This window comes from Gelidibacter sediminis, from assembly GCF_004364975.1.
Classification (GTDB): Bacteria; Bacteroidota; Bacteroidia; order Flavobacteriales; family Flavobacteriaceae; genus Gelidibacter; species Gelidibacter sediminis.
In genome coordinates this window covers 519,043-576,713 of record NZ_SOBW01000007.1, presented here as the reverse complement: position 1 = coordinate 576,713, position 57,671 = coordinate 519,043, and the positions used below count along the sequence as shown (strand labels likewise).

Sequence of the window (57,671 nt, the reverse complement as noted above, 5' to 3'; positions counted from 1 at the left end):
GCAATCTGCTTTCCAAACACCTTAAGGCGGATTGATGAATAATTGATGGCGTTTGCCATCCCAATTGGTGCTGTAGCATTTGATGAGAATGCCAATAATATGTGTTGGTAATTTGCGGCGCTGACGCCTTTGTTTAATACCGCCTGATCCGCTAAAAACTCGTGGTTCATTTTTATGGAATGCTTGGTGAAATAAATAATAGGGTTAAACCAGAAGATGACTTGTAAAAATTCTACAAACAATACATCAACACTGTGCTTTTGGATGGCATGGGCTTCTTCGTGCCAAAATACTTCCTGTGGTATTTCTTCGTTTTCAAATTTCTGTTTGTTTAAAAAGATGTATTTAAAAAAGGTGTGTGGCGTGATCATGTCCGATAATAGCACATGAACAATATGATTTGATTTTTTCTTGGGATTCAGGTAGATTTTAAAAATTATCTGATACAAATTCCGCAGGAATTTTGTTCCGAACAACATAACCCCCAAACCATAAATACTCCATAAAATTAAAGCAAGATAGTCTGTTTGTTCTATTTGTGGAGTGTTTTCAACATAGCGCACGGTTGCCTCATTGATTCTGGGGCTTGTGATGACCTCAATGGTTTGCGTAAAGGTTACCAATGGAATGGTGAAGGCAAGCACTAAAGCGCCTAATAAATAGTAGCGTTTAAAAATATGCATATTTTCTTTCTCTAAGACATACTTATAGAAGACCATAAAAATGGCCAAACATGCGGCGGATTTTAGGAGATAGAGTTGCATAGTACCTTTGTTTATTTTTGAAAACTCTTTAGTTCTTTTTTGCGGGTTTGGGCGGTGGTGGAGCGTTTAACTTTAATAACTTTTGGTCTTCTTCGGTTAATTCGCTTTTCAATTTATAATAAGTGTCACCATTTGCTTTGGTTAATGTCAAATATGGAGTAATTGGAGTTTTAGGCCGTATTACTTTGTTTTTATCAGCATGGGACATTCTAAAATACATGCCGCCTAAATCTGAAAATAAGTGGTCGATCTGTTTTTTGTCTACATCTGATTTTTTAACGTAGTGTTCACCTTCATTTGTCAGTGATTCAAATTGGTTGTATTTAGAGGTGTATTCTTTAACGATATCCAAAGTAACTTCCTTACCATATTTATCATAGTATTTTCGTAGATCACCTTTCTTGTAAGGATAGTAATACTTTTGATTAGCGATGGTAATATACCAATGATGTAAAAGAATGATATCTTTATTAGTATTGGTTTCTAAAACCTTAGAGCCTTTTTGTTGTTCTTGAATGGGATTGGCTGTCGATTCATTTACTGATTTTAATTCTCCATCAGTAATCAAAGTCTGATTATCTTCATTAGAAAATTTTAAAGAGGTCATCTCTTTGTGTACTAATTCAGTTTTTCCAAAACTAAAAATTAGTATGGCCAGCACAGGCAAGATCAAAAGGGTCAAAATTGTAGTTTTTCGTTTTGTGGTGTGTGTTTTCATAACTGTAAATCGTTTTTTGACCTGTCCGAATGCATTAAAAAGCGCAATCTGCTTTCCAAACACCTTAAGGCGGATTGATGAATAATTGATGGCGTTTGCCAATCCAATTGGTGCTGTGGCATTTGATGAGAATGCCAATAATATGTGTTGATAATTGTCGGCGTTGACGCCTCTATTTAATACCGCCTGATCCGCTAAAAACTCGTGGTTCATTTTTATGGAATGCTTGGTGAAATAAATAATAGGGTTAAACCAGAAGAATACTTGTAACAATTCTATAAACAATACATCAACACTGTGCTTTTGGATGGCATGGGCTTCTTCGTGCCAAAATACTTCCTGTGGTATTTCTTCGTTTTCAAATTTCTGTTTGTTTAAAAAGATGTATTTAAAAAAGGTGTGTGGCGTGATCATGTCCGATAATAGCACATGAACAATATGATTTGATTTTTTCTTGGGATTCCGGTAGATTTTAAAAATTATCTGATACAAATTCCGCAAGAATTTTGTTCCGAACAACAGAACCCCCAAACCATAAATACTCCATAAAATTAAAGCAAGATAGTCTGTTTGTTCTATTTGTAGAGTGTTTTCAACATAGTGCACGGTTGCCTCATTGATTCCGGGGCTTGTGATGACCTCAATGGTTTGCGTAAAGGTTACCAATGGAATGGTGAAGGCAAGCACTAAAGTGCCTAATAAATAGTAGCGTTTAAAAATATGCATATTTTCTTTCTCTAAGACATACTTATAGAAGACCATAAAAATGGCCAAACATGCGGCGGATTTTAGGAGATAGAAGAACATGTTACTTTTTTTTGATTTCGCTATCTATGAGTGTTTTTAAATCTTCCAATTCTTCTTTGGTAAGATTGGTTTCCTTCGTAAAAAACGATGCAAACTGCGAGGCGCTGTCGTTGAAAAAACTCTTAATTAAACCGTTTACGTGTTTGCTGAAATAGTCTTTCTTTTTCACCAACGGAAAGTATTCTCTCGATTTTCCGTATAGGGTATACCCCACAAACTGTTTGTCATGCATGCGTTTTAATAATGTTGCCACGGTAGTAGGCGCCGGTTTTGGTTCTGGATACGCTTCAAGGAGGTCTTTCATAAAAGCTTTTTCCAATTTCCAAAGATGATTCATCAAGTCTTCTTCCGTTTTTGTGAGTTGCATTGTTCTACAAGTTTAGATTGTGTTCTACAAATGTAGAGTAAAATTTCAATTCACCAAATAAATTACTAGTTTTTTTTTTGTAAAAACATAGTGTTGAGCTTCTTGTAATGTTACTGTAAAATAAAGAAGCCACAAATACACGTCTAGCCAAAGGTTATAGTCGCGTATTGTGGCTTAAAGTTAGTGCCTGCGCTCTATTTTGACATAGAGCAGGAGGTATGCTTTATTTAGAAAGCTCTGTAAAATATTTATAGAACAACGGAATGGTTGAAATACCTTTTAGGTAATTCCAAACTCCAAAATGCTCGTTAGGGGAATGGATGGCATCACTGTCTAAGCCAAAGCCCATTAAAATGGTTTTACTCTTCAATTCTTGCTCAAAAAGCGCTACAATTGGAATACTGCCCCCACTACGTTGTGGAATGGGCGTTTTTCCAAAAGTATCCTCATAAGCTTTTGAAGCAGCTTGATAACCAATACTGTCAATTGGGGTGACGTAGCCTTGTCCACCATGATGAGGTTTTACCAACACTTTTACACCTTCAGGAGCAATACTTTCAAAATGGTGCTTGAATAATGAGGTGATTTCTTCCCAATCTTGATTTGGCACCAATCGCATCGAAATTTTTGCAAAAGCTTTGCTGGCAATGACGGTTTTGGCACCTTCGCCTGTATAACCACCCCAAATGCCATTCACATCTAAGGTTGGTCGGATGGAGTTGCGTTCATTTGTGGTGTATCCTTTTTCGCCATAAACAGCATCTATATCCAGAGATTTTTTATAATCTTCTAATGAAAAGGGTGCTTTTGCCATTTGCGCGCGTTCGTCATCAGATAGTTCTTCAACCTTATCATAAAAGCCGGGAATGGTAATATGGTTATTTTCATCATGCAAAGAAGCAATCATTTTAGTAAGTACATTGATCGGGTTGGCCACAGCACCACCGTATAAACCGGAATGCAAATCTCGTTTTGGTCCTGTAACTTCTACTTCTACGTAGCTAAGGCCTCTTAAACCTGTTGTAATTGACGGTGTGTCTTTGGAAATCATTCCAGTATCTGAAATAAGAATGACATCATTTTTCAGTTTCTCTTGATTTTGCTTCACAAAGGTAGACAGGTTCACACTGCCCACTTCTTCTTCGCCTTCAATCATAAATTTGACGTTACATGGCAACTGATTTGTAGAAGTCATAAATTCCAACGCTTTCACGTGCATGTACATTTGCCCTTTATCATCACAAGCGCCACGTGCAAAAATGGCACCTTCCGGATGTATGTCTGTTTTTTTAATGACCGGTTCAAATGGTGGGGAAGTCCATAAATTAATAGGATCAGCAGGCTGAACGTCATAATGTCCGTAAACAAGGACTGTTGGTAAGTTTTTGTCAATTATCTTTTCGCCATACACAATTGGGTAGCCTTCTGTTTCACAAATTTCGACATGGTCGCAGCCTGCTTTTTCTAAGCTCTTCTTGATTTCACTGGCTGTTTTAAGCACATCTTTTTTGAATGCAGAATCAGCACTAACAGATGGAATTTTGAGAAGCTCAATGAGTTCATTAATAAATCGGTCTTTATTTTTTTCTACGTAACTATCTATGTTTTGCATGTTTTGAGTTTTGGTTAATAGCAAAGGATTGCCTGTTGTTTTTCAAGATATTCAAAAGTACAAAATTTGAAGAGAATTTTCTTTGTCAAGTTATTTGTATATTCAAAGGAATGTTTATATTTGCATCCCGATTCCGAGAATTTTTTCGGAACATAAGTTGCAGGCGTGGTGGAATTGGTAGACACGCTAGACTTAGGATCTAGTGCCGCGAGGTGTGGGAGTTCGAGTCTCCCCGCCTGTACAGAAATAAAAGCTTCTCTTTTTAGAGAGGCTTTTTTTGTGGCATCATTTCAGGTAGGTTAGTAGAAAAAATAAAAAGATGTTAGCAGCCATAGATTTGCTACTAACATCTTTTTGTTTTAACAGAATCCAAGGGTATAATATCATAAATTGAAACCCATTAGATTCGTAATTTTTGCTGCCTTATCCGTTAGTCGGTTTTGGTGCCCATCTGTTATATGGCGTCATGTCAAAATTATTTACTTCGTCCATCGATAAGCCTAGGGCTCTTGCAACACCTTCTCCGTATTCTGGATCGGCTTTGTAGCAATTTCTGACATGACGAATCTGAATAAATTTCTCTGCGCCACCCACCTGAGCAGCTGTATTGTTAAATAAGGCCTCTTCTTTACCATCTGCTTTGATGATACGGTACAAGTCGCCCGGTTGTGTGAAGTAGTCTTCATCATCATCCCTAAAATTATGGGCATAAGCATCACCATGTAGCTCTAACGGTGGTTCTTGTGCTTCGGGTTGCTCTTGCCATTCGCCATAGCTGTTCGGCTCATAATGTCTTGTCGCACCAAAATTGCCATCTACGCGCATAGCGCCATCTCTATGAAAGGAATGGTAAGGACAGGTAGGTTTATTTACCGGAATTTGATAGTGGTTGACCCCAAGTCTGTAGCGTTGGGCATCACCATACGAAAATAGGCGTCCTTGCAACATTTTATCAGGAGAGAAGCCAATTCCTGGCACAATATTAGTCGGATTGAATGCTGCTTGTTCTACGTCTTGGAAATAGTTTTCAGGGTTTCTATTCAATTCAAATTCGCCCACAGGAATTAATGGGTAATCTTTTTTAGACCATACCTTTGTTAAGTCGAACGGATGGAAACGGTAAGTTTTGGCCTGCGCCTCCGTCATTACCTGTATGTACATCTTCCATTTTGGATAATCTTTAAGCTCAATAGCATCAAAAAGGTCTCTTTGAGACGATTCTCGATCCATTCCAACAACTTTTGAAGCCTCTTCATCCGTTAAGTTTTCAATGCCTTGCTGGGTCACAAAATGAAACTTGACCCAATGCCGCTCATTATTTTGATTGATTAGGCTGTACGTGTGACTTCCAAATCCGTGCATGTGTCTGTACCCTTTAGGGATGCCTCTGTCACTCATTATGATAGTTACCTGGTGCAAAGCTTCAGGGAGTAGTGTCCAAAAATCCCAATTGTTATTGGCGCTCCGTAAGTTTGTTTTTGGGTCGCGTTTAACGGCGTGATTCAAATCAGGAAATTTCATCGGGTCCCGGAAGAAAAATACGGGGGTATTATTCCCTACCAAGTCCCAAATGCCTTCATCGGTATAAAATTTCAGTGCAAATCCGCGGATATCACGTTCCGCATCGGCAGCACCGCGTTCTCCGGCAACTGTAGAAAAACGGCTAAACATCTCTGTTTTTTTTCCTATTTCACTAAAAATCTTCGCTTTGGAGTATTGGGTAATGTCATGCGTAACTGTAAAGGTGCCAAATGCACCAGACCCTTTGGCGTGCATACGACGTTCAGGAATCACCTCACGGTCAAAGTTGGCCATCTTTTCTAAAAACCACGCATCTTGCATTAACATTGGTCCACGTGGGCCCGCGGTTTGTACATTCTGATTATCAGGAACCGGTGCTCCTGTCTGTCTTGTGAGTTTCGATTTTTTATCTTCCATGATCTTATAATTTTACTGGATTAGTTAAGTGATTGAAGTTACGATATTTCCGATACTTAATAAAGAACTTCAATTAGTTTTGGAAAAAAATTAAACCTAGAAATGATTTTTTTCAAGGTCGCAATGATGTTTATGTATGCAATTTAATTCTGTTAAAATATTCAACATATCTTTTCCTAAAAAAATATAGTTTGTTAAAAACAACTGATAATGCGATAGATAGCTGTTGCAAATTAGACTTGTTCCGTTAAAATTTTCTTAAATAAATCCTTTGAGAAGTTAATATAAATTCATAACATTGCATTATGTATAACATAATACTTTTATACAAAACGGACTAACTTAACATCATTCATTAAAAAAAACTAGTATGAAAAAAAGAGATTCCAATATCATTTATTTGATATTTACTTTGCTTTTTGCCTTACCTGCCTTAAGTTTTGGACAGGAAAAGACAATCACAGGAACGGTACTGTCGGCGACAGATAACATTCCTTTAACGGGAGCTACTGTAATTGTTAAAGGCACAAGTACTGGAGCAATTACAGATTTTGACGGTAATTACAGCATTACTGCTAATACGGGAGATGTTCTCGTGTTCAGTTTTGTAGGTTTTCAGCCAAAGGAAGCAACAGTGGGTGAGCAATCAGTTATTAATGTTACCTTAACAGAAGATACGGCAATGTTAGATGAAATTGTCATTACAGGTTACGGTAAACAGAGTAGGGCTCAGTTGACAACTTCGGTTTCCAAATTGGACACCAAAATTTTAGAAACCTCAACGCGTTCAAACGTTGCCACAGCCTTACAAGGAACAATTGCAGGTTTAAGAGTGACCAATACCACTGGACAACCAGGATCAACGCCACAGATTGTGTTGCGTGGCGGTACTAATTTTAACGGGACAGGGTCGCCTCTTATTTTAATTGACGGTATACCAGGGTCATTTTACGCCTTGAATGCGGATGACATCGAATCTATTGAGGTTCTAAAAGATGCAGCAGCAACGGCCATCTATGGTGCAAGATCTGCTGATGGTGTTATTTTAGTAACTACTAAAACTGGTAAGGCAGGAAAGTCGTCTATCAACTATAAATATAAATATAGTATGAACCACGAAAGAAACGACCAACGATACCTTAATGCTGCACAGCATATTAACTACAACAGGCAGTCCATAGCTTGGTATAGGGAAGTTGCTGGTAATGCAGGGGCATTTGGGGCTTTCCTAGATGGAAACCACGGTGCTGGGACAGGTAATAATGCTACTAATGATCCATTTACAACGCAGTATTTATCAGCGTCTAATAGTTATTTGTTAAACCAACCAGGTTGGAGCACTATTCCAGATATTTTAGATCCATCAAAAGAGATTTTGTTCTATAACAATACGGGTGTTGCTGATCGCATCTATCAAACTAGTGCATCAAAAGATCATTATTTATCTTTTGATGGAGGTAATGAAAAAGGCACGTACTACTTAGGTTTGGGAGCTTTAGACAATGACGGTCTGATTTTGGGCTCAGGATTTAAAAGATACTCAGGGAAGTTTAGCGGATCTTATAAAATCAGCGATAGATTTAAAGTAAATTCTAATGTATTGTATTCACATTCAAATTTGTCTCTAAGCCCATTAGGGGGTGATGACACGGTTTTTAGAAGGTTTCAAGGGCAAGCACCAACCTCTAGAACATACGATAGCAATGCAGATGGCACTTGGACCAATCAATACGCTCCAGGTCAAAATCAAGGTTTTGGTAACCCGCTATACTACCAAGATAAATTTGTCAGAAAGAATTTAGAACAACGTTTATCTGCATCTGTAGGAATCGATTGGGAATTTATAGATGATTTAACTTTAGCAATAAACGGTAGTCATTTTACTGTAAATAATCACAATGAAGGTTTTAATAGAGCGTATAGAGTGGGAAGTAATACAGGTCCACTACGTACAGGGCGTGAAGCATCTGTTAGTTTAGGAAGAACCTTAAGAAATCAATTGACAGGTACTTTAAATTATTTGAAAAAATTTGGAAATCATAATTTCAATGCTTTGGTTGGTGCTGAATATTACAAAGACAACTTTTTTAATACATCAGCAGGAACACGGAACTCTCCAACAGATTTAATAGAAACTTTAAATGCTGGAGCTGAAGCTGATGGAATTCCATATAGTTTTGAAACTGAATATGTAATCGTATCTACTTTTGGTAGACTGTTGTATGATTATGATGATCGCTATTTAATGAGCTTTACATACAGATATGATGGCTCTTCACGTTTAGGAAATAATAAGTATGATTTCTTCCCAGGTATTTCAGTGGGTTGGAATGTACATAATGAACAAGGATTTAAAGATTCGTCGTTAAGCAATGTGATTTCTAGGTTGAAACCAAGATTGAGTTATGGTGTTAATGGAAATCAAGATGTTTTAAGTAACTATGGTGTATACGGATCTTATGGAGAACAAGGTGTTTATAACGGTCAGACTGGTTATGCAAATTCATCTTTGCCAACTTTAGATTTGGTCTGGGAAAAATCCACAACGTTTAATGCCGGCTTAGATATTTCGTTTTTTGACAATAGACTTTCAATCATCACGGATGTATATTCAAGAGATATTAAAGACAAATTGGCAAATTTAACTTTGCCTTATTACACTGGATTCAGTAGTATATTGACTAATAACGGAACCATCAGAAACAAAGGATTTGAATTACAGGTTAATGGAGATATTATTAGAAATGCAGATTTAACTTGGAATGTAGGTGCAACATTTACATCTAATAAAAATTATGTAATTAATTTACCTGAAAATGACAATGAAAGAAATAGACAAGGTGGTACACTTATTTGGAACGCTTCTACTGGTCAAGAAGAATGGGTTGGTGGTTTTCAGGAAGGCCAACGTTCTGGGCATGACTTAGTAGTTGCTTTTGAGCAAGCAGGCATTTATGCTACACAAGCTGAGGCTGATGCTGATAATTCGATAACTGATGCATATGTGCCAGGAGCGAGTCGTAATAAGCGTTGGGCTGGAGATGTAAAGTGGGTAGATCAGAATGGCGATGGTGTAATTGATAACCTTGACAGAAAAGTTATTGGCCGCACAACGCCTGATTTCATTGGAGGTTTAAGCTCAAGTTTAAGCTATAAAAACTTTAACCTTTTTGTAAAAACCGATTTTGCAACCGGTCATTTAGTGTGGAACCACATTAAAAATAAAGGGTACGGTCAAACCCAAGGTAACTTAGCGCAACCAATAGAGGTAGCAGATTCTTGGACTCCAACTAATACAGATACTGATTGGCCACGTTTTGTTTTTGTAAACGGCGCTAAAAATGTTTGGAGAGCCGGTGAAGGTGCTGATGATTTGCAAAATTTTGGTAATGAAAAATTCTGGGAAAAAGGAGATTATTTAGCATTACGTGAAGTAACCTTGAGCTATAACATGCCAAGCAAATATTTTAATGATGCCATCCAAAGATTAAGCATCTATGTAACGGGATCAAACTTACATTATTTTAAAAGCATGAGTGGTGACACGCCAGAACAAGGTGGGGTCCAATATGGATCATTCCCTGTGCCAAAAACAATTACATTAGGTCTAAACGTAACATTTTAAATTTTAGAAGATGAAAAAGTACATTTATATAGTTATAGCTCTTGTCACTTTAAGTGCATGTGAAAGTGAGCTAGAATTGGACAGTCCGAGTCAATTAACGGCTCAAGGATTTTGGGACACTGAAGAAGGTGCTAAAACAGCACATACCGGATTGTATGCCAACCTAAGATCATCTACAGGAACGCTGTGGTTATTAGGCGAAATGAGAAGTGACATTTGGGGAGGTCGAACTTATGAGTCGCCGTCAAGTGAAAATTTAATTGAAAATAATATTACTATTGCAACGGCGCCATTTGGAGGTTGGGCTGGTTTATACACCAGAATTCATAGAATTAATGATTTCTTATTAAATGCGCCAAACGTCTCGTTTGTTGATGAATCTGAGAAAGCTCATTTACTTGGGCAAGCTTATGGATTAAGAGCACTGTACTACTACACTTTGCTTAAAACTTGGGGTGGTGTGCCAATTATTTTAGAGCCTTTTACTGATGTGAATCCTGAAGGATTAAGTAGAGCAAGATCATCTGAGGCAGAGGTTATGGCACTAATAAAATCTGATATAGCAGCGTCCTTGAGTTCTTTTGGAAGTAATGATAGCTATTGGCTTGGAAGTAAGAATTTTTGGTCTAAAGCAGCTACCTTAACCCTAAAAGGTGATGTGTACATCTGGTCTGGAAATTTAATGGGAGGTGGCAATGCTGATTTTACAGAAGCTAAAACAGCATTACAACAAGTGTCTTCTTTAGGCGTGAGCTTAGAACCTAATTTCAACAACCTTTGGGGTGTGGACAATGAAGGGAACAGTGAGTTTATTTTTGCCATACAGTACAAGCAAGACGAAGCGGAGAATTTTTACAATAGTTTAACTGGAAGAAGTACAGAAATCAATCCTCAGTTTAACGATGAAGGTGCTTCTATGAGCGATTTTGTAATTGCAGGAGCAAATAGATATGGGCCTTCAGAAGAAACACTGTTGTTGTTAGATGACAATATGGACAGTAGAAAAGACGCTACTTTTATTAGATTATATAAAGATAATAATGGTGGTTTGGGGTATCCAACTTATACGGAACCAAAATATTTTGGATCTATTTTTAATAAATTTTTAGGTAAAGTTGTAGGGTCTGAACGTATTTTTGAAAACGATGTTCCTCTTTACAGATATGCAGATGTGGTTTTAATGTTGGCAGAAGTTAAAAACTTGTTGGGTGAAGATCCATCAGCTGAGATTAATCAAATTCGTGAAAGAGCTTATGGATCTGATTACAATCAAGTTATCCATGGGTATGTTAATGGTTCACAGACAGAAAATGCTAATGCTATTTTAAATGAGCGTTACAAAGAGTTTATAGGTGAAGGTAAAAGATGGTGGGATTTAAGACGTGCTGGAGACAGTTTTGTTATAGACAACATCAGCTTTTTGAATCCAGGTGATGAGTATAAATTACTGTTACCTATTACTAATGACATGATTGGAAGAAACCCATTATTGGAACAAACGCCTGGGTATACAAATTAATTAGAGTACGTTTGAGTTAGCAAGAAAAGAGAGTTATGTTTAAAATCTTAACTCTCTTTTTGTTAAAATTCACACTATCGTTAAAAAGCATATATGAAAATAAACAATTTAATAGCAGCTACTTATGCGCCAATGCACCAAGACGGTTCACTAAACACTGGTGTTATTAAGGCCTATGGAGAATTTTTGGTTAAAAATAAAGTAGCCGGAATTTTCATGAATGGTTCCACAGGAGACTTTGTGTCCTTATCTACGCAAGAGCGCAAGCAAATTACCCAAGCATGGTCTGATAACAAATCTTCAGATTTATATCTCATTGACCACGTAGGAGATCCAAGTTTGGAGGTATCTAAAGATCTTGCCACATTTGCTGCTGATAAAGTTGATGCCATAGCTGTATTGGCACCTTACTACTTTAAGCTAAATAGTATTGAAAAGTTGGTGCGCTATTGTAAAGAAGTGGCAGCTTGTGCACCAAACCTTCCATTTTATTATTACCACATTCCGGTGTTGAGCGGTGCCAATTTAAATATGTTAGAGTTTTTAAAAGCAGCATCTAAGGAAATTCCCAATTTAGAAGGAATTAAATTTACCAATAACAATCTGATTGACTACTTGCATTGCAAAAATTTTGAAGGTGGCAAATACAACATCCTTTTTGGTTTTGATGAAATATTCTTGTCGAGTCTGCCTTTAGGAGCAGATGGATGGGTAGGAAGCACCTATAACCATTTGGCACCATTATATTACAAAATAAAAGCACTATTTGAAGAAGGCAAAATGGCAGAGGCTGCAGCCCTGCAGACTAAAGCTATTAGATTTGTTGAAATATTAGACGGCTACGGCGGTTTTAACGGTGTTGCTAAAGGTTTTATGAAGACTTTGGGCATCAATTGTGGGCCAAGTAGATTTCCGCATACCACACTATCTGATGACGCTTATACAGAAATTGTAGCAGATTTAGATAGTATCGGGTTATTAGAACAACTGAGTAATTAATAGCAATTTTTTCATTTTGAAAGAAACCAGGTTTGAATTGATACTTTAAAACTTGGTTTCTTTTTTTTTAAATCAGATGTGCCGCTAAAGAAGATAATTGCATCCAGATAATTCAAAGACATAAATTTAAAGGTGATGATTTTGCCTATCGAAATTTCATCTTACAAAACTGAGTAATGAATTTTTATAAACCCAATAAACGTAGTTTATGCACAAACAATGGATTGATAAATGTGTTTTAGCTTTATGCTTGGTCTTTTTTTTAGGAGTTAATGCTTCAGGAAGCACTTTAGACTCTATTCGCAAAACAACTGTGTTCAATGCGGGAGATGATGGAATTGACTCCTATCGTATTCCTACGCTTACCACCAGTAAGAAAGGAACCTTACTTCTTTTCGCAGAAGCTCGTAAAATAAGTTCTACCGATAAAACACCTACAGATATAGTTTTAAAAAGAAGTGAAGACGATGGAGAAAGTTGGTCCACAATTCAATTCTTAACCAACAGTGGATCGGATGCCTTTATGGATCCTGTGGCGCTGGTAGACAAGGTTACAGGAAGGATATTTCTTTTTACCACCTTATGGCCTTCAGATGACCACAGCAAGTTAAAGAATACGGCCTGGGTAATTATATCCGATGACGATGGTCTAAGTTGGAGCGCACCTCGCGACATCACTAAAGAAATTGTTGCGCCTAACCATTATATTGGTGGTTTTGGACCTGGAGCAGGCATTCAAATGCAGGGCAACCTTTTTAAGAACAGGCTAATTATGCCAACGCGTCAAACCGATGGGATCGTTTCTAAAAATAGAGCTGTATATAGCGATGATCATGGTGAGACTTGGGAAATTGGAACCAACGCTCCTGATGGCGGAGAGTACCAAATTGCAGAATCTCCAAATAATGTTTTAAGATATAATCTCAGAGCAGGTAAAGGCAAGCGTACGGTATCCACAAGTCAAGATGGTGGGGTGTCATGGACTAATAGTCATATTGACTTTCGTTTACAATCTTCAGTTGATTATGGCGGCTGCCAAGGAAGCATGTTAGGTCTTGATAATATCCTGTTTTATGTGGGACCTGCGGGCGGATTAGGTGGTGCAAATAATGAAGATAGACAGAACCTATTTATCTATCGTAGTTTAAATGGTGGGGTGACTTGGGAAAATGATTATTTATTGCATGAAAAATCAGCTGGCTATAGTTGTATCACTCAATTAGCTGATGGACGTCTTGCCATTGTTTTTGAAGCATCAGACACAAATGGGTTCCCAAAAATGACTCCAGGCAATCGGCCACCTGGATGGATGCGTTTAGATGTTATTATTCTTCCTAAGGAAATAATATACAAAGACATTTGGTTCAACTCTTTGTAAACATGCCATGTTATTAGTTTTAAACCTTTATTCTGAATTTGTTATAATCTTGAGTTTTTATTCCTTGTTTGGCTGGTATTAGGGTTATAATATCTTATCCCTACGCTTGAACATTTATTGTACAAGGGTTAAATTAACTGTTGGCCCCGAATTCTAATTTAAATTGCGTTGTTATGATCATAGACAAAATTGAAAATTTCCACCTCTATCAAGGGGTTCACCCAGGCATTGCGAGAGCTTTAGACTATATCAAAAACACTGATTTTAATGTGTTGTCTGTGGGCAAACATGAGATTGAAGGTGATAATGTCTTCGCTATTTTTAAGGATTATGAGACGAAACAGATTGATGAGCAACTGATGGAGTCACATCTAAAATATATTGATGTGCAATATGTAGTGGAAGGTGTTGAGCACATGGGTGTCACAATACATACAGGACAAACACCTAAAAAAGCCTATGACCACGATGATGATTATATGCTATTTGAAGAGTCCTATGATCTCATAACAGTCAAAGCAGGTACCTTTGCCATCTTTTTTCCTGATGACATTCATATGCCTGAAGTGACTACTACAACACCTGAAAAGGTTAAAAAAGTGGTGGTTAAAGTTAAAATTCAGTATTCTTAAGGACTCTTTCAAAATGCGGCTCTAAATGTTGCGCCAATCCTTTACGGAACTTTTTAATATCATCATCCTTTAAATAATTTAAAAGGTCGCGGTGCGTGACAAATTTCTTGGAATATTTGTAAGTCTTAGCATCCGATAATTTATGATCGTGTACGTATTGAAATACTGGCAACAAAATATTTTGGACACGTTGTAAAGTTCTGTTTCCTGACATTTCATATAATTTACCGTGAAATGCCACCTCATTCTTTAAACTAAAAATACTAGAGTTCGGTGATTTTTTCTCCATCCTATCTACAATTTTGGTCAACTCAATAATATCTTCCTCAGTCTTTCTGGCAAAAAGTAAGTCAACCATTCCCATTTCTAGAATTAAACGCAGCTCGAAAATATCTTTCAGGGCTTCATCGCCCATCAAATTCAAACTCATTATTTTTTCAAAGTTCAAGATAAAGTCGGGCTGGCTCAGCACCATGCCTTTATGTTTTTTGGAGTCAATAATCCCAATGGTCCGCAACCTGGTCAATGCTTCACGAATTACTGTTCTGCTGACGCCAAGAGTCTCTGCAAATTCCATCTCCTTAGGAATGGGATCGCCAACTTGAAGCTTATTATTTTTTATATATTCTGTGATATTTATTTCTACCTTGTCTACTAATGTTAAATTAGTTAATGGCTTTAAAGCGATGCGGTCTTTCATTGCATTTTTAATTTGTGCAAATGTAATTTATAATTCTAAATTTGCTAAGTTTGTATTATGTAATACATATTAAACGAATATAATAATTATTTTCGATTTATTTACAGGACTTCAAAATTATAAATCAATTGGCAATGAACTACACCGCACTTTATAAAACCACACTTTTAGACGATATTATTCCGTTTTGGGAACGCTATTCTATTGACAAAGAGCACGGTGGGTATTTTACATGTTTGGACACGAGTGGAAAGGTTTATGACACGGATAAATTTATGTGGCTTCAAGGCCGACAAGCTTGGACCTTTTCTATGCTTTACAATACTGTTGAAAAAAATGAAAATTGGTTGAAGTTGGCCAAGCATGGCATCGACTTTATCATTAAACACGGCATGGATAAAGATGGTAATTTTTATTTTTCGACAACACGTGAAGGAAATCCGTTAGTACAGCCGTATAATATTTTTTCAGATTGTTTTGCGGCTATGGCATTTAGTCAATACGCTATGGCGTCTGGCGATGAAGAAATCAAACAACTCGCCAAACAAACGTATCTGAACATTCTTAAAAAGAAAGACAATCCCAAAGGAACTTATGAGAAAACAACAGGGGAACGCCCACTAAAAAGTTTTTCACTGCCCATGATTTTGTCCAATTTGGTCTTGGAATTGGAAGGCGTTTTGGATGAAGAGGAAGTGAACAAAACCATCGATTTCAGTATCAATGAAGTTATGAATGTGTTTTTAGATAAAGAATCCGGACTTGTGTACGAATTTGTCCGTCCTGATGGCACGCATGAAGACAGTTATAACGGCCGACTTATTAATCCGGGTCACGGTATTGAAGCCATGTGGTTTATGATTGACATTGGCGTAAGAAGAAATGATAAGGAATTGATCAATAAAGCTGCGGATACCATCCTGAAAATTTTGGGCTACGGTTGGGATAAAAAGTATGGCGGAATTCTATACTTTATGGACGTCATGAACAAACCGCCACAACAGTTGGAGTGGGATCAAAAACTATGGTGGGTACACTTGGAAGCTTTGGTTGCATTAACTAAGGCATATGAACACACAGGGAGAAAAGAATTGATGAATTGGTATGAAAAAGTTCACGAATATGCATGGTCTCATTTCTCAGATCCTGAAAATGGCGAATGGTATGGTTATTTAAACCGTCAAGGCGAGGTGTTATTAGATTTAAAAGGAGGCAAATGGAAAGGTTGTTTCCATGTGCCAAGAGCGATGTACCAATGCTGGAAATCATTCGAGAAAATAGAACAAAAAAAATAATACGATGACGAATGCTATACGACCATATGTATTGGCAGAAACCAATTGGAAGTCAGTTAAAGACACCAATTATACGGTAGCTATTTTGCCATGGGGCGCTACGGAGGCCCATAATTACCATCTGCCGTATGCCACTGATAATATTCAAGCAGAATATGTGGCTATCACTGCTGCAGAACAAGCCTGGAATAAGGGTGCTAAGGTGGTAGTGTTACCAACCATTCCTTTTGGAGTAAATACTGGGCAGATGGATATTTCGTTATGTATCAATATGAATCCAAGCACACAATATGCGCTTTTAAGAGATGTGGTAGAGGTGTTGGATGGACAAAACATTCAAAAATTAGTAATTGTTAATGCACACGGCGGCAATAATTTTAAGCAGATGATTCGCGAATTGAGCATAGAATTCCCAAACGTGTTTGTTTGTGCCCTCAATTGGTTTCAGGCAGCCGATGCCAAAGACTATTTTGATGAGCCAGGAGATCATGCGGGTGAGATGGAGACTTCTGCAGTGCTGCACATTGTACCAGAGTTGGTATTGCCAATTGAGCAAGCAGGAAACGGAAGTGCCAAACAATTTAAAATTAAAGGCCTTAGAGAAGGTTGGGTGAGCTCGCAACGTCAATGGACACAAGTCACCGAAGATACCGGTGTGGGTAATCCGATAAAAGCGACTGCCGAAAAAGGCAAAGCATTTTTAGATGCTGTAGTAAAAAACGTGGCTGAGTTTTGTGAAGAATTACATCACGCGAATGTGCATAATATGTACGAATAAAGACTGACAAAACAGATAGGACTGAATCGAGAGTTTAAAATGAATATATCATTTGAAAAAAAAGTATGAGACTAATTGGGCAAATCTATTTTAAATTCAGGTTGTCCATTAGTAAAGATACAAGTAAGTCTTGATTCTTATTTCTAACAGCGAAGCAGTCTTAATTCTATATCCGATAATAAGAAAATAATAAATAATACATTTTTAATCATGAGAAAACTATTTGCATTACTGATTCCAGTATTCCTTTTTAATTGCGGTGTAAAAACCCAAAACACGAGCCCAAACGATGGTGCGCCCGTATTTCAAGATTTGTTCAACACTTCCATGACTGAAGGCGTAGAATGTTACCGTATTCCAGCTATTATTACCGCCCCAAATGGCGATGTGATTGCGGCAATTGATGAGCGTGTGCCTGGCTGTGGCGATTTGAAATTCAGTAAAGATATCAACATTATTGTCAGACGAAGCGCTGATAACGGGAAAACATGGTCAGATATTGAAACCGCTGTAGATTTTCCTTTTGGACAATCGGCGTCAGATCCGTCATTTATTGTAGACCATGTGACCAATGATATTTTTATGTTTTATAATTACATGAATTTAGATACTGAAAAAGACATCTACTATCTGCATTATGTGAAGAGTTCTGACAATGGTAAAACCTGGAGTAAACCGGTAGACATCACTTCGCAAATAGCCAAACCAGAATGGCACGAAGATTTTAAATTCATAACATCTGGTAGAGGCATTCAAACCCGTTCAGGCAAATTGTTGCATACTATGGTGAATTTGAACAGTGGCTTACACTTATTTGGAAGTGATGACCACGGTAAAACTTGGTATTTTATAGACACACCAATTCAACCAGCTGACGAATCGAAAGTGATCGAGCTCGCTGATGGTACCTTAATGATCAATGCTCGTGTAAATGGCAAAGGCTTACGTTATGTGCACACGTCTACAGATGAAGGACAGTCATGGACCACAGTACCTGCACCTGAGTTGATTGATCCGGGTTGTAATGCCAGCATCATTCGCTATACGGCAATTGAAGATGGTTATAAAAAGAACAGATTGCTTTTTTCTAATGCGAAATCTGAAAAAGGACGGGTTAATATGACCGTGCGCATCAGTTATGATGAAGGTAAGACTTGGTCAGAAGGAAAGACTATTTATGAAGGACCATCGGCGTATTCAGATATGACTATTCTTGAAAATGGCGATATCGGATTGTTTTTTGAACAAGATAACTATACCAAGAATCCGTTTGTGAGTTTTTCACTAAATTGGTTGACTGATGGTGCAGATACCTATCAAAAACCTAAGAAAAGATAAATTTTTTCTTTTAGCGCTGAAAATTAATGAGTCCACTCCGTAGTCGATTACAACTGCTCAAAGCATTCCTCTGGATTTTCTTATTCCTTGGGATAGGAGAGTTGATTCGCTACGTATCAAATGTCCCAATTCCTGGGAATATCTTGGGGATGATTTTAATTTTCAGCGCTTTAAAATTTAAGTTGATCCGGTTGAAAGATGTGAAGCCGGCTTCAGATCAACTGTTGAAGTACATGGTGCTGTTTTTTGTGCCCTATGGCGTTGGACTCATGGCTTATTTTGATTTTATAAGTTTCTATTGGATGATGCTTTGTGTGATTGCAGTGGTCACGACGTTACTCACGCTCTACATTACCGCGTTAGTACAACAAAAACTGGAAAAACATGAGTGAGATCTATCAGCATCCCATTTTTGGCATCCTTTTAACCGTTATTGTTTTTTTTGCTGCGCGAGCTTTACGATCCAAAATAAAATTCGTTTTATTTAATCCTGTTTTAGTAGCCATTACCCTTATTATTCTGTTTTTGGTGATTCTTGACATCCCTTTTGAAGATTATAATAAAGGCGGAACCTATTTAAGTTTTTTTCTAGGACCAGCCATTGTAGCGCTAGGAGTTTTGTTTTATGAAAAGTATGAGTTGATCAAGCACAATATTTATCCATTTTTATTGGCCGTAGGTTGTGGCGGTTTGATCAGTATTGCTTCGGTATCCTTAATTTCTATTGCGATGCATGCTCCTGATGTGCTCATCAGGTCACTTGTGTCCATGTCAGTCACCACACCAATAGCGATTGAAATCACCAAAATTACGGAAGGAATTCCGTCCTTAACGGCAGGTGTTGTGATTGCGGTAGGCGTTTTTGGAAATGCCTTTGGATCGGGATTTTTAAAACTAGTGGGCATCAAAAGCCAGACCGCTGTAGGAACGGCGCTCGGGACCGCAGCCCATGGTATCGGTACAGCGCGTGCTATTGAAATAGGGCCTTTGCCTGGTGCGTATAGCGGATTGGCCATGTGTGTTAATGGCATTCTAACTACCCTTATTTCGCCATATGTAGTACTTTGGATTGTCGGATCGCTATAACTTATTTATAATGAAAAAGTCTTCAAATAATTACCGCAAAACTGTATTGACCTTGATGTTGTGTTTTTCTTTACTATTAAATTCTCAAACCATAAAAGTTGCCTGTGTGGGCGATAGTGTGACCTTCGGGGCAGGAATTGAGGATCGTGAAGAAAATTCCTATCCGCAACAACTGCAAGAGCGTTTAGGTGCCAATTACAAGGTGGAGAATTTTGGATTTTCAGGGGCTACCCTACTTAAAAACGGACACAAACCCTATTGGAAGACTGCCGAATTTAGGCAATCACAAGACTTTTTACCTAACATTGTCATCATCCATTTAGGACTTAACGATCAGGGCAATAATAATTGGCCAGACCACCAGGACGACTTTGAACAGGATTATTTGGAAATGATTGCACGCTACAAAAATCTGTCCTCCAAGCCTGAAGTTATGATTTGCAAAATGACGCCCACGTTTTCTGGACACCATTGGTTTGAAGAAGGTATGCGCGAAAGTTTTAAAGACATCCAAGCGAAAATTGAACGCGTCGCCAAGAAAGCAGAAGTTCAAATTATCGATTTGCACGAGCCGCTTTATAGGTTTCCTGAATATTTTCCTGATAATTTACATCCCACTAAAGAAGGTGCTAAGGTTATCGCCGATAAAGTATATGCTGCCATTACTGGCGATTACGGCGGATTAATACTACCAGTGCTCTACGGTGAGAATATGGTGTTGCAACGTAATGAACCAATTAATTTTAATGGTACAGCTAATGCTGATGAAACTATAACTGTTCTATTTAACAAGGTTTCGAAAACAGTAAATGCTGATGTGCATGGCAAATGGCAGGTCACTTTTCCAGCAATGAAAGCCGGAGGGCCTTTTGCTTTAAAATTTGCAACGGCTAAAACATCTGTTGAAATAAAATCAGTTTATTTAGGAGAAGTGTGGTTGGCTTCGGGGCAGTCTAACATGGATTTTAAAGTCCGTGAGATGGACAATGCGGCAACGGTTTTAAAAGATTCCCTTAATCCGCAAGTGTTTTTATTCTCAATGGACGGAAAAGTGTTGTCTGACAAACCCTACACGGAAGATGAACTTAATGATTGTAATGCTGATGCGTATTTCAAGAACTCGGGATGGACCGCATCTACAACCGAGAACCTAAACGATTTTTCCGCAGTCGCCTATGCCTTCGCTTATCAACTCCAAAAGCATTTAGGAGTTCCTATCGGCATCATTAACAATGCTGTGGGTGGCGCGCCCATTCAAAGTTGGATCAGTAGGGAATCTATGGAACAGCACCCTGAAACCGTGAGTCTGCTCAATGATACCCACTTGCATCCTAAAGTGGATACTTGGGTGGCAGAGCGTGCGGCTTTAAATATGCGAGAAGTATCTAAAATTGGGGTACGGGCCAGGCATCCTTATCATCCAACAATGCTCTTTGATGCAGGAATGATGCCCATCAGAGATTACAAAATTAAAGGGGTCATCTGGTACCAAGGCGAATCCAATACCGAGCATGTCAACTTGCATTCAAAATTATTTAAATTGTTGGTAGCCGATTGGCGTAGCCATTTCAAAAACCCGGAGTTGCCATTTTATTATGTGCAGTTGAGCAGTATCCATCGCACAAATTGGGGAGAATTTAGAAATTCGCAACGCCTATTATTGGAAATTCCAAATACAGGCATGGCGGTCAGTTTGGATGTGGGACATGCATCCGATGTGCATCCAAAACACAAATGGGTTGTGGGAGAGCGCCTTTCTAAAATAGCACTTCATAAAACTTATGCTGTTGAAATTCCATTTTCTGGACCACTATTAGACTTTGTAAACGTCAATAAAAATAGGTTAGAAGTCCATTTTAAACACGGACAAGGTTTAAAAATTCTAGGAAACACTTCAGTAAATGATATTTATATTGCAGGACCTGACAGGAAATTTGTTCCCGCACAAAGTAAAATCGTGAATGACGTCTTGCAGGTTTGGTCCCCGGAAATTGAAACCCCTCGCTTTGTAAGATATGGGTATACTTCCTTTTCCAACGGAAATTTAGTCAATAGTGCTAATTTGCCAGCATCCACATTTTCAAATAGTATTAATTAAATAAAATATATAACCATGAAAATAAAATTTCTTTTAATTGTTTTAGTCTTTGGTTTCGCTACGCAAAGTAAGGCGCAAAAATTTGAAAATTTAGCACCAACGCCACCAATGGGTTGGAATAGTTGGAACAGTTTTGAATGTGAAGGTGTAAATGAAACTGTCATTAAGGAAATGGCTGATGCAATGGTGGATAGAGGGCTTAAGGCCGCAGGGTATGAATATATAGTTATTGACGATTGCTGGCAGATAGGTCGGGATGATGACGGCTATATCATAGTAGATAAGGAGAAATTTCCATCAGGGATTAAAAGTTTAGCGGATTATGTGCATTCTAAGGGCTTGAAATTCGGAATTTATTCTGATGCGGGTACAAAAACCTGTGCTGGGCGTCCTGGAAGTAAAGGATTTGAAATGCAAGATGCAGAAACTTATGCCAAATGGGGTGTTGATTATTTAAAATACGATTGGTGCTTTACGGAAGGCCAAGATGCCATTGCATCCTATACGCTAATGAGAGACGCGCTATATAAAGCGGGCCGACCTATTGTATTTAGCCTGTGCGAATGGGGTGAAAACAAACCATGGGAATGGGGTAAGGAAGTGGGGCACTTATGGCGTACGACCTTAGATATTGATATGAATGGTCGCTATGACGGTAATATTTGGGGGAATTTGATAGGATGGTCGGACTTGGTTGACATGCAAGTTGGCTTAGAAAAATATGCGGGACCGGGCCATTGGAATGATCCGGATATGTTAGCTGTTGGCAACAATGGGATGCCTGAAAACGAAGCTAGAGCACATTTTAGCATGTGGTGTATGTTGGCGGCACCTTTAATGGCAGGCAACGATTTGCGAACAATGAATGCTACGGATCAGCATATTTTAACCCATAAGGGATTATTAGAAGTCAATCAGGATGTGTTGGGAAAACAAGGGTTTAAAATTGTCGATCTTGGAAATTTTGAAATTTGGCAAAAACCGCTTTCAAACGGCGATATTGCCATTTGCTTCTTTAATCGGGATATCACTAGCAAAACCTATGAAGTGGATTGGTCAAAAATCAACATCAAAGATTTCTCAGCAGAAAACGTTTATCAAATTAAAGATTTATGGGCAGATGAAATGATGGGCAATACAAGTTCGAAATTATCTATTGAGGTGCCTTCACGAGATGTGATTGTCTACCGATTGTCAAAAGAAAAAAAATAATGAAATTATCTATGTTTACTAAGACTCAAAAGAATGTGGGTTGTCTTGTAGCATTCTTCCTGATGGCGATGTTCCATGTATATGCGAATGCGAGCCAAAATCGAACTCTAGAGGAGAAGTATCCTATCATCCCTACGCCTCAGAAAATTGAATACGGAAAAAGTGTAGTGACCTTTAAGGCCTATCAAATGGTACACACTGATTTTATTGGTGAGTCCAATCAATTGAAATCGTTTTTTAAAAACAATGGTATTTCAGAAGCGCCAGACGGGTTGAGAATACACATGATACAGGAACATATTCCGGTTCATAATGCTGAAGAAGCCTATAAAATACAAATCGATTCCGAAATTAAAATCTGGGCCACCACTTCCAAGGGCGCATATTATGCTCTAAAAACCCTACAACAGGTGTTCAGACAGCAAGGTGATTTAGGTATCATTCCACAATTGCAGATCACTGATTGGCCTGCATTTAAAGTCAGAGGCTTTATGCACGACACCGGCCGAAATTTTCAATCGGTTGCCCAATTAAAAGAGCAGCTGGAAGTTTTGTCTCAATACAAATACAATGTATTCCACTGGCATCTAACCGACGATCCGGGATGGCGACTTGAGAGTAAGTTGTATCCGCAATTGCAGAACGAAGACGCCACCTCTCGAGGGAAAGGAAAGTTTTACACTCAAGATGATTTTAAAGAGATTTTAGCGTTTTGTAAAGCTCGGCATATCACCGTAATTCCGGAATTTGATATTCCAGGACATTCGCGTGCTTTTAGAAACGCGATGGGTTTTGAAAACATGAAAGATGTGCGGGCGCTTCCGGTTTTACTGGACTTGTTTGATGAGTTGATGGGCTTGGCAAGCGCTGAGGAGATGCCCTATATTCACATTGGTACTGATGAAGTTAGAAACAAGGAAGAATATGTTCCAGAAGGGTTTGTCAAATCCATCATGGACCGTGTAAAATCTAATGATAGAGAGTTGATTGTTTGGAAAGAAGGCATTGAAATTGAAGAAGATTCCACTTCCATCAATCAGCTATGGGCACAGCATACCCCACGTAAAGGGCATCGTTTTATCGATTCGCGCGCCAATTACATTAATCATTTAGATCCTTTTGCGGGAATGTCGCGGTTGTTTTTCCAACAGCCTACACGGCAACTTCAAAGCGATTCTTTAGCTTTGGGCGGCATTTTAGCAGCATGGCCCGATAACAATGTGGCCAAGGAACGCGATATTTTGATTCAAAACCCAATTTATCCGTCCATTGTGTTTTATGCCGATGCGATATGGAAGGGACGCGCAGAAAATAAGTTGGAGTATTGGGCGAAGCTGCCACCAGTCGGTTCAAAGGAATTGGAAGAATTTAAAGCGTTTGAAGACAAAGTCATCACGCACCGAGACCTGTTTTTTGAAGGGAAGGAATTTCAATATATACGTCAGACGAATTTTGAATGGAATGTCATTGGGCCGTTTAAACATAATGGCAATGTAAACCTGCGATTCCCTGTTGAAGATTCTCTGGTTGCCTCCTACAACATAGACAAAAAAGAATATTCATGGTCTCAACCTATTGTTGGTGGCACGACTCATTTTAAACATTTTTTCGGATTTCCAGCAGTAACAACGGAACAGACAGGAACTTTTTATGCCTATACCGAGATTTATGCGCCTGATGATCGGGTGCAGGATTTTTGGATAGGGTTTCAAGGCTGGTCGCGTTCCGGCGGAAGACGTGTGGGGCCATTTCCTGATCAAGGGCAATGGCATACCACTAATCCTAAGATTTGGGTGAATGGTCTAGCAATAGCACCGCCTGTTTGGAAGCAACCCAATTTAGGTACCCGAACAGACGAGATCCCATTTATCGACGAAGATTATTTTTTTAGAGCACCTACTAAAATAGCCCTAAAAAAAGGTTGGAATAAAGTGCTGTTGAAAATTCCTCAAGACAAGAATTCATGGAAATGGATGTTCACCTGTGTGCCAATACATCTAGAGAATGGTGCAGTTAAAGAGGTAAAGGACTTAAAGTTCAGAGCTATTTTTAATTCAAAGCCAAAGGTCTCGGTTACTGAATTCCCTAAAGATAATCAGCTCTATGCAAGAGATGCGACTAACAATGCCACGATAACTGTTTCTGGAATAGCGGATAGCACTGTGGATAGTCTCATTGTAAAAGTGCATCGCGACAAAAATGTGGTTACACGGGAGGCCTTTAAAGCCAACGGCGCTTTTTCAATTCCCTTAAAAATAGAAGCCCTTAAGCATAACTACACCGTAGAATTATTTCAAAAAAAAAAGGACTAGAAACACTTATTAAACGAGCAACCCATGTCACGGCTGGGGATGTTTATGTGCTACACGGACAATCGAATGCTTGGGCAATAGATTACGACAACGTTTATAACGATAACAATTTGCCAGAAGATGCCCATTGGGTGCGGACTATTGGCGCCATGCATGTGTACAATAGACCGGCTATGTATCCAGAAGCCGAAAATACCAATTGGTATGTGGCCAGTGGCAAAGCTCCGGATATTCGTGGCGGCATACAACTTGTAGGCAACGGCATGGTGGGAGTGTTGGGATTGAATATTGGTTTGAATTTAGTGGCATCTCAAAATGTGCCCATCGCCATCATTAACGGTGCAGGTGGGGGTGGTGCCATTGCATCCTATCAAAAAAATGATTCAGGTTTAAATGCAGCTTACGGGCGATTGCAGCACAGATTAGAAGCATCAGGACTTAAACTTCACATTAAAGCATTTATTTGGAATCAAGGGGAAGGTAATGCGGGCGATGCTGTGTCTGATTATAAAAACGCGCTTTATCAATTGTATAAAAACCTCAGTTCAGATTATACGTTTGAAAAATTTTATCTGGTACAAACTCCACCAGGATGTAGCGCATCAAGCGGACATCAAACAGTAAGAGAGGCGCAACGACAATTTGCTGCAGAACATTTAGCAGTGAAAATCATTACGCGTCATGGCTTCCCTGAAAATCCTTTGTTTGATGGTAACTATTTTTTGTCAGACGCCTGCCATTACCACGCGCATGGATATGAGATGTTGGCGGAGTGGATTTCAAATATGGCAAAATATGATTTTTATAATGGCACGGTAGACTATCAAGCGCCGCAACTTGTGCGTGTAATACGAGAATCGGGTAAATCTTTAAGTATCGAATTTGATAAGCCTATTGCCGTTCAACCAGACCTAAAAGTGGATGGTATTGTGTATTCCGTAAAAGACCAATTGTTTGCAATCAATTCTAAAAAAATCATATCAATTTCTGAGTTGAAAGTCGATTCAAAAAACAATAAAATACTTCGAATAACCTTTAAGGGAAAACGCCTTACAAAAGGTGCTGTGATTACTTATGTATTAGGAGATACCTATCCAGATACTAAAGAGCCTTACCGTGGACCATGGCTTGTAGACGCAGACACAGGTGTGGGAGCGGTAGGTTTTATTAAAACAATTGACTAAAGTTGATGTCTTCCGGAACTTAAGTGTGTATTATAGTCTAATTATTAGCGCATTAAATATTTACTGTAGTTGTGACAGATTATTTGAGATTGCTGAGGAAACTGTAATAAAATATTGCATTATGTATAACATAATGCAATATTTTTTATATTTTTGAGAAACCAAATATTATAAGTATGATTAAAATTTACTCAAAAGCAATTTGCGTAATAGGCGCATTACTAGCAGTAAGCATGTCTTATGCCCAGTACTGCACTCCGGCCGTATCGGCCTCTGCAACAAGTTTTTTAAACAACTTAAAGCTCTCAACAACATCAGATGCTACGGGTGATTTATTGAATCGTCCATCATCTAACGTTGGCTACGAAAATATTACAGATACTGATATTGTATTGATCTCTAATACGGCGTATACATTTAATTTTGGCGTGGGAGACCCAACTTTAGCGGCCTATAAGCGCATTCACGTGTGGATTGACATGAATGGGGATGGCGATTTTGAAGATGATGGAGAGTTGACCTTTAGTTGGTCAGCTGCTAATCAGTCTGCAGACCTTAAATTTTCCAACAAAAATATCGGGCCTGTCATCGTTGAAGGCGAAACAAGAATGCGCGTTGCGATGGTGGCATCAGATGCCGCTATAGATGCCATATCACCTTGTGATGGATTTTCAGGAGGAGAAGTAGAAGATTACAAAATCAGTCTATACTTAACACCACCACCCACGTATTGTCAGCCAACTGTACCAGCTTCTACAACAAGCTATATTAATAACCTAAAAGTTTCAACTACCTCAGAAGCTACAGGAGATTTGTTGAATCGATCCTCTATAAATACAGGGTATGAGTATATTACAGATTCTGGGCTCTCATTAATGTCAAATACCGCCTATACATTTAACTTGGGGGTAGCTGATGCGGCGCTAACCTCAAATAAAAGGGTTCACGTGTGGATTGACATGAATGGTGATGGCGATTTTATGGATGCGGGTGAACTTATGTTTAGTTGGACAGGTGCAAATGTGTCATCAGATCTTAAATTTTCAAATAAAAATATTGGTCCCGTTGTAGTTGCTGGGCCAACTAGAATGCGTGTAGCCATGGTTGCTTCAGATGCGGCCATAGATCCTATTTCACCCTGTGATGACTTTTCGGGCGGTGAGGTGGAAGATTATAAAATAACCCTTCAAGTGCCTGACACGAGTACCTGTGATGCAACTTCAATGACTGCTTCAACGACAAGTTTTATTAATTACATGAAAATTACTGAAGTTACTGACGGCGATATGCTAAATCACACTTCAGGAAACGTTGGTTATGAAAACATAACCGATAGTAATGTGCCTTTAACGGCGGAGCAATCTTATAGGTTTAACTTTGGAATAGGGAATCCTGGTGGTGCCGCAAATAAACGTGTCCATATATGGATTGATAAAAATCAAGATGGCGATTTTATAGATGCTGGTGAAGAAATTTTTAATTGGACAGGAGCAAATACTACCGCTGATCTTCAATTTTCTGGTAAATCAATTGGTGCTTTCAGTGTGTTGGGTAGCACAACCATGCGTGTTGCGATGCGCTCGTCAGATTCAACTATTCCTTCATTATCACCTTGTGAAGCTTTTACAGATGGTGAAGTTGAAGATTATGCTATTGTTGTGCAAGCTGCAATACCACCATTCGAATCATTGACCGCTGAAGTGGAGCATGATTTATTTGTAGGAGATCAGGTGGCTTATTCAACCAATGGAACACCACATACGTATAGAATTCCTTCACTTGTTACTACCACCAGTGGAACCTTGTTGGCTATAACTGATGCGCGTTACGAAAATGCTTCAGATGTACCTGGAGATATTGATCTACAATTGAGACGAAGTACTGACAACGGGACCACTTGGGGTAGCGCAATCACGATTAATACCGTGCATGGTGGCGACGCTTGTACCGTTGTTGATAAAGAGACTGGCCGCATCTTTATATTTTATGCCTATTCAGAATATCAAGGAATATTTGGTTCAAATGGCGACCCAGACAGTCCAAATACCCTTAGATCTCAGTATGTGTACAGTGATGATGACGGCCTAACCTGGTCAGCGCCGGTTGATTTAACAGCAGCATTATATAAATCAGGAGATAAATCGTATTGGGCATCTGCAGGTACGGGAATACAACTTAGAAACGGAACCTTAGTTATTCCAATTGGCGTTGTGAGAGCGGGTAATGAAATTTATGGTGCACTTATATATAGTACAGACCATGGCGCAACATGGAACAGGTCAGCTACCAATAGTTTTAATAGGTTTGATGAAAACACTATTGTCGAATTAAATGATGGTAGAATTATGATCAATTCACGAAACCACTACGGTACAGGAAGACGTTTGGTAACCTATACCTCAGATCTAGGAACTACTTGGGAGCCTTATAGTTTTGATGCAGCATTGATAGATCCTATTTGTCAAGGTAATATTATAAGGTATACCTCTACTCTAGACGGCTATGAAAAAGACAGAATTCTTTTTAGTAACCCGGCGAGTACATCTGGTAGGAAAAATGGGGCCTTAAGAATTAGTTATGATGAAGGGCAAACTTGGGCCCATACCAAATTATACCAGCCTGGATTTTCTGCATATTCCTCAACAACCATTTTGCAGGATGGTAAAATAGGGTTATTGTATGAATCAGATAATTATACTAAAATTAAATTTAAAAGATTTAGTCTAGAAGACTTAACTGATAATACCGATTCATTTAAGGCATTAAGTGTTAATGATCTCAAAACTTCAAATAAGCGCGCCATGCTATATCCTAATCCTGTAAAAAACAGGTTGCATTTGGGCATAACAATGCCATCAGAAGTTAAAATCTATAATATGGTTGGTAAACTTGTGTATAAGGAAGAGGTAAGTTTGGAGCGTAAAACATTGGACGTATCATTCTTGAATAATGGGCTTTATTTCATAAATATTAAAAATGATTCAGGTATACATAATTTTAAAATTATCAAAAACTAATGCCAAAAAATTCATAGAACGCATATCAATTTTAATATAAACATCAATAGAAAATCATCCTTATAATTTAAGGGTGATTTTTTTTTTATGAATTCAGAAAACATTCCGTGCTGTAAGACGACGTTTATTCTACACTAATTGATAAAAATTTGGTAGTAAGTTTTGACGAATTATTATCCCGCTTCTGCTGAATCAGATTAAGTATTTTAGGAGTAGAAGGAGGGGCTCAATATAACCTTTAAGTCTTTTGCGAATGCGAGATTTTTAGGTAATTCGGTTAATTGCTGCCATAATCATAAAATTTCAGCTTAATAATTTTATTTTCGGTAATAATCTCAGCCATAAAACCTGTTAAGAGTTCCCAACTCCCTTGCAAAAATGTCATTAGTCGAAAAAATTTATTAATGACGAATATTTTGCAGTCATTTAAAGTGTTAAATTAAACTTAAAATAAAATTATGACAAGAAAGGTACTTAATTTACTGTTTGTGTTAGGGGTTCTTTGCACTTATGGTATGCAAGCACAAACAACAGTAAAAGGTGTTGTTGTTGATGCTACGAGCAACTTGGGACTTCCGGGGGTTAGTGTGGTAATAAAAGGCACATCTAAGGGGGTAACAACAGATTTTGATGGTAATTACAGTATTGAAGTATCCGATGCTGCAAGCATTTTACAATTTTCATACATTGGGTTTACTACGCAAGAAATTGCTGTTAATGGTCAAAGCACCATCAACGTTAGTCTTGTAGAAGATGTAAGTCAATTGGATGAGGTGGTTGTAACTGCCCTTGGCATTAAGCGCGAGCGTAAATCTTTAGGGTATGCGGTTCAAGAAGTTAAGGGTGATGCCTTGACTGAAGCAAGAGAAACTAACGTAGTCAATGCTTTATCAGGTAAGGTTGCGGGAGTTCAGGTTATTAAAGGAAGTAATGGTCCTGCAAGTTCATCTAAAATTGTTTTAAGAGGTAACAGCTCTCTAACAGGAGATAACCAACCCTTAATAGTGGTAGATGGGATTCCGATGGATAACTTTACGGGTGCAGACAATACTGATTTCTTTAACCCGTCTCAGGATATGGGTAACGGATTGGGAGATTTAAACCCAGATGACATTGAAACCATGACGGTTTTAAAAGGTGCTTCTGCTGCGGCATTGTACGGGTCTCGTGCAGGTAACGGGGTCATCTTAATAACTACTAAAACAGGTAAATCAAGAAAAGGTTTAGGGATTACATTCTCTGCAACTACTGGATTTGAAAGTTTATTTATTGAGCCTGATACGCAAAAATCATTCGGACAAGGTAGTGAGGGTGTTTATGGAAATCAATCTACTACTAGTTGGGGGCCTAAAATTGAAGGACAGACTGTAACAGATTGGAAAGGAGATCAAACTACTTTACGGGCTTATGATAATTTAGGAAACTATTACAAAGGCGGTTTTAATCAAACCTATAGTATCTCTTTCCAACAACAGGTATCTGAAGGGACTTCATTATACTCATCAGCAAATTACTTAAATGATGACAGTAATATTCCAGGATCTACATTAGAGCGTTTAAATTTAATGACAAGAGCAGTCTCAAAATTTGGTGAGGACAAAAAATGGACTACAGATGTTAAAGTTCAATATATAAACGCAAAAGCTGGTAACAGACCTCTAAATGGAAGCAACGTCAATAATGCTTTTGGTACTATAGCACGTTTGCCTGTATCATTGGATATTACACAGTTTGAAAACAGTTCTGACGAATTCGGAAACATGAGATGGTATTTAGATGAAAACGCTGAAAATCCATACTGGTCCGTAAAAAACAGATTAAGTAATGATGCGAGAGATCGTTTCCTTTTGAATGGATCTTTAAAGTATGAATTTAATGATTGGTTAAGTTCTGAAATTAAAGCAGGGGCTGATTTGTATACTACGACATCAGAATCTAAATTATATTCTGGAAGCCCAGGAAATAATACAGGAAGATATGGATTTGGTAAAGATTCATTTATTGAAACAAACTACAGTTTTTTAGTGTTGGCTAGTCAAGATGACGTTGTTGGGAAGTTTGGTGGCGCATTTACCTTGGGTGGTAACTTAATGGCAAGACGGGCAAATAACATTAGTGGTAGTTCAGGAGAACTTGTGGTGCCTAATTTATTTTCATTAAATAATGGCGTTAACAGTCCGGGTGTAAGTCAGAGTTCCTCTGAAAGAAGAACCAATTCTCTTTACGGAACGTTCCAAATTAACTATGACGGGTATTTGTTTGTAGATTTTACAGGTCGTAATGACTGGTCTTCAACATTAAGTAAAGACAACAGATCTTTCTTTTATCCATCAGTGAGTACCTCATTCGTATTTACAGAAATGATCACAAAAGGTGGGTCAGAATTGCCAAGCTGGTTAACCTTTGGTAAAATTAGAGCATCATATGCAACAGTTGGTAATGATTTAGGTCCTTATGAATTGTATAATTTCTATTCCATTGGTACGGATCCAAATGGAAATACAACTGCAGGTACAAATAGCACGCTATATAATCCTGATTTAAGAAGTGAGTTAATCAAATCTAAGGAAGTTGGTTTTGAAGGTCGTTTCTTAAATAATCGTTTGGCTTTAGACTTTGCTTGGTACCAATCTAATGCCACCAACCAATTGATTTCATTACCTCTAGATCCATTAAGCGGGTACAACGCTAAGAAAGTAAATGCTGGAGATGTGCAAAACAGAGGTTTTGAATTGGCACTTCGTGGCAAAATCTTTCACAACCCAGAAGGTTTCAATTGGGAATCAAGTATCAATTATTCTAAAAACGAAAACACTATTGAAAGTTTATCTGAAGACGTTACACAATACGGCTTAGGAGGCTTCGATAACCTATCTGTTTTAGCTATAGAAGGCGGTGGATATGGTGAGATTTGGGGAACAAGATATTCTAGAGTACAAGATGAATCAAGCCCAAACTTTGGTAAAATAATTGTTGATGGAGACGGTTTGCCTACTGCAAGCAGTGAGAAATTCAAAATTGGAGACCAACAGCCAGATGCTATGCTTGGTTTTTCAAACACTTTTACTTATAAAAACTTATCTCTAGGACTTTTAATTGATGCACGTATAGGTGGCGACATTTTCTCCGGATCAAACCACGCCTTACAGCGTTCAGGTAATGCAGCTGTTACTGTTGTCAATGGAGAACGAAATGACATTGTTGTTGATGGTGTTGTAAGTGATGGCAATGGTGGCTTCACAGCTAATACTACCGCTGTTTCACCACAACGTTACTGGGAAGCTATTACAGGAAGATCAGGAAATTTAGGTATCAATGAGGCAAATATTTATGATGCAACTAACGTTAGATTAAGAAACGTTAACTTAAACTACACAGTTCCAACAAAGTGGTTAGGAAATTCTGGACTTCAAAGTGCAAAAGTTGGTCTTTCGGCTAATAATGTATGGATGATAAAAAATAACTTGAACGGCATTGATCCAGAATCTGTTTTTGCAACATCAACAAATGCAACAGGTTTTGAATATCTATCATCACCTACAACAAGTAGTGTGTTCTTAAACGTATCGTTAAGTTTCTAAATTTTAAAAGAATTAATTATGAAGAAAATATTAAAAAAAGCAAGCTTGATGGGTGGAGTGCTGATGGCATTCTTATCATGTTCTGAGTTTGAAGAAATAAACGTTAACCCGGTCGCGGCAAATGAAGACCAAGTGCAAATAGAATATTTTATTAATAGTTCTATTGGAGGTGCACAGCAGAACCCTCACATTTCAGAACGTGTATTCGTCTTATATTGGGATGATGCTGGTAGAATGACTAGGGTAGGAACATTGTCTCAAGGCTTTCAAAGTGATGGCTGGACAAGTGATTATTTTAACGGATATGTATCATCTTGGTTGAGAAATATCAATGCCGGAATTAAGGTAGCTGAAGCACAAATTGAATCAGGGTCTTATAGAGAGCATACTCCAAATCTTAAAGAGGTTGCAAGAATTTGGCGCGCTTATGTAATGAGTGAAATGACGGATAACTTTGGTCCAATTCCAATTAATGGATTCCAAGGCGAAAATCCTCAATACAGTGATGTTAAAGAAGTGTACTATTACATGCTTCAAGAATTGAAAGAAGCAACTAATGCTTTAGATCTTGAGGTTTCAAACCCAAATAATGCATTGAAAAAATTAGATCCAGCTTATGGATATGATTATGCAAAATGGAAAAAGTACGGTAACTCTTTAAGAATGCGTTTAGCAATGCGTTTATCTGAAGTTGATGCTGCAAAAGCACAATCAGAATTTGAAAGTGCCGTAGCAGATGGCTTTATTATGGAGGCTGCTGATAACTTTAAAGTAAAAGAAGTTGGTGGGTGGAATGATTATACCGGAGTTATGACAAGAGAATGGTGGGATCATGAAGTTTCAGCAACCCTTAATAACTTAATGATTGGCTTGGGAGGAATTCCGTCTGCTGATCAATTGTCTGCTGACAAGCACCAATATATTAAACCGGCCAATTATATGGGGTTAAAGTTTGATAATCATTTTACAACAAAAACCAATGACCCTTCTGCAGGTTTCTTTTTTGATGGACTGCACAACAAAATTGACCCTAGAGCTTATGATTTATTTGTGATACCAGGCGATTTTGCCAATCCAGAATTTAACTCATACCCATCTTGGACAAATGGAGCTAGAACAACCAAAAGAACACTTCTTGATGATGCTGATAATGTGGTCAAGGAAATTGACGCTGCGTTTACATGGAACGCCTATACTGCTGGTAGCTGGGGCACAAAAGGAGCTAAAAATAAAGTATACGGTTATACAGGCACCTTACCACGTTTAGCTAATAAGTACAGAAATAGTTCTAACGAAAGAATTTTCTTTGCATCATGGGAGTCCTACTTCTTAATTGCAGAGGCTTCAATAAGAGGATGGAGTGTGCCAATGAGTGGAAAAGAAGCTTACGAGCAAGGAATTGCTGATAGTTTTGCATACAATGGTGTATCTGATCAATTAGGTGCATATATTTCTTCTGAAGATTATAATAGGGTAGGAACTTCAGTAAGTTGGGGTCATACAGCTGAACCGCCAGCAACAGTCACAATGACGTACAAAGATGGATACACTGGTGCTACAGGAACGCATACATTAAAATACCCTGAGAATACTATCTACAAGAATGGTACGGTAAAAAATGATCTTTTAACTAAGATCATCACTCAAAAGTTTATTGCTCAAACGCCTTGGTTACCTTTGGAAACATGGAGTGACCATAGAAGATTAGGGTTACCATTCTTTGAGAATCCTGCTATTGAAACGCCTTTAACAAACATGCCACAATTAACACCATCCAATTATATGACCAATCGTGTTGATTTTTATGGGCAACGTTTAAAATACCCATCTAACTTTGGAAGTAATATTCCAGCTGGTTATAGTCAGGCTGTTGAAAAATTAGGTGGTGAAGATTCAGTATTTACCCCATTATGGTGGGCAAAAAAACAGTAACACTGTAAGATTTTTCATTTTCATTTTTAATGTTAGTCAAAAGAGGGAGCGCCATTATGGTTCTCCCTTTTTTTTTTGCTAATTTTTAATAAATGATCAATTTTAAGTGGGTATGCCCGATAAATCGTATGCGGTTGTTTAATATAAAATGTATTTAAATTGAGGAGTTTAGAATTTTAGCTTTCACTTCGTCAATATAGGAGCGCCCTATACTGTATCTCATGCCATCAATTTCAATACTGTTGCCTTCTACGGCGTCAATTTTACTGATGGAAATGGTAAACGATCTGTGTATTCTTATAAAGTCAGAAGCTGGTAGTAAATCAGTAAAGTCTGACAGGGTGCTATGAATCATAAACCGACCATTGGTAGTGGTGATTTTTAGATAGTCTTTTTGGCTTTCAATCACTAAAATTTCGTCCAAAAATACTTTTTTCATCTTTTTCTTGTCAATTTTAAGAAAAAGGTAAGGTCTCGTATGACCAATATCGGTAGGAGATTGATTGATATTTAATCTTCTGTAAACCTTATTTAATGCATTCATAAATCGAGGAAACTCTATGGGTTTTACCAGATAATCAAGTACATCGAGGGCGTAGGTTTCCACCGCGTATTCAGTATATGCTGTGGTTACAATAATCAGTGGCGGTTCTTTTAAACTTTTTATAAAACTGAGGCCGTCTAAAATTGGCATACCAATATCCAAAAAGATCACATCAACCTTATGATGCTTTAAAAAATTTAAACCATCAATAGCATTGTTGAACGTATTCACCAGTTCTATGTCTTCAATCTTTTGTAAATAATTTTTAATGACATTAATTGCTAACGGTTCATCATCAATAACCAAACATTGTATCTTCATAACACTTTTTTAAATACCCCCTTGTAATGAGGGCAACATGAGTTCTACGCGGTCACCTTAATTTTAAGATGAATGGTAAAGGTTTCCTCATCGCTTTTAATATTAAGCTCATAATCCTTTTTTTCATACCCTAAACTTAATCTTTTTTTAACATTCTCTAAGCCTATTCCGCTAGATTGATTGAACTTGTTAGGTAACATTTGCTCTGAGGGCAGTGGATTGATAATAGTAAAATAAAGAAAATCACCTTCCACATTAATATTTATATCCACCGTAACTAAACCTATATTTTTACTTACACCATGTTTAAACGCATTTTCTACAAAGGTAAGTAGCAAAATGGGCGCTATTGTTTTATCTTGAATATCTCCTGAAATGCACATGTTTACTTTTAGGAGCTCATCGTGCCTGATTTTTTCTAGATCTAAGTAATTTTGAATACAAAGAATTTCATTTTGTAAAGATTGCCGTTCATGCTTTGTCTCGTAAAGCAGGTAACGCATCAATTCAGAAAGTCTTAATATAATTTTGGGTGTTTTATTAGATTTTTCTAAGGCAAGAGAATGGATGTTATTCAACGTATTAAAGAAAAAATGCGGTGAAATTTGCGATTTTAAAAACAGTAATTCGGTTTCGAGTTGTGCCTTTTCCAAATCGGCAACCCGCTTGTGTTCTTTAAGAAAATCAAGGGTAACTTTAATGGCAGTGACAAATGTAACCACATATAATTCGCCAATCATCATGTCTATCACGTAATTGAGCGTCAATGTATTAATAGGATTGGGTCCTTCTGGCCAAACCTCGTTACTGATCAAAAAATAGGTGAGATTAAACTTGGCCAGCACCATTAAAAAAATGGCAGATAAAATTAAGATCACAAATGAAATGTACTTCTTTTTGAACAAAAACATGGGCATCAAAAAGTAGATGTTGAAATAACATAAGGTAATATGTATGGGAAACCCGAGAAGGTTTGTTTTTAATGAATACACGTAATCATCAAAGTAACTTCCCCATCTAAAAGTGTTAAATAAGAAATAAACAGACCAAAAAATAATATGGTGCCAAAAGGAGATTCTATAGAGTCTGTTGGATTTTATGTTCATTAATGAAAATCTTTTGTGATGTTCAGGAGAGTTAACGTGTCGTCCGTCTAATTTAATTTCAATTGTGGTTAAATTTATGAAAATTTATGGAGTGAATTCGGTTTGTTTTTTTTCTTTCTAGTCAAGAGGTAAATTGCTTCCGATAGGCTTATGTTTGTTGCGCATTATATTTGTATTATAGCGACCGTCATAACAGTAGTCCAAAGAGTAGATAACCCTTATCTCTATTCTTAATATTTAGTAAAATGAAACCGATTTCAAATTGATGAAACGAAACTTATGAAAAAAAGCTATCTAATTTTTTTATCCGCCCTAGTTCTATTAAACTGCGATGAAAAGGAAAAAAACGCTCTCGAAGAAAAGCCAGAAACTATCAGTTACGTCGATCCATTTATTGGTACTGGCGGTCATGGCCATACCTATCCTGGTGCTACCGTACCTTTTGGAATGTTGCAAGTGAGCCCTGTAAACGGGATCAGCGATTGGGATTGGTGTTCTGGTTACCACTATTCTGATGATATAGCCGTTGGGTTTAGCCATTTAAGCTTGAGCGGCACCGGAATTGGAGATTTGGCTGATATTATTTTTATGCCCATCAACAAAACGGTCGATTTGACCGCAAATCCTATCTCTCGAGACAGCATTCCATACAAATCAAAATACAGCCATGATAACGAAAAAGCATCACCAGGTTATTACCAAGTGTACTTGGAAGATCATGATGTGAATGTCGAATTGACGACTTCAAAAAGAACCGCCTATCATAAATACACCTTTAAAGAAGGTGATGAACAATCAGTTGTGATCGACTTAGGTTTTGCTATCAATTGGGACAAGGCCGTTGCAACCTCTCTAAAAGTTGAAGACCGATACACCATTAGCGGCTACCGCCATAGTACAGGGTGGGCACAGAATCAAAAAGTGTTTTTTGTAGCTAAATTTTCTAAGCCTATTGCCGATTATAAACTGTATGTGGATGGTCAGGTTTTTGAAGATGGCGATCATGAAGGCGTGCAATCGTCCATTCAAGTTGTTTTCGATCCGAATGAAAAAAGCCCTGAATTATTGGCAAAAGTGGCCTTGTCATCGGTGAGTATAGAAAATGCCAAAGACAATTTGGGAACGTCCGGATTTGATTTTGATAAAACGAAATCTGCTGCTGAAAAACTATGGAATACAGCACTTTCGTCATTTGAAGTTGAGACACCAACCGATTCCTTAAAAACTATTTTTTACACGGCTTTATACCACACCCAATTGGCGCCCGTAACCTTTAGTGATAAAAATGGCCAGTTCAGAATGGAGAATGACAGCATTGTAAATGCTAACAATTATACCGCCTATTCGACCCTCTCACTTTGGGATACTTTTAGAGCTGAGCATCCTTTACTAACTATGATTGCACCAGATAGAGTGTCAGATATGGTTAATTCTATGTTGGCGTATTATGAGGTTAGAAACATATTGCCAGTTTGGACATTATACGGCAACGAAACCAATACCATGACGGGTTACCATTCTATTCCGGTTATTGTGGAAGCCTATAAAAAAGGCATTCGTGGTTTTGATGTGGAACGCGCTTATGAAGCGATGAAGAACACGATGATGCAAGATGAACGTGGCCTTAATCACTATAAAAAATACGGCTATATTCCGTATAGTTTGTTGGACGAGTCTGTAACCATCACCTTGGAATATGCTTATGATGATTGGTGTGTGGCTGAAATGGCGAAAGCTTTAGGAAAAGATGAAGATTATAAATATTTCTCCGAGCGTTCTAAAGCCTACCAACATTTATTTGATAATGAATCCGGTTTTATGCGCGGGAAATCTGTTGCTGGAAATTCTTGGAACGAACCTTTTGATCCGAAACATTCCAACCACAGAGAACAAACAGATTATACTGAAGGTAACGCGTGGCAGCACAGTTGGTTTGTGCCTCATGCCGTCAATAATCTTATTGAACTTCACGGGGGCAACGAAACATTCACCAACCGTTTAGAGCAATTGTTTACAGAGAGTTCTGAAATTACTGGAGATAATATTTCTGCGGATATCACAGGACTTATCGGTCAATATGCCCATGGTAACGAACCGAGCCATCATATTGCTTATATGTTTAACCATGCGGACCAACCATGGCGCACGCAATATTGGGCACGTCACATAATGGATACCCAATATAACACCACGCCAGACGGTTTAAGTGGGAATGAAGACTGCGGACAGATGAGTGCTTGGTATGTGTTGAGTTCCGTTGGGTTATATCCTATGAATCCGGCATCTGGAGACTATGAAATAGGAACCCCAATTTTTGAAAAAGCAAGCATCAACTTGCCAAATAAAAAGATCTTTGTGATTGAAGCAGAAAACGTTTCCGATAAGAATTTTTACATCCAATCTGCCACTTTTAATGGCAAACCGTTCCATAAAACAGCCATTTCACATGCTGATATTTTAAAAGGAGGCACCTTACGTTTTGTAATGGGCGCGGAGCCTAACAAACAATGGGGCACTTCTAAAACCCAAAACGACTAATGGGAATTATTGACGTATCTATAATTATCCTCTACATTGTCGTCACTTTGGCGGTAGGGATTTGGATTTCCAAACGCGCTTCTAAAGGTTTGGATTCCTACTTTCTTGGAGGAAAAAGTATCAAATGGTATTATTTAGGCTTGAGTAACGGTTCGGGAATGTTTGATGTTTCCGGAACCGCATGGATGGTAGGAATTTTATTTCTCTATGGCGCTAAAAGCTTTATGTTTATGTGGATGTGGCCCATTTGGAACCAGATTTTTATCATGATTTTCTTGGCCGCATGGATTAGACGCTCTAATATTATGACGGGGTCCGAATGGATTTTAACCCGCTTTGGCGATGGGAAAGCCGGGAGGGCATCCCATTTAATTGTAGCTATTTTCGCGATTGTGGCGTCCATCGGATTTATCGCCTATTTTTTTGAAGGCGTTGGTAAATTTATGAGCATCATTTTACCTTGGGATTTGACCCTGATGATGAACGACAATGTGTTATTGACGTCCGATCAGAATTATGCCTTGATTATTATATTTCTCACCACTATTTATACCATTAAAGGGGGAATGTTTTCGGTGGTTGCTACAGAAGTGTTGCAGTATGGCATCATGGTCATTGCCGGAATTTTAATTGCAGGCTACGCATTTATCACTGTTACGGACATTCAAATAAATGAAGTGATTTCTACAGAATGGTCAAGCATTATGTTTTCCAGTCAATTGGAAGGCTCATGGTCAGATAAATATGCTGCTTTCAACGATTTAATCGATACCCAGGGCTATAAGATGTTTGGCGCTTTTATTGGCATGTCGCTTTTTAAAGGCTTTTTTGCGAGTATCGCAGGACCAACGCCCAGTTATGATATGCAGCGCATCCTATCAACTCGTTCAGTTAAAGAAGCTGCCTATATGAGTGGATTTACCAACTTGGTGCTTTTTATTCCGCGCTATTTACTTATTGGTGGTATTGTGGTGCTTGGGTTAGTCTATTTAGCGCCCGATATGGCGGCTACGGGAAGTTTAACTGGTGCCGATTTGGAAGTGATTCTACCAAAAGTGATCAATGAACACGTTCCGGTTGGGATTAAAGGATTGTTGTTGGCAGGGCTTTTGGCCGCATTCATGTCTACATTTTCCGCCTTTGTCAATTCAGGACCAGCCTATATTGTCAATGATATTTATAAGAAATACTTCAAACCAGAAGCTTCGCACAAACATTATATCAAAGCGAGTCATATCGCCTCTTTCGCCATTGTGATTTTAGGGGTGACGATGGGCTTCTTTGCCGGATCCATCAACTCGATCACACTGTGGATTACCAGTGCGCTCTATGGTGGCTATGTGGCGGCAAATTTCTTAAAATGGGTATGGTGGCGTTTCAACGGCTGGGGTTATTTCTGGGGGATGACCTCCGGATTGTTCGTGGCAACACTACAGTTTTTATTGGACCAAAATAAAGGTAATTTTGAAACAGGCACGTGGTTATACGAAGTGTCTCAAATCCCGGCCATTTATATGTTTCCTTTTATATTTGTAGTATCCTTGTTAGGGTCGTTTTTAGGAACATTATTAACGCCGGCAACACCAATGGCAACTTTAAAAGCGTTTTATGCAAACGTCAGACCGTGGGGTTGGTGGAAACCGGTATATAAAGTCTTGCAAAAGGATGATAGTGCAGCGACTCAAAATAAAGATTTTGTAAGTGATATGTTCAATTGTGTGGTGGGCGTTGTTTGGCAATCGAGTATGATTTTATTGCCAATTTATTTCTTGATAAGAGACTTCCCAAAAACGTGGATGGCCTTATTGGTATTTGGAATTACCACGATCATTTTAAAATTCACTTGGTTAGATAAAGTAAAAAAATATAAAGATTAAAGCAGATGAAATCAATTCCATGGCAAGATAAGCCTGATAACTGTAACGACGTAATGTGGCGTTATTCTGAAAACCCAATCATAAACCGATATGATATTCCAACTTCCAACAGTATTTTTAATAGTGCTGTGGTCCCTTTTGAAAATGGATTTGCCGGCGTTTTTAGATGTGATAACAAAGCTGTGCAAATGAATATTTTTGCTGGTTTTAGCAAGAACGGTATCGATTGGGAGATCAATCACGAGCCGATTGTGATGCAAACGGGAAATACCGAAATGATAGAATCCGACTATAAATATGACCCACGCGTTGTGTTTATTGAAGACCGCTATTGGATTACCTGGTGCAACGGCTACCACGGGCCAACTATCGGCATTGCCTATACTTACGATTTTAAGGAGTTTTTCCAATGTGAAAATGCCTTTTTACCATTTAACAGAAATGGGGTGTTATTCCCACAGAAAATAAACGGCAAATACGCTATGTTGAGTCGTCCAAGTGATAATGGTCACACACCGTTTGGTGATATCTACATCAGCTACAGTCCGGATATGAAATATTGGGGTGAGCACCGTTGTGTGATGAAAGCCACACCCTTTGTGGATAGTGCGTGGCAATGTACTAAAATTGGCGCAGGTCCAATTCCCATTTTAACAGACGAAGGTTGGTTAATGCTCTACCACGGGGTAATTAATACCTGTAACGGATTCCGTTATGCGATGGGTGCCGCGATTTTAGACGAACACCAACCGGATCAAGTAAAATACAGAACGCAGCCGTATTTATTAGGCCCTGCTGAACTCTATGAAACTACTGGAGATGTGCCTAATGTGGTGTTCCCCTGTGCGGCTTTGCACGATACCAAAGAAGATAAATTGGCCGTATATTACGGTGCCGCAGATACTGTTGTTGCTTTGGCATTTGGAAAATTGAGCGAAGTGGTGCAATACACAAAAGATAATAGTTTATAAAACAACTTCTATGGATTTGAAATTTCAATATGCGTTGATTTGCTTTTGGTGTCTGTCTTTGACTGCTTTTGCACAAACAACGAACGGCAAAAGTCCTAAAAGCTATATTGCCTATCACACGGCTGATTCTATAACGGTTGATGGAAAAGATACTGATGCCTCTTGGAGTAAAGTGGAATGGACCGATCTATTTATTGATATTGAAGGGGTCAAAAAACCGACCTACAATACCCAGGCAAAAATGTTATGGGATAGTACCTATTTCTACATTTTAGCCAAAATGGAAGAGCCACATGTGTGGGCGGATATTACAGAGCACGACGCAATTATTTTTCATAATAACGATTTTGAAGTGTTTATCGACCCAACTGGCGATACCCATAATTATTATGAAATTGAGATTAACGCTATCAACACCGTGTGGGATTTATTTGTGTCAAAACCCTATCGCGAAAATAATGTGGTGTTAAATGATTGGACGGCTACTGGAATGAAATCTGCCATTACCATTGACGGCACTTTAAATAATCCGAAGGATACTGATAAAGGATGGATGCTCGAAATTGCCATTCCGTGGCGTGTTTTCAAGAAAGCCTATTTTGAAGAAAATGTACCTAAAGACGACTTTTGGCGCGTGAATTTTTCTAGAGTCAATTGGGATTACCAACTTAACGATGGCACTTACGGACGCAAGAAAGATGCGGAAGGCAATTACCTCCCAGAATACAATTGGGTATGGTCGCCACAAGGTGTCATTAACATGCACGAACCTGAACATTGGGGCTATGTTTATTTTTCTTCAAAAGAAGCTGGAGCAAAAGATACGTTTGAAATTCCAAATGACGAAAAAATCAAATGGGCCTTGTATGAGTTGTATCGCGCGCAAAAGAAACATTTTGACGCTCATGCAGCCTGGTCAACAACGTTGGATAATTTGATGACAGCTCCAATAATAATCGAAGGCAAGACTATCAACCCTAAACTTGAAAACCATAGTTTCGGATGGAACATCTCGGTGGAAAGTCCGTTTACAAATGCCTTGCTAGTTATTAAGGAGGACGGAAAATCAACAACTCAATAATTTAAAATTACAATGCAATATTATAAGTATATCTTATCTCTAGTTTTAGTCGCGTTTTTAAGCGTCCCAACGTTTGCACAAGACAACGACTTGTCATGGGAAGAACTCAGTGCCACTTATGAATTCCCTGCCTGGTATACAGAAGCCCGATTCGGAATTTGGGTGCATTGGGGTGCGCAAACCGAGCCTATGCAAGGCGGAGGCTGGTATGCGAGACACATGTATATGGAAGACGTAAAACATGAAAAATGGGGGAGAAACGCTTATGCCTTTCACAATAAAACCTATGGTCATCCATCTGAAATTGGGTATAAAGACGTGCTTAATGAGTGGAAAGCAGATAAGCTAAACACTGATGCGCTTGTTTCATATTTCAAAAGTGTTGGCGCCAAGTATTTTGTAGCCTTAGCCAATCATCATGATCACTTTGATAATTTTAATTCCACCTACCACCCTTGGAATTCCGTTAATTTGGGTCCAAAACGTGATATTATAAGGGAGTTTGAGCAATCGTCAAAAAAATATAACATGAGGTTTGGGGTGAGTTCTCATGATGACCGATTTCTTGGTTGGTGGGAACCTGCATTTGGAGCGGACACTTCAGGACCTTATAAAGGTGTGCCTTATGATGGACATATGACTATTGAAGATGGAAAAGGCAAATGGTGGGAAGGTTTGGATCCTGCCGATTTATACGGTTTGCCACCAGCAAAACGGACGCCTGAATATATTGAAGGCGTTAAGAAAAATTGGAAGCTGCGTCACACTGAGCTCGTTACAAAATATGATTTGGATTACTTGTGGTTTGATGGCTATAATTTCCCTTACGGCGATTATGGAAAGGCGGTGAGCACCACGTATTTCAACAAAAAACGCCAGAGCAATGGCAAAATTGATGCGGTTTTAGCTGGTAAATTTAGTAGTGAACCTACAACCGTTAAAGATATTGAACGTGGTGGAGCTTCTGAAATATTAGCTTATCCGTGGCAAGGGATCACAACCCTCCGGACTTGGTTTTATAAAGAAGATGAAGGCGGACTAGACTATCGCCATAGCGCAAGAACCGTTATAGAAACCTTGGCCGATTACAATAGTAAAAATGGTAACCTGGTGCTGAATGTTGAACTGTTACGTGATGGTACCATCCCTACGACCCAAAAATTAATTTTGGATGAAGTGGGTGCTTGGATACACCTTAATAGTGAAGCGGTTTATGCCAGCAAACCTTGGAAAGTATATGGTGATAATTTAGATTCCTATCTTAAGGTATTAGAAAATAGTGCTATTGGAGAAGCGGATCTTGAAGCCTTAAAAAAGCAAAAGAGCGAGGAGCATTTTAATGAAAGAACGCTTGCCAGTCCTGCTTATGGAAAAGATGAGGTACGCTATACCACAAATGGAGATGTACTGTATATGTTTGTATTGAATCCAGCAGAAGGGCAAATTGAATTACCAACTTTAGGATTGAAATCAAAACAAAAGCCAGGCAAAATAACTACCATTGAAATGATTGGGAGTGACCAAAAAATCGAGTATAAACAAGACAATACTAAGCTAGTACTTACAGTGCCAGCAAATCGTCCTAATAATTTAACAACGGTATTTAGAATTAAAGGAGTTCTATAATTGACGCATGATGTCAAAAGAAAAGGTACAACTAAAGCCTTTGGTATTTTTTTAAAACAAATAAGAGATGAGATTTATCAAATTTATATTCCTACTTCCCCTGTTTTTTGCCTGCAATAATGCACCGGAAAAATCGGCACTACCAGTTGAAGCTCAAGAGATCTCCAATAAGGATGCAGAACCTGTAGACATGAAAATCATCGGTTATGCAGCAGGATATGAAGATTATGATTTTTCAAAAATTGATGCCTCAAAATTGACCCATATCAACTTTGCCTTTGCCAATATTGTAGAAGGCAAAGCGGCCTTTGAACTTGACACGGATGCTGCCAAAATAGCGACGCTTATCGGTCTCAAACAACAAAATCCAAACTTAAAAGTATTGTATTCAGTAGGCGGTTGGGTATGGTCGGATCAATTTTCAACTATGGCAGCCTATGAGGAGTCGCGCAAAATATTTGCAGAAAGCTGTGTGGCACTGCTTAAAAAACATCAATTTGATGGGGTCGATTTAGATTGGGAATATCCGGGACAACGGGCAGAGGACAATGTCTTCCGTCCGGCCGATAAAGATAATTTCACTTTGCTTTTAAAAACTATTCGTGAAGCACTCGATGTGCAAGGTAAAAAAGACAATACCCATTATTTATTGACTATTGCCACTGGCGCTGATCAGGCGTATATTGACAATACCAATTTAGGAGAAGCGCATGAATATCTTGATTTTATCAATGTGATGGGCTACGATTTTTATCAAGGTTGGATGTACCAAACCGGACACCACGCCAACTTGTATCCATCAGATAAGGAAAAATATGGCGGGAATAGTGGCGTTGAAGCCATTGAGAGACATATTGTAGCGGGCGTTCCTGTAAACAAACTCGTTTTGGGGATTCCATTTTATGGCAGACAATGGGAGAAAGTAGCGCCTACAGAGGTTTCATTATATGCGTCGGCCAATGAAGGTGGCTATATCATTTCCTACTGGCAAATCCTTGAAAAAATAAAATCGGGTAACTACGAAAAATTGTATGACGAATCGGCAAAAGCGTCTTACCTCTGGAGTGCTACCGATAAGGTGATGATCTCGTGGGAAACCCCAAAAGAAATCAAATTAAAAGCGGACTATATCAAAGAAAAAGGCTTGGGTGGCGCCATGTTTTGGGAGTATAGTTTAGATAAGAATCAAGAATTGTTGAATACGCTTTTTGAAAGCTTACATTAGTATAAATAATTATTTGCATGCGGAGAATAACCACATATTTGTTTTTGTGTTTGATTGTTATAACGTTAGCGGGCTGTAACAAGAAAGAACGCAAAGAAGAGACTACAGCAACTGTGAAGTCCGCAGACACGGGGGATTTTAATTTTGGCACCTGGATCACTTCAAACAAAAAAAAATCCAATGCCGATTATGCTGCCGAATTCAAACGCTATAAAGCTGGAGGTATAGACGAGTTGTTAATCAACACCGCCACAGATGTTAAAGAATTGGAGCGTTTGGTGGCTATAGCATCAAAAGAAGGTCTTAAAGTTCATGCCTGGATGTGGGCGGTCAACCGACCGGGAGACACAATTGCCCTAAAACATCCGGAGTGGTATATGGTGAGTAGAGACGGCAAATCGTGCTATGATACGCGGCCTTATGTGAACTATTACCAATGGTTATGCCCTACCAGAGAAGCTTCCCGGAACCATATTCTAAGTTTGGTAGAACGTATGGCTAAAGTGGAAGGCATTGAAAGTGTACATCTCGATTATATCCGTTTTCCTGATATCTTTTTGCCGATAGGATTACTGCCAAAATATAATCTTACCCAAGACACCGAAATGGCGGAATACGACTTCTGTTATTGTGAAGCGTGTATCAGTGCCTTCGAAAAAATCCACCATAAAAATCCACTGGAAAGCACTAACACTGCTATTGACATGGAATGGAAGAATTTCCGGTTGAATGCCATTAGAAACTTGGTCAATGACGCTTACGATATTGTTCATAAAAACAACAAAAAATTAACCGCTGCCGTGTTCCCTTATCCAGAAATGGCTGACCACATGGTGCGCCAACGTTGGGATAAATGGAATATTGATGCCGTCTATCCGATGATATACCACGGCTTTTACAACGAAGAAATCGATTGGATTGGTTATGCCACCAAACAAGGTGTCACCGATTTAGAATCTAAAAATGTCGGATTACATACTGGCGTTTTTGTACCCCCGTTTACATCTGCAGAAGAACTCAAAGAAGCCATACATTATGCAAAGGACAACGGCGCTAAAGGGGTGACGTTTTTTGACGGCCCACAGTTAACAGACGCGTATATACAGACTATTAAAGAAATAAAAGGAAGCTTTAACTAACTCACAACCTATGTCAAACCAGAAATCATACCGCTCCGCATTTATTTTATTGACCATCCTATTTTTCCTTTGGGGATTTATAACAGTGCTGGTCGATTCCCTAATTCCGCGATTGCGTGAACTGTTTACCTTAACTTATTTTCAGGCAGGCCTAGTTCAATTCGCCTTTTTTGGGGCTTACTTTTTATTGTCCATTCCGGCAAGTTATATCCTTTCTAAAATTGGATATAAAAAGGGAATTATCCTCGGATTGTTGACTATGGCTTTAGGCTGTTTGCTGTTTTACCCAGCCGCTTCCTATCGCATCTTTGGAGTCTTTATGTTGGCTTATTTTATTTTGGCAGGAGGTATGACCATTTTACAGGTAGCCGCCAATCCGTTTGTGGCTGTCTTGGGTTCCGAAGAAGGCGCATCGAGTAGATTAAACCTATCGCAAGCCTTCAATTCCTTAGGGACCGCGATTGCGCCAGCAATCGGCGCTCTATTTATTTTGAGTGATGTGATAAAGACAAAAGATGAAATTGCTGTTTTAGATAGTTCTGCAAAAGAGGCGTACCTCTCTGCAGAAGCTGCAGCCGTGCAAACGCCATTTTTAGGTTTGGCACTTTTTATAGGACTGATCGCGGTTATTTTCTTGTTTGCAAAATTACCGACCATGATTTCGGAAACTTCTACCGGAACGTATATGGAAGCTTTAAAAAATAAAAAATTGATGCAAGGCGTATTGGGCATCTTCTTTTATGTAGGTGCTGAGGTAGCCATTGGGAGTTATTTGGTCAACTACTTTTTAGACATGAACCTTGTTTCGGTCATCAAAGAATCCAGTATGATGCGATCTATAGCAGAAACCATACTAAATTCAGGATTGGCAGATAAAGACGATAAAGCCGTCGTAGGTGTGTTTGTGACATTTTATTGGTCTGGCGCCATGATTGGAAGGTTTGCAGGGGCTTACCTCACGCGGATCATGAAACCAGGAAAAGTCTTGGCCATTTTCGCCACCATTTCCATTAGCTTGATTGTACTATCTATTAGTACTGTCGGTTTAGTGAGCATGTGGAGTATTTTGGCGGTTGGTTTGTTCAATTCTATCATGTTCCCAACCATTTTCACCTTAGCTATTGACGGCATTGGGCATTTGAAGCCTAAAGCTTCAGGATTGTTGTGTACAGCCATTGTGGGAGGTGCCATAATTCCGCCAACGTTCGGATTTTTAACCGATCAGATAGCGTTTAAAAACGCCTTGATTTTTATAGTGCTGTGCTATGCGTACATTGTGTGGTTTGGGTATAAAAATGGCAAAAAGGAAGTGGCTATTGTGTAGGTTAGATGAGGTGGAGAATAGAGAGAAGAAAGAAGAGAGAAAAGAAAAATAGAGAATTGAGGGTTATGAGGAAATTTGCGGTTATAGGTCTTTTATGTATGGGGTTTTTGTGGCATTGCAAAGCACCTAAAGCCGTAGTGCCTCAGGAGAAATTAACCCAGTACGTGAATCCATTTATTGGCACGGATGGGCCGGGGAATACCTATCCGGGTGCCACCGTTCCTTTCGGGATGGTGCAGTTGAGTCCCGATATCGGAATTCCGGGTTGGGACAGGATTGCGGGTTATTTTTATCAAGATTCTATTATTTCCGGATTTTCACACATGCACTTATCAGGAACCGGCGCTGGCGATCTTTACGATATTCTGGTCATGCCAACCAACAGTCGCTTTTCTGAGCGCATGGAAGCCAATAGTTTCAAACCTTTTTCAAGTTATTCTCACGATAAAGAAGCCGCCTCTCCGGGTTATTATACAGTAGACTTGTTAGATTATGGCATCAAAGCCGAGTTGACGGCCACTGAACGTACAGGCATTCATAAATACACCTTTCCAAAAGACGATAGTACGCAGATTCATATCGATTTAGGATACGCTTTAAATTGGGACAGTCCTACCGAAACCCATATCAATGTGGTTAATGAGACTACTATTGAAGGCTATCGGAAATCGACCGGGTGGGCAAGAGATCAGCGGGTCTATTTTGTGATGCAACTTTCCAAACCTTTCAAAAACTATCACGTTTATAAGAACGATTCGCTTAGTAATTCCCCAGTCACTGCAAAAAACACGAAAATCATTTTAGATTATAAAACAAAAGCCGATGAGGTCATCATCCTGAAAACTGGCGTGTCTTCGGCAAATTTAGAAGGTGCCTATAAATCTTTAGAAACTGAAGTCCCACATTTTGATTTTGGCGCCTTAAGGTATCAAGCAGAACAGAAATGGGAAACGCAACTCAATAAAATCAACATCACCGTAGCCGACGAGACTAAAAAGCGCATCTTTTACACCATGCTGTACCAATCCATGTTGGCACCAACATTATTGAGCGATCCTAATGGCAACTACAAAGGCGCGAACGATTCCATCATGAATGCAAAGAGTTTTGATCGGTATGATACCTTTTCATTGTGGGATACCTACCGTGCCGCCCATCCACTTTATACCATTGTACACCCTAACCGCGTGTCAGACATGGTCAACTCCATGTTGGCACATTATAAAGAAACGGGCCTCTTGCCAGTGTGGTCCATGCAGGGTAATGAAACCAATATGATGATTGGCTACCACGCTCTTCCAGTGATAGTGGACGCTTATTTTAAAGGTGTTGAAAATTTTGATGCTGATTTGGCTTACGAAGCCTGCATTGCCAGTGCCACAGATGCGTCTCGACAAATCGACAAGTATATGGCATTAGGCTATGTTCCAGTTGGTGAGGGTGGCGAAGATTGGTCGGTGTCAAAAACCTTGGAATACGCTTATGATGATTGGTGCATTGCGCAATTCGCCAAGGCACTAGGTAAAACTGACGATTATAACACATTTTTGAAGCGTTCCGAAAATTGGCGTAACGTTTACGATACCCAAAGCACTTTTATGCGTCCTAAATTGGATGATGGTACTTTTATAGCCGATTTTGTTCCTAAAGAATATTCGGCACATTTTTGCGAAAGCAATGCCTGGCAGTATTTCTGGTCAGTGCAGCACAATATTGAAGGTCTAGCCGAGCGGGTTGGTGGTAATGAACTTTTCGAAAGAAAACTCGATTCTATGTTTTCATTCGATCCCCTTCCAGACGATAAATTACCCATTTTTAGTACAGGCATGATTGGGCAATATGCGCACGGTAATGAACCGAGCCATCATGTGGCCTATCTTTATAACTACATTGATAAACCTTGGAAAACGCAAAAATTAGTCCGCGATATCATGGAAACACAATACAAAAATGAACCTAACGGGCATTGTGGGAACGAAGACTGCGGACAAATGTCGTCTTGGTATGTGTTTAGCGCTCTCGGATTTTATCCGGTAAATCCTGCACAAGGGGTGTATGCGTTTGGATCGCCATTAATCGATTCTGCTGTACTGAATTTAGAAAACGGCAACAGCTTTACAGTGACCGCCTTGGACAATTCAAAAGACAATATTTACATTCAATCGATTTCCTTAAATGGTAAAACCATACAACGAAATCACATCACACATAAAGAAATTATGGCCGGCGGCACGTTAGTGTTCAAAATGGGAGACACTCCTAATAAAAACACGAACAATGCCATGGCACCATCCTCAAAACTATATCAATAAAACACCTATGTTATGTCAGACAGAAGAGATTTTATAAAGAAAGCAGCCTTAGGAACTATCGGCATCAGTTCGGTCTTGAGCTGCAGTAGTACCACTGCAAATACTGCGGTAATACCAACAGTAAAGCCAACTAAAAAAGCGGTGAAGCCTTTGGTGATTTCCACTTGGAACCATGGTTTGCCAGCGAACGAAGAAACTTGGAAACAGTTAAAAAACGGCAAATCGGCTTTAGATGCTATTGAAGCGGGAATGAAAATTCCTGAAGCAGATCCTGAAGTTAGAAGTGTGGGCTACGGCGGATTTCCTGATCGAGAAGGTAAAGTAACTTTAGATGCCTGTATCATGGATCATAATAGCGATTGTGGGTCAGTGTCTTTTTTACAAGGCATCAAGCACCCTATTTCTGTGGCTAAAAAAGTATTACAAAATACCCCACACGTGATGCTGTCTGGTCAAGGTGCTCTTCAATTTGCCTTGGCAGAAGGTTTTAAGGAAGAAAACCTCCTAACGGCAGAAGCAGAAGCGGATTGGAAAAAGTGGATGGAAGAATCCAAATACAAACCGGTCATCAATATGGAAAATCACGATACCATTTCGATGTTGGTTATTGATGAAGCAGGCAATATTTCTGGAGGCTGTACGACTAGTGGCGCAGCTTGGAAAATGCACGGTCGTGTAGGCGATTCGCCAATCATTGGTGCAGGCTTATTCTTAGATAATGAAGTTGGTGCTGCAGCTGCCACAGGTTTGGGAGAAGCGGTTATAAGAACAGCCGGAAGTGCGATGGTGGTGGAGTTGATGCGTCAAGGTAAATCGCCATTTGAAGCTTGTAAGGAAATTGTAGAGCGTATTTACGACAAGCATAAAAACCATAAAGACATGGAGTATCTGCAAGTCGGTTTTATCGCCATCAATAAAAATGGCGAACATGCAGGGTATAGCTTACGTTCCGGATTTAATTATGCCGTTTGTGATGATGCACAGGGCAATCGAATGGAAGATGCAACCTTTAAAATGCCTTGGGATAATTAAGAGTCAATAGAGAATAAACGTAGTGATCAAATAAAAATTAGAAAAATGAGTGTATTAAAAAGGATTTTGGTGCTGATGTTAGTCGTCATCACGGCGTCTTGCCAAGAAAAAAAGGAAACTAAGGTTTTTACAGAGGCTGACATTGCCATCATTCCAAAACCTGTCGACTTACAATTGGCTGAAGGTGTATTTGAGTTTAATGACGACACACAGTTTGTGATTTCAGAGGCGTCTCAAAAAGAGATTGTTTCTATTTTATCGGACAAATTTAAATCTGCCGCAGGGTGGACTTTAAAAGTTTCTGAGAAAGCACCACAATCGAATTATATCGAATTTATCAGTGATGATAGCCTGAACGATGAAGCTTATGAATTGGTGGTCAATTCAGATAAAGTCACGATCAAAGCAAAAACATATTCCGGTTTTCTATATGGTTTGGAAACCATCAGACAGTTGTTGCCGGTGGAAATTGAAAGTAAAGAGGTCTTAAATCAAACAGATTGGGTCATTCCTAATCTAATTATCAAAGATGAGCCACGTTTTAAATGGAGAGGCTTGCATTTAGATGTTTCACGTCATTTTTTCGAAAAGTCATACATCAAAGAAACTATTGATATGTTGGCGATGCACAAAATGAACGTGTTTCATTTTCACTTGGTAGACGATCAAGGTTGGCGAATTGAAATTAAAAAATATCCAAAACTGACTGAAATCGGTGCGTTTAGAAACGATCAGGAAGATGCGCATTGGGATGGAAGGCGAGTTACCACGCCAGAAGATGAAGCAACTTACGGAGGTTTCTATACTCAAGAAGATATTAAAGAAATTGTAGCTTATGCTAAATCAAAAGGCGTGCAGGTGGTTCCGGAAATTGAAATGCCAGCGCACGTGATGAGTGCTATTGCAGCCTATCCAGAATTATCTTGTTTTGAAACGCCAATCGGTGTGCCATCTGGCGGCGTTTGGCCAATTACTGAGATTTATTGTGCCGGCAAAGAATCTACTTTTGAATTCTTAGAAAATGTGCTTTTGGAAGTGATGGAATTGTTCCCTTCAGAATATATCCATGTTGGTGGTGATGAGGCGACCAAGACCAATTGGGCAAAATGTCCGCACTGTCAAAAACGAATGAAAGATGAAGGCTTGGCGAATGTTGAAGAATTACAGAGCTATTTCATCAAAAGAATGGAGCGTTTTATTTCGTCACACGATAGAAAATTGATCGGTTGGGATGAGATTTTAGAAGGCGGATTGGCTCCAGAAGCCACCGTGATGAGTTGGAGAGGTGTTGCCGGTGGTCTTGAAGCGGCAGAGCAAGGACATGATGTGGTGATGACGCCTGGATCTCATATGTATTTTGACCATTACCAAGGGCCTCAGAATTTAGAGCCATTAGCGTGGGGTGGTTACACACCGTTAAGTAAGGTGTATGAATTTGATCCTGTTGTAGAAACGATGACGCCAGAACAAGCAAAACATGTGTTGGGCGGACAGGCGAACGTGTGGTCAGAGCAAATTAAAACCGAAGAACACTCACAATATATGATATTCCCAAGGTTAGCAGCATTGTCAGAAGCCGTGTGGAGCCCGAAGGCATCTCGTAATTGGGATGATTTTTCTAAGCGAATCCTATCACAATTCAAGCGCTATGACTACTTAGATGTCAATTACGCGAAAAGTGCATTTTTGGTGATGGAAGATGTTAAAATCGATATGGAAACCAAAGAAGTTTCTGTGGAATTGAAGAACGAGTTTACTGATGCCGATATTCGTTACAGTCTGAATGATGAAAAACTCACGGATAAGGCCACAAAATATACGCAGCCTTTGAAAATTGATAAAACCACCACCATTCACGCGTCATTATTTAAAGATGATCAACCTGTTGGGGTTCAATTTAGCAAGACCATTGCTTTCCATAAAGCCGTTGGTAAAAAAGTAACGTTTAAAGAAATTTATGATGAGCGTTATCAAGGTGAAGGCGAATTTGGATTGGTCAATACCCTACGCGGTACTAAAAATTTCCAAGACGGCCATTGGCAAGCATGGTTGGCAAAAGGAATGGAAGCTGTGGTCGATTTGGGCGAAGAAATGCCAATCCACGAAGTGATTCTAGGAACTTTAGAAAATCAAGGTCCTGGCATTTATTTCCCAACCGCCGTAAAAGTGTATGTGTCTAATGATGGGAAATCTTATAAAGAAGTAGGCGTCGAGAAAAGACCATTCGCTAAAAATCCGTCGTTCGATTTAAAAGATTTTAAAATAACCTTCGATGAGCAGTCGGTAAGATATGTAAAAGTGGTTGCAGAAAGTATGAAAACACTTCCAAACGGAGGTGATGTGTGGTTATTTGTGGATGAAATTGTAATCAATTAAGCTTTGAATAAAAAACGAATTATAATAATTGCATTACTGCTCTTTGGACTTACCAGCGAGGTTTCTGCTCAAACGGATTATCAGCCTACGCAAAGTAATTTGGAAGCGCGTCAATGGTTTGATGAGGCTAAATTTGGGCTATTTATCCATTGGGGTGTGTACAGTATTTTGGGCGATGGCGAGTGGGTGATGAACAATCAGAATATCGCCATAGATGCCTATGAAAAGTTGCCATCATTTTTTAATCCAACGGAATTTGATGCGGAAGCTTGGGTGAAAATGGCCAAAGATGCCGGAATGAAATACATCACCATCACCACAAGGCATCATGATGGATTTTCCATGTTCGACTCCAAAGTTTCTGAGTATAATATTGTTGAAAAAACACCTTACGGAAAGGATATTTTGAAACAATTGACGGAGGCCTGTGAGAAGGAAGATATCAAGTTGTTCTTATATTATTCTTTATTGGATTGGCATAACGACGATTATTTTCCGAGAGGAAAAACGGGTAACGGGATTGCTGGACGACAAGAAGGCGATTGGAATAATTATATCAAATTTATGAAAGCGCAATTGACCGAGTTGTTGACCAACTATGGGGAGATTGCTGGAATTTGGTTTGATGGCGATTGGGATAAAGTAAATGCAGATTGGCATTATGATGAGATTTATAAACTTATCCACGACTTGCAACCACAGTGCTTGATTGGAAATAATCATCATGTGGCCTTAAAACCAGGCGAAGACTTTCAAATGTTTGAGCGCGACTTGCCGGGCGAAAATAAAACAGGTTTTGGTACTGCGGCTTCTGATGTTGGCGAGTTGCCAAGAGAGGTTTGTGCCACTATTAACGGTTCATGGGGGTTTGACTTGCAAGATAAAACCCATAGATCCAAACGGGAATTAGTTCAGCAATTGGTCAGAGCTTCTGGTTTTGGAAGTAATTTATTGTTGAATGTTGGCCCAATGCCAAATGGCAAAATCCAAGAGGAACATGTACAATCCTTAGCTGCAATAGGCGATTGGTTGAACATTCACGGCGAAACCATCTACCGAAGTAAAGCCGGAAGTATTGCACCAACCGATGCTTGGGTGTCCACCCAAAAGGGGAAGACAATTCACCTTCACCTGTTAGAAAAACGGCCTAAAGCCTCTGTTATTCCTGAGTTTAAAGAACGCATCAAATCAGTGAAATTATTCGCTGATAAACGTGCGGTCAAATTCAAACAGACAAAAGCGGGGTTGCTTATGGAAATTCCTGAAGCTGCCCAAAATGAAATTGATACCATTGTTGAAATAACCCTAAAATAAAAGCTGTCTGAGAAGACCAGTAAAAATTTAAGAAATTAGAGATGAGATATTTTAAAGTAATCACCGTATTAGTTTTTTTAATTGCCAATCAAATAACGGCGCAAGAAAAACTGACCAAAGAAGAACGATTAGAGTGGTTTCAAGATGCTAAATTGGGCGTCTTTATCCACTGGGGCTATTATGGCGTAAAAGGCATTGGCGAATCGTGGTCCATGTATCACAAACGCATTTCTTATGACGATTATATGTCGCAAGGAAAAGATTTTACTGCCAAAAATTACGATCCGGAAGCATGGGCAAAACTGTTCAAAAAAATTGGCGCTCGTTATGCGGTTTTGACTACCAAACATCATGACGGTGTGGCGTTGTGGGATACCAAATTCAGTCACTTAAACGTTGTGGAAAAAACGCCAGCTAAGCGCGATTTGGTTGGGCCTTATGTTGATGCACTGCGGGAAGAAGGTTTAAAAGTTGGCTTGTATTACTCGCTGATTGATTGGTCGCATCCTGATTACGATGTGGTGTTCCCACGTCCTGATACGCGAAAAAACTATCCTCAAAAAAATCAAAATCAATTGTCGCCATGGCAACGTTTTTTGAGATTTAATGATGGACAGTTAAAAGAGTTGAGCACCAGATACAATCCGGATTTATATTGGTTTGATGGCGATTGGGAAAAATCGAGCGAGCAATGGCGCGCAGAATCTTTAAAAGATTCGTTATTGGCTTGGAACCCAAAAGTGATTGTCAATTCCCGATTGAAAACTCACGGCGATTACAGTACGCCAGAACAAGGTGTGCCAGTAGTAAGACCAGAAGGTGCTTGGGAGTTTTGCATGACTATGAACGACAATTGGGGCTATTTCCCATCCGACACGAATTACAAACCGGTATCGCAAATCATCAGAACTTTTGTTGAGGTGATTGCCACCGGAGGGAATTTATTATTGAATATCGGTCCAAAACCTGACGGGACTATTGCCGAAGAGCAGTTGGTACGTTTGGAAGCTTTAGGCGAATGGGTTAATAAGCATGAATCGGCTATATTCAGTACCAAAGCAGGCTTGCCTTACGGACATTTTTACGGCCCTACCTTGTTGAGCAAAGACGACACTAAAATCTATTTGGCGTTATTTGATAATCCTAAAAACTACATTTCATTAAAAGGGATTCAGAACAAAGTAAAATCCATCAAAGTCGTGGGTAGCGGACAGGAATTGAGCTTTGAAAGAAATGGTGGTGCAGAATGGAATAATATTCCTGGAATTTTGAGAATTGAAATCCCTCAAGAGAAGAATTTAGATGCGAATGTAACCCTGATTGAAGTGGAATTGGAGGATGCGTTGGTGTTGTATAGAGGACATGGGAATGCTGTGGAGTTGAATTAGTAGACATGAGACCGCTGCGCTGTGTGAATAGAGAATTAAGATCGCTGCGCTGCTAGAACAACGTATCAAGACTGATTTTACTTGGTTTGAAGTGCGGATTTTTAAAAGGTGAATGAGGCTTGATCAAAAATGAGATGTATAATGACGAAATTGGTTTTTAAAAAAGTTTACCTGCTGTTGTTGGTTTTTGTGTGTGGAGCCATTGATGGCTACGCACAGAACAATACCTACATCGCAAGTAAGGATTTGGTGGATTTTGTAAATCCTTTGATGGGGACGGACTCGTCTTTCGATTTGTCAAATGGAAATACCTATCCCGCCATTGCCACGCCTTGGGGGATGAATTTTTGGACGCCAATGACTTCTAAAATGGGCGACGGCTGGACTTATAAATACCGCGAAAATAAAATCAGAGGCATCAAACAAACCCACCAACCGAGTCCGTGGGTGAATGATTATGCAGCGTTTTCCTTTATGGCCGTTACTGGCGAGTTGAAATTTGAGGAAGATGAGCGCGAATCTTGGTTTTCGCATAAAGCAGAAACGGTAACGCCGTATCATTACTCGGTGTATTTGGCCGATTATGATGTGGTGGCTGAGGTAAC

Annotated in this window: 39 protein-coding genes and 1 tRNA gene (2 of these 40 only partly in view); 32 read left to right on the top strand and 8 right to left on the bottom strand. The window is 39.0% G+C overall.

What is annotated here, in order from left to right; all coding sequences use genetic code 11:
* The 4 genes from BXY82_RS02385 to BXY82_RS02370 form a co-directional block, all read right to left on the bottom strand.
* A protein-coding gene (locus tag BXY82_RS02385) for a M56 family metallopeptidase (RefSeq protein ID WP_133756578.1) crosses the window boundary here: on the bottom strand, window positions 1-764 show its 5' portion. It extends 805 nt beyond the left edge of the window; only the first 764 of its 1,569 coding nucleotides appear in the window; the start codon lies at window positions 762-764; its stop codon lies off the left edge, out of view.
* A 28-nt stretch (window positions 765-792) separates the two neighbouring features.
* The gene (locus BXY82_RS02380; RefSeq protein WP_133756577.1) at window positions 793-2,289 is read right to left on the bottom strand and encodes a M56 family metallopeptidase; all 1,497 of its coding nucleotides are present in this window, start codon (window positions 2,287-2,289) and stop codon (window positions 793-795) included.
* A gap of 1 nt (window position 2,290) precedes the next feature.
* A complete protein-coding gene (locus BXY82_RS02375; protein WP_133756576.1) occupies window positions 2,291-2,656 on the bottom strand; it encodes a BlaI/MecI/CopY family transcriptional regulator in 366 nt (121 codons plus the stop codon).
* A gap of 223 nt (window positions 2,657-2,879) precedes the next feature.
* Entirely contained in the window at window positions 2,880-4,268 is a 1,389-nt protein-coding gene (locus BXY82_RS02370) for a dipeptidase (RefSeq protein WP_133756575.1), read from the bottom strand.
* Between the two features lie 159 nt (window positions 4,269-4,427).
* On the opposite strand from BXY82_RS02370, the gene BXY82_RS02365 reads away from it, so the two are divergent.
* Window positions 4,428-4,509: transfer RNA gene (locus BXY82_RS02365), tRNA-Leu, on the top strand.
* Between the two features lie 182 nt (window positions 4,510-4,691).
* Here BXY82_RS02365 and BXY82_RS02360 read toward each other — a convergent pair.
* Window positions 4,692-6,206: a catalase gene (locus BXY82_RS02360; protein ID WP_133756574.1), complete on the bottom strand. Its 1,515-nt coding sequence runs from the start codon at window positions 6,204-6,206 to the stop codon at window positions 4,692-4,694.
* 370 nt (window positions 6,207-6,576) lie between these two features.
* Here BXY82_RS02360 and BXY82_RS02355 point away from each other — a divergent pair, with 370 nt between their 5' ends.
* From BXY82_RS02355 to BXY82_RS02335, 5 genes are all read left to right on the top strand, one after another.
* Window positions 6,577-9,831 (top strand): SusC/RagA family TonB-linked outer membrane protein, encoded by a 3,255-nt coding sequence (locus BXY82_RS02355; protein ID WP_133756573.1) that lies wholly within the window; start codon window positions 6,577-6,579, stop codon window positions 9,829-9,831.
* 10 nt (window positions 9,832-9,841) lie between these two features.
* Complete coding sequence (locus BXY82_RS02350) at window positions 9,842-11,350, top strand: RagB/SusD family nutrient uptake outer membrane protein (RefSeq protein ID WP_133756572.1); 1,509 nt, start codon at window positions 9,842-9,844, stop codon at window positions 11,348-11,350.
* Window positions 11,351-11,443: 93 nt separating this feature from the next.
* Window positions 11,444-12,349 carry a dihydrodipicolinate synthase family protein gene (locus BXY82_RS02345; RefSeq protein WP_133756571.1) on the top strand — a complete coding sequence of 302 codons (906 nt, stop codon included), beginning with the start codon at window positions 11,444-11,446 and terminating at the stop codon, window positions 12,347-12,349.
* Window positions 12,350-12,557: 208 nt separating this feature from the next.
* Window positions 12,558-13,727, top strand: a complete 1,170-nt coding sequence (locus BXY82_RS02340; protein WP_133756570.1) for a sialidase family protein — start codon at window positions 12,558-12,560, stop codon at window positions 13,725-13,727.
* 173 nt (window positions 13,728-13,900) lie between these two features.
* Entirely contained in the window at window positions 13,901-14,359 is a 459-nt protein-coding gene (locus BXY82_RS02335; protein WP_133756569.1) for a YhcH/YjgK/YiaL family protein, read from the top strand.
* Here BXY82_RS02335 and BXY82_RS02330 read toward each other — a convergent pair.
* Window positions 14,340-15,059, bottom strand: a complete 720-nt coding sequence (locus BXY82_RS02330; protein WP_133756568.1) for a FadR/GntR family transcriptional regulator — start codon at window positions 15,057-15,059, stop codon at window positions 14,340-14,342. The genes BXY82_RS02335 and BXY82_RS02330 overlap by 20 nt on opposite strands.
* A gap of 134 nt (window positions 15,060-15,193) precedes the next feature.
* Between BXY82_RS02330 and BXY82_RS02325 the strand changes: the two genes are divergently transcribed.
* From BXY82_RS02325 to BXY82_RS02270, 12 genes are all read left to right on the top strand, one after another.
* The gene (locus BXY82_RS02325; RefSeq protein WP_133756567.1) at window positions 15,194-16,354 is read left to right on the top strand and encodes an AGE family epimerase/isomerase; all 1,161 of its coding nucleotides are present in this window, start codon (window positions 15,194-15,196) and stop codon (window positions 16,352-16,354) included.
* 4 nt (window positions 16,355-16,358) lie between these two features.
* The gene (locus BXY82_RS02320) at window positions 16,359-17,132 is read left to right on the top strand and encodes a creatininase family protein (protein WP_133756566.1); all 774 of its coding nucleotides are present in this window, start codon (window positions 16,359-16,361) and stop codon (window positions 17,130-17,132) included.
* 210 nt (window positions 17,133-17,342) lie between these two features.
* Complete coding sequence (locus BXY82_RS02315) at window positions 17,343-18,470, top strand: sialidase family protein (RefSeq protein WP_133756565.1); 1,128 nt, start codon at window positions 17,343-17,345, stop codon at window positions 18,468-18,470.
* 26 nt (window positions 18,471-18,496) lie between these two features.
* Window positions 18,497-18,862, top strand: a complete 366-nt coding sequence (locus tag BXY82_RS02310; RefSeq protein ID WP_243835656.1) for a CidA/LrgA family protein — start codon at window positions 18,497-18,499, stop codon at window positions 18,860-18,862.
* Window positions 18,855-19,556 (top strand): LrgB family protein, encoded by a 702-nt coding sequence (locus BXY82_RS02305; RefSeq protein ID WP_133756564.1) that lies wholly within the window; start codon window positions 18,855-18,857, stop codon window positions 19,554-19,556. Before BXY82_RS02310 ends, BXY82_RS02305 begins: the two co-directional genes overlap by 8 nt.
* 10 nt (window positions 19,557-19,566) lie before the next feature.
* Window positions 19,567-21,654, top strand: a complete 2,088-nt coding sequence (locus tag BXY82_RS02300) for a GDSL-type esterase/lipase family protein (RefSeq protein ID WP_133756563.1) — start codon at window positions 19,567-19,569, stop codon at window positions 21,652-21,654.
* A 15-nt stretch (window positions 21,655-21,669) separates the two neighbouring features.
* Window positions 21,670-22,866, top strand: coding sequence for a glycoside hydrolase family 27 protein (locus BXY82_RS02295; RefSeq protein ID WP_133756562.1), 1,197 nt, complete (start codon window positions 21,670-21,672; stop codon window positions 22,864-22,866).
* Window positions 22,866-25,178 (top strand): family 20 glycosylhydrolase, encoded by a 2,313-nt coding sequence (locus tag BXY82_RS02290; RefSeq protein ID WP_133756561.1) that lies wholly within the window; start codon window positions 22,866-22,868, stop codon window positions 25,176-25,178. Before BXY82_RS02295 ends, BXY82_RS02290 begins: the two co-directional genes overlap by 1 nt.
* 47 nt (window positions 25,179-25,225) lie before the next feature.
* Complete coding sequence (locus tag BXY82_RS02285; RefSeq protein WP_166643242.1) at window positions 25,226-26,362, top strand: sialate O-acetylesterase; 1,137 nt, start codon at window positions 25,226-25,228, stop codon at window positions 26,360-26,362.
* 176 nt (window positions 26,363-26,538) lie between these two features.
* The gene (locus BXY82_RS02280) at window positions 26,539-29,379 is read left to right on the top strand and encodes a GEVED domain-containing protein (protein ID WP_133756559.1); all 2,841 of its coding nucleotides are present in this window, start codon (window positions 26,539-26,541) and stop codon (window positions 29,377-29,379) included.
* 458 nt (window positions 29,380-29,837) lie between these two features.
* Complete coding sequence (locus BXY82_RS02275) at window positions 29,838-32,960, top strand: SusC/RagA family TonB-linked outer membrane protein (RefSeq protein ID WP_133756558.1); 3,123 nt, start codon at window positions 29,838-29,840, stop codon at window positions 32,958-32,960.
* A gap of 18 nt (window positions 32,961-32,978) precedes the next feature.
* Window positions 32,979-34,892: a SusD/RagB family nutrient-binding outer membrane lipoprotein gene (locus BXY82_RS02270; protein ID WP_133756557.1), complete on the top strand. Its 1,914-nt coding sequence runs from the start codon at window positions 32,979-32,981 to the stop codon at window positions 34,890-34,892.
* Window positions 34,893-35,046: 154 nt separating this feature from the next.
* Here the strand turns inward: BXY82_RS02270 and BXY82_RS02265 are convergent, their stop codons facing one another.
* Both BXY82_RS02265 and BXY82_RS02260 read right to left on the bottom strand, forming a co-directional pair.
* Window positions 35,047-35,757 (bottom strand): LytR/AlgR family response regulator transcription factor, encoded by a 711-nt coding sequence (locus BXY82_RS02265; protein ID WP_133756556.1) that lies wholly within the window; start codon window positions 35,755-35,757, stop codon window positions 35,047-35,049.
* A 44-nt stretch (window positions 35,758-35,801) separates the two neighbouring features.
* Entirely contained in the window at window positions 35,802-36,863 is a 1,062-nt protein-coding gene (locus BXY82_RS02260; RefSeq protein WP_133756555.1) for a sensor histidine kinase, read from the bottom strand.
* Between the two features lie 279 nt (window positions 36,864-37,142).
* Here BXY82_RS02260 and BXY82_RS02255 point away from each other — a divergent pair, with 279 nt between their 5' ends.
* The 14 genes from BXY82_RS02255 to BXY82_RS02190 all read left to right on the top strand — a co-directional run.
* Complete coding sequence (locus BXY82_RS02255) at window positions 37,143-39,401, top strand: GH92 family glycosyl hydrolase (RefSeq protein WP_133756554.1); 2,259 nt, start codon at window positions 37,143-37,145, stop codon at window positions 39,399-39,401.
* Window positions 39,401-41,278 (top strand): sodium:solute symporter family protein, encoded by a 1,878-nt coding sequence (locus BXY82_RS02250; RefSeq protein ID WP_133756553.1) that lies wholly within the window; start codon window positions 39,401-39,403, stop codon window positions 41,276-41,278. Before BXY82_RS02255 ends, BXY82_RS02250 begins: the two co-directional genes overlap by 1 nt.
* 5 nt (window positions 41,279-41,283) lie before the next feature.
* Complete coding sequence (locus BXY82_RS02245; protein ID WP_133756552.1) at window positions 41,284-42,249, top strand: glycoside hydrolase family 130 protein; 966 nt, start codon at window positions 41,284-41,286, stop codon at window positions 42,247-42,249.
* A gap of 10 nt (window positions 42,250-42,259) precedes the next feature.
* Window positions 42,260-43,330 (top strand): carbohydrate-binding family 9-like protein, encoded by a 1,071-nt coding sequence (locus tag BXY82_RS02240; protein WP_133756551.1) that lies wholly within the window; start codon window positions 42,260-42,262, stop codon window positions 43,328-43,330.
* Between the two features lie 12 nt (window positions 43,331-43,342).
* Window positions 43,343-44,956 carry an alpha-L-fucosidase gene (locus BXY82_RS02235; RefSeq protein WP_133756550.1) on the top strand — a complete coding sequence of 538 codons (1,614 nt, stop codon included), beginning with the start codon at window positions 43,343-43,345 and terminating at the stop codon, window positions 44,954-44,956.
* Between the two features lie 67 nt (window positions 44,957-45,023).
* Window positions 45,024-46,181 (top strand): glycoside hydrolase family 18 protein, encoded by a 1,158-nt coding sequence (locus BXY82_RS02230; RefSeq protein ID WP_133756549.1) that lies wholly within the window; start codon window positions 45,024-45,026, stop codon window positions 46,179-46,181.
* 17 nt (window positions 46,182-46,198) lie between these two features.
* Window positions 46,199-47,320 (top strand): putative glycoside hydrolase, encoded by a 1,122-nt coding sequence (locus tag BXY82_RS02225; RefSeq protein WP_133756548.1) that lies wholly within the window; start codon window positions 46,199-46,201, stop codon window positions 47,318-47,320.
* A 10-nt stretch (window positions 47,321-47,330) separates the two neighbouring features.
* Window positions 47,331-48,644: a sugar MFS transporter gene (locus BXY82_RS02220; RefSeq protein ID WP_133756547.1), complete on the top strand. Its 1,314-nt coding sequence runs from the start codon at window positions 47,331-47,333 to the stop codon at window positions 48,642-48,644.
* A 65-nt stretch (window positions 48,645-48,709) separates the two neighbouring features.
* Window positions 48,710-50,956, top strand: coding sequence for a GH92 family glycosyl hydrolase (locus BXY82_RS02215; protein WP_133756546.1), 2,247 nt, complete (start codon window positions 48,710-48,712; stop codon window positions 50,954-50,956).
* Window positions 50,957-50,968: 12 nt separating this feature from the next.
* The gene (locus tag BXY82_RS02210) at window positions 50,969-51,988 is read left to right on the top strand and encodes an isoaspartyl peptidase/L-asparaginase family protein (protein WP_133756545.1); all 1,020 of its coding nucleotides are present in this window, start codon (window positions 50,969-50,971) and stop codon (window positions 51,986-51,988) included.
* 45 nt (window positions 51,989-52,033) lie between these two features.
* A complete protein-coding gene (locus tag BXY82_RS02205; protein WP_133756544.1) occupies window positions 52,034-54,364 on the top strand; it encodes a glycoside hydrolase family 20 protein in 2,331 nt (776 codons plus the stop codon).
* Between the two features lie 3 nt (window positions 54,365-54,367).
* Window positions 54,368-55,678, top strand: coding sequence for an alpha-L-fucosidase (locus tag BXY82_RS02200; RefSeq protein WP_133756543.1), 1,311 nt, complete (start codon window positions 54,368-54,370; stop codon window positions 55,676-55,678).
* 41 nt (window positions 55,679-55,719) lie between these two features.
* Window positions 55,720-57,066 (top strand): alpha-L-fucosidase, encoded by a 1,347-nt coding sequence (locus BXY82_RS02195; protein ID WP_133756542.1) that lies wholly within the window; start codon window positions 55,720-55,722, stop codon window positions 57,064-57,066.
* Window positions 57,067-57,207: 141 nt separating this feature from the next.
* Window positions 57,208-57,671: the beginning of a GH92 family glycosyl hydrolase gene (locus tag BXY82_RS02190; protein ID WP_133756541.1), read on the top strand. It continues 1,870 nt past the right edge of the window; 464 of the gene's 2,334 nt are visible here — the first part of the coding sequence; it begins with the start codon at window positions 57,208-57,210; the stop codon falls past the right edge of the window.

Coding starts and splice junctions, on each gene's coding strand:
- BXY82_RS02325 (WP_133756567.1), top strand. CDS start 15,194: ATGAACTACACCGCACTTTATAAAACCACACTTTTAGACGATATTATT.
- BXY82_RS02215 (WP_133756546.1), top strand. CDS start 48,710: ATGAGGAAATTTGCGGTTATAGGTCTTTTATGTATGGGGTTTTTGTGG.
- BXY82_RS02355 (WP_133756573.1), top strand. CDS start 6,577: ATGAAAAAAAGAGATTCCAATATCATTTATTTGATATTTACTTTGCTT.
- BXY82_RS02280 (WP_133756559.1), top strand. CDS start 26,539: ATGATTAAAATTTACTCAAAAGCAATTTGCGTAATAGGCGCATTACTA.
- BXY82_RS02350 (WP_133756572.1), top strand. CDS start 9,842: ATGAAAAAGTACATTTATATAGTTATAGCTCTTGTCACTTTAAGTGCA.
- BXY82_RS02275 (WP_133756558.1), top strand. CDS start 29,838: ATGACAAGAAAGGTACTTAATTTACTGTTTGTGTTAGGGGTTCTTTGC.
- BXY82_RS02240 (WP_133756551.1), top strand. CDS start 42,260: ATGGATTTGAAATTTCAATATGCGTTGATTTGCTTTTGGTGTCTGTCT.
- BXY82_RS02260 (WP_133756555.1), bottom strand. CDS start 36,863: ATGAACATAAAATCCAACAGACTCTATAGAATCTCCTTTTGGCACCAT.
- BXY82_RS02270 (WP_133756557.1), top strand. CDS start 32,979: ATGAAGAAAATATTAAAAAAAGCAAGCTTGATGGGTGGAGTGCTGATG.
- BXY82_RS02305 (WP_133756564.1), top strand. CDS start 18,855: ATGAGTGAGATCTATCAGCATCCCATTTTTGGCATCCTTTTAACCGTT.
- BXY82_RS02205 (WP_133756544.1), top strand. CDS start 52,034: ATGAGTGTATTAAAAAGGATTTTGGTGCTGATGTTAGTCGTCATCACG.
- BXY82_RS02290 (WP_133756561.1), top strand. CDS start 22,866: ATGAAATTATCTATGTTTACTAAGACTCAAAAGAATGTGGGTTGTCTT.
- BXY82_RS02375 (WP_133756576.1), bottom strand. CDS start 2,656: ATGCAACTCACAAAAACGGAAGAAGACTTGATGAATCATCTTTGGAAA.
- BXY82_RS02255 (WP_133756554.1), top strand. CDS start 37,143: ATGAAAAAAAGCTATCTAATTTTTTTATCCGCCCTAGTTCTATTAAAC.
- BXY82_RS02360 (WP_133756574.1), bottom strand. CDS start 6,206: ATGGAAGATAAAAAATCGAAACTCACAAGACAGACAGGAGCACCGGTT.
- BXY82_RS02195 (WP_133756542.1), top strand. CDS start 55,720: ATGAGATATTTTAAAGTAATCACCGTATTAGTTTTTTTAATTGCCAAT.
- BXY82_RS02330 (WP_133756568.1), bottom strand. CDS start 15,059: ATGAAAGACCGCATCGCTTTAAAGCCATTAACTAATTTAACATTAGTA.
- BXY82_RS02345 (WP_133756571.1), top strand. CDS start 11,444: ATGAAAATAAACAATTTAATAGCAGCTACTTATGCGCCAATGCACCAA.
- BXY82_RS02335 (WP_133756569.1), top strand. CDS start 13,901: ATGATCATAGACAAAATTGAAAATTTCCACCTCTATCAAGGGGTTCAC.
- BXY82_RS02225 (WP_133756548.1), top strand. CDS start 46,199: ATGCGGAGAATAACCACATATTTGTTTTTGTGTTTGATTGTTATAACG.
- BXY82_RS02230 (WP_133756549.1), top strand. CDS start 45,024: ATGAGATTTATCAAATTTATATTCCTACTTCCCCTGTTTTTTGCCTGC.
- BXY82_RS02340 (WP_133756570.1), top strand. CDS start 12,558: ATGCACAAACAATGGATTGATAAATGTGTTTTAGCTTTATGCTTGGTC.
- BXY82_RS02235 (WP_133756550.1), top strand. CDS start 43,343: ATGCAATATTATAAGTATATCTTATCTCTAGTTTTAGTCGCGTTTTTA.
- BXY82_RS02370 (WP_133756575.1), bottom strand. CDS start 4,268: ATGCAAAACATAGATAGTTACGTAGAAAAAAATAAAGACCGATTTATT.
- BXY82_RS02265 (WP_133756556.1), bottom strand. CDS start 35,757: ATGAAGATACAATGTTTGGTTATTGATGATGAACCGTTAGCAATTAAT.
- BXY82_RS02300 (WP_133756563.1), top strand. CDS start 19,567: ATGAAAAAGTCTTCAAATAATTACCGCAAAACTGTATTGACCTTGATG.
- BXY82_RS02250 (WP_133756553.1), top strand. CDS start 39,401: ATGGGAATTATTGACGTATCTATAATTATCCTCTACATTGTCGTCACT.
- BXY82_RS02210 (WP_133756545.1), top strand. CDS start 50,969: ATGTCAGACAGAAGAGATTTTATAAAGAAAGCAGCCTTAGGAACTATC.
- BXY82_RS02320 (WP_133756566.1), top strand. CDS start 16,359: ATGACGAATGCTATACGACCATATGTATTGGCAGAAACCAATTGGAAG.
- BXY82_RS02315 (WP_133756565.1), top strand. CDS start 17,343: ATGAGAAAACTATTTGCATTACTGATTCCAGTATTCCTTTTTAATTGC.
- BXY82_RS02310 (WP_243835656.1), top strand. CDS start 18,497: ATGAGTCCACTCCGTAGTCGATTACAACTGCTCAAAGCATTCCTCTGG.
- BXY82_RS02295 (WP_133756562.1), top strand. CDS start 21,670: ATGAAAATAAAATTTCTTTTAATTGTTTTAGTCTTTGGTTTCGCTACG.
- BXY82_RS02245 (WP_133756552.1), top strand. CDS start 41,284: ATGAAATCAATTCCATGGCAAGATAAGCCTGATAACTGTAACGACGTA.
- BXY82_RS02380 (WP_133756577.1), bottom strand. CDS start 2,289: ATGTTCTTCTATCTCCTAAAATCCGCCGCATGTTTGGCCATTTTTATG.
- BXY82_RS02220 (WP_133756547.1), top strand. CDS start 47,331: ATGTCAAACCAGAAATCATACCGCTCCGCATTTATTTTATTGACCATC.